The 56,255-nt window shown below is 66.4% G+C and carries 55 protein-coding genes, 5 tRNA genes and 1 pseudogene (2 of these 61 running past the window's edge); 27 read left to right on the top strand and 34 right to left on the bottom strand.

Translation table 11 applies throughout. The annotated features are described in order from the left end of the window. A protein-coding gene (locus NY1_RS15965; RefSeq protein ID WP_067713189.1) for a molybdopterin-dependent oxidoreductase crosses the window boundary here: on the bottom strand, nt 1–229 show its 5' portion. It extends 434 nt beyond the left edge of the window; 229 of the gene's 663 nt are visible here — the first part of the coding sequence; the start codon lies at nt 227–229; its stop codon lies off the left edge, out of view. Between the two features lie 91 nt (nt 230–320). Between NY1_RS15965 and NY1_RS15960 the strand changes: the two genes are divergently transcribed. Both NY1_RS15960 and NY1_RS15955 read left to right on the top strand, forming a co-directional pair. Further along, complete coding sequence (locus NY1_RS15960; protein ID WP_067713187.1) at nt 321–746, top strand: GNAT family N-acetyltransferase; 426 nt, start codon at nt 321–323, stop codon at nt 744–746. A 104-nt stretch (nt 747–850) separates the two neighbouring features. Further along, entirely contained in the window at nt 851–2,701 is a 1,851-nt protein-coding gene (locus NY1_RS15955; RefSeq protein WP_084535010.1) for a hypothetical protein, read from the top strand. Between the two features lie 41 nt (nt 2,702–2,742). Here the strand turns inward: NY1_RS15955 and NY1_RS15950 are convergent, their stop codons facing one another. The 3 genes from NY1_RS15950 to NY1_RS15940 all read right to left on the bottom strand — a co-directional run bounded on the left by NY1_RS15950 (nt 2,743) and on the right by NY1_RS15940 (nt 4,112). After that, on the bottom strand, nt 2,743–2,952 hold the full coding sequence (locus NY1_RS15950; protein WP_067713184.1) for a DUF397 domain-containing protein: 210 nt from the start codon (nt 2,950–2,952) through the stop codon (nt 2,743–2,745). Between the two features lie 61 nt (nt 2,953–3,013). Then, nucleotides 3,014–3,217, bottom strand: a complete 204-nt coding sequence (locus NY1_RS15945) for a DUF397 domain-containing protein (RefSeq protein ID WP_067713182.1) — start codon at nt 3,215–3,217, stop codon at nt 3,014–3,016. Then, nucleotides 3,207–4,112, bottom strand: coding sequence for a helix-turn-helix domain-containing protein (locus NY1_RS15940; protein ID WP_067713628.1), 906 nt, complete (start codon nt 4,110–4,112; stop codon nt 3,207–3,209). Before NY1_RS15940 ends, NY1_RS15945 begins: the two co-directional genes overlap by 11 nt. 147 nt (nt 4,113–4,259) lie before the next feature. Between NY1_RS15940 and NY1_RS42960 the strand changes: the two genes are divergently transcribed. Continuing rightward, nucleotides 4,260–4,505: a hypothetical protein gene (locus NY1_RS42960; RefSeq protein ID WP_067713179.1), complete on the top strand. Its 246-nt coding sequence runs from the start codon at nt 4,260–4,262 to the stop codon at nt 4,503–4,505. A 22-nt stretch (nt 4,506–4,527) separates the two neighbouring features. Then, on the top strand, nt 4,528–4,713 hold the full coding sequence (locus NY1_RS42955) for a hypothetical protein (RefSeq protein ID WP_067713175.1): 186 nt from the start codon (nt 4,528–4,530) through the stop codon (nt 4,711–4,713). A 229-nt stretch (nt 4,714–4,942) separates the two neighbouring features. On the opposite strand, the gene NY1_RS15925 is transcribed toward NY1_RS42955, so the two are convergent. From NY1_RS15925 to NY1_RS15905, 5 genes are all read right to left on the bottom strand, one after another. After that, on the bottom strand, nt 4,943–5,371 hold the full coding sequence (locus NY1_RS15925; protein ID WP_084535007.1) for a DUF6892 domain-containing protein: 429 nt from the start codon (nt 5,369–5,371) through the stop codon (nt 4,943–4,945). 169 nt (nt 5,372–5,540) lie between these two features. Continuing rightward, nucleotides 5,541–6,032, bottom strand: coding sequence for a hypothetical protein (locus NY1_RS15920; protein WP_067713172.1), 492 nt, complete (start codon nt 6,030–6,032; stop codon nt 5,541–5,543). Nucleotides 6,033–6,184: 152 nt separating this feature from the next. After that, nucleotides 6,185–6,769: a DUF6630 family protein gene (locus NY1_RS15915; protein ID WP_157762266.1), complete on the bottom strand. Its 585-nt coding sequence runs from the start codon at nt 6,767–6,769 to the stop codon at nt 6,185–6,187. Between the two features lie 274 nt (nt 6,770–7,043). Continuing rightward, the gene (locus NY1_RS15910) at nt 7,044–7,868 is read right to left on the bottom strand and encodes a DUF6881 domain-containing protein (RefSeq protein ID WP_157762265.1); all 825 of its coding nucleotides are present in this window, start codon (nt 7,866–7,868) and stop codon (nt 7,044–7,046) included. A 160-nt stretch (nt 7,869–8,028) separates the two neighbouring features. Next, nucleotides 8,029–8,619, bottom strand: coding sequence for a DUF6630 family protein (locus NY1_RS15905; protein ID WP_067713164.1), 591 nt, complete (start codon nt 8,617–8,619; stop codon nt 8,029–8,031). 845 nt (nt 8,620–9,464) lie between these two features. On the opposite strand from NY1_RS15905, the gene NY1_RS42950 reads away from it, so the two are divergent. The 4 genes and pseudogenes from NY1_RS42950 to NY1_RS45400 all read left to right on the top strand — a co-directional run. Next, nucleotides 9,465–10,136 (top strand): hypothetical protein, encoded by a 672-nt coding sequence (locus tag NY1_RS42950; RefSeq protein WP_157762264.1) that lies wholly within the window; start codon nt 9,465–9,467, stop codon nt 10,134–10,136. Between the two features lie 195 nt (nt 10,137–10,331). Then, the gene (locus NY1_RS15895; RefSeq protein WP_157762263.1) at nt 10,332–11,336 is read left to right on the top strand and encodes a DUF6301 family protein; all 1,005 of its coding nucleotides are present in this window, start codon (nt 10,332–10,334) and stop codon (nt 11,334–11,336) included. Nucleotides 11,337–11,480: 144 nt separating this feature from the next. Continuing rightward, a tRNA-OTHER gene (locus tag NY1_RS15890) sits at nt 11,481–11,552 on the top strand. A gap of 174 nt (nt 11,553–11,726) precedes the next feature. Beyond that, a pseudogene (locus NY1_RS45400) lies at nt 11,727–12,146 on the top strand (2'-5' RNA ligase family protein); the annotation flags it as partial. A 125-nt stretch (nt 12,147–12,271) separates the two neighbouring features. On the opposite strand, the gene NY1_RS44555 reads toward NY1_RS45400, so the two are convergent. Then, nucleotides 12,272–12,742 (bottom strand): hypothetical protein, encoded by a 471-nt coding sequence (locus tag NY1_RS44555; RefSeq protein WP_233434350.1) that lies wholly within the window; start codon nt 12,740–12,742, stop codon nt 12,272–12,274. A 210-nt stretch (nt 12,743–12,952) separates the two neighbouring features. Between NY1_RS44555 and NY1_RS15875 the strand changes: the two genes are divergently transcribed. Continuing rightward, on the top strand, nt 12,953–13,558 hold the full coding sequence (locus NY1_RS15875) for a dihydrofolate reductase family protein (RefSeq protein ID WP_067713148.1): 606 nt from the start codon (nt 12,953–12,955) through the stop codon (nt 13,556–13,558). A 67-nt stretch (nt 13,559–13,625) separates the two neighbouring features. Here the strand turns inward: NY1_RS15875 and NY1_RS15870 are convergent, their stop codons facing one another. Together NY1_RS15870 and NY1_RS15865 are read right to left on the bottom strand one after the other, a co-directional pair. Beyond that, nucleotides 13,626–14,315: a YczE/YyaS/YitT family protein gene (locus NY1_RS15870; RefSeq protein WP_067713145.1), complete on the bottom strand. Its 690-nt coding sequence runs from the start codon at nt 14,313–14,315 to the stop codon at nt 13,626–13,628. Between the two features lie 56 nt (nt 14,316–14,371). After that, the gene (locus tag NY1_RS15865) at nt 14,372–16,138 is read right to left on the bottom strand and encodes an adenine deaminase C-terminal domain-containing protein (RefSeq protein ID WP_067713142.1); all 1,767 of its coding nucleotides are present in this window, start codon (nt 16,136–16,138) and stop codon (nt 14,372–14,374) included. Between the two features lie 163 nt (nt 16,139–16,301). On the opposite strand from NY1_RS15865, the gene NY1_RS15860 reads away from it, so the two are divergent. From NY1_RS15860 to dprE1, 4 genes are all read left to right on the top strand, one after another. Then, entirely contained in the window at nt 16,302–17,210 is a 909-nt protein-coding gene (locus NY1_RS15860) for a LysR family transcriptional regulator (protein WP_067713140.1), read from the top strand. A gap of 64 nt (nt 17,211–17,274) precedes the next feature. After that, nucleotides 17,275–18,012 carry a leucyl/phenylalanyl-tRNA--protein transferase gene (aat, locus tag NY1_RS15855; protein ID WP_233434349.1) on the top strand — a complete coding sequence of 246 codons (738 nt, stop codon included), beginning with the start codon at nt 17,275–17,277 and terminating at the stop codon, nt 18,010–18,012. Nucleotides 18,013–18,074: 62 nt separating this feature from the next. Next, nucleotides 18,075–18,761: an alpha/beta fold hydrolase gene (locus NY1_RS15850; RefSeq protein WP_233434348.1), complete on the top strand. Its 687-nt coding sequence runs from the start codon at nt 18,075–18,077 to the stop codon at nt 18,759–18,761. A 20-nt stretch (nt 18,762–18,781) separates the two neighbouring features. Continuing rightward, entirely contained in the window at nt 18,782–20,167 is a 1,386-nt protein-coding gene (gene dprE1 / locus NY1_RS15845) for a decaprenylphosphoryl-beta-D-ribose oxidase (RefSeq protein WP_501193562.1), read from the top strand. A 65-nt stretch (nt 20,168–20,232) separates the two neighbouring features. Here dprE1 and NY1_RS15840 read toward each other — a convergent pair whose 3' ends face one another. Both NY1_RS15840 and NY1_RS15835 read right to left on the bottom strand, forming a co-directional pair. Beyond that, nucleotides 20,233–20,508: a DUF7336 domain-containing protein gene (locus NY1_RS15840; protein WP_067713132.1), complete on the bottom strand. Its 276-nt coding sequence runs from the start codon at nt 20,506–20,508 to the stop codon at nt 20,233–20,235. A 38-nt stretch (nt 20,509–20,546) separates the two neighbouring features. Continuing rightward, nucleotides 20,547–21,179: a GNAT family N-acetyltransferase gene (locus NY1_RS15835; protein ID WP_067713130.1), complete on the bottom strand. Its 633-nt coding sequence runs from the start codon at nt 21,177–21,179 to the stop codon at nt 20,547–20,549. A gap of 102 nt (nt 21,180–21,281) precedes the next feature. Between NY1_RS15835 and NY1_RS15830 the strand changes: the two genes are divergently transcribed. Continuing rightward, nucleotides 21,282–21,794 (top strand): DinB family protein, encoded by a 513-nt coding sequence (locus tag NY1_RS15830; protein WP_067713127.1) that lies wholly within the window; start codon nt 21,282–21,284, stop codon nt 21,792–21,794. Nucleotides 21,795–21,801: 7 nt separating this feature from the next. Here NY1_RS15830 and NY1_RS15825 read toward each other — a convergent pair whose 3' ends face one another. Together NY1_RS15825 and NY1_RS15820 are read right to left on the bottom strand one after the other, a co-directional pair. Beyond that, entirely contained in the window at nt 21,802–22,143 is a 342-nt protein-coding gene (locus NY1_RS15825; protein WP_067713124.1) for a DUF5713 family protein, read from the bottom strand. Between the two features lie 136 nt (nt 22,144–22,279). Then, a complete protein-coding gene (locus NY1_RS15820; protein ID WP_067713122.1) occupies nt 22,280–22,786 on the bottom strand; it encodes a hypothetical protein in 507 nt (168 codons plus the stop codon). Nucleotides 22,787–22,875: 89 nt separating this feature from the next. Between NY1_RS15820 and NY1_RS15815 the strand changes: the two genes are divergently transcribed. The 4 genes from NY1_RS15815 to NY1_RS15800 all read left to right on the top strand — a co-directional run bounded on the left by NY1_RS15815 (nt 22,876) and on the right by NY1_RS15800 (nt 25,363). Then, a complete protein-coding gene (locus tag NY1_RS15815; protein WP_067713119.1) occupies nt 22,876–23,238 on the top strand; it encodes a hypothetical protein in 363 nt (120 codons plus the stop codon). A gap of 152 nt (nt 23,239–23,390) precedes the next feature. After that, on the top strand, nt 23,391–23,759 hold the full coding sequence (locus NY1_RS15810) for a VOC family protein (protein WP_067713117.1): 369 nt from the start codon (nt 23,391–23,393) through the stop codon (nt 23,757–23,759). A gap of 98 nt (nt 23,760–23,857) precedes the next feature. Next, a complete protein-coding gene (locus NY1_RS15805) occupies nt 23,858–24,703 on the top strand; it encodes a class I SAM-dependent methyltransferase (protein ID WP_067713620.1) in 846 nt (281 codons plus the stop codon). Nucleotides 24,704–24,790: 87 nt separating this feature from the next. Beyond that, nucleotides 24,791–25,363, top strand: coding sequence for a hypothetical protein (locus NY1_RS15800; protein ID WP_157762262.1), 573 nt, complete (start codon nt 24,791–24,793; stop codon nt 25,361–25,363). Here the strand turns inward: NY1_RS15800 and NY1_RS15795 are convergent. From NY1_RS15795 to NY1_RS15760, 8 genes are all read right to left on the bottom strand, one after another. Continuing rightward, nucleotides 25,307–25,654: a hypothetical protein gene (locus NY1_RS15795; RefSeq protein WP_157762261.1), complete on the bottom strand. Its 348-nt coding sequence runs from the start codon at nt 25,652–25,654 to the stop codon at nt 25,307–25,309. The genes NY1_RS15800 and NY1_RS15795 overlap by 57 nt on opposite strands. Before the next feature lie 225 nt (nt 25,655–25,879). Continuing rightward, nucleotides 25,880–28,075, bottom strand: a complete 2,196-nt coding sequence (locus NY1_RS15790) for a thiamine pyrophosphate-dependent enzyme (protein WP_233434346.1) — start codon at nt 28,073–28,075, stop codon at nt 25,880–25,882. A gap of 208 nt (nt 28,076–28,283) precedes the next feature. Continuing rightward, nucleotides 28,284–29,135, bottom strand: a complete 852-nt coding sequence (locus NY1_RS15785; RefSeq protein WP_067713108.1) for an alpha/beta fold hydrolase — start codon at nt 29,133–29,135, stop codon at nt 28,284–28,286. Beyond that, the gene (locus NY1_RS15780) at nt 29,132–30,301 is read right to left on the bottom strand and encodes an FAD-dependent oxidoreductase (RefSeq protein ID WP_067713105.1); all 1,170 of its coding nucleotides are present in this window, start codon (nt 30,299–30,301) and stop codon (nt 29,132–29,134) included. The genes NY1_RS15785 and NY1_RS15780 overlap by 4 nt, the downstream gene beginning before the upstream one ends. Further along, entirely contained in the window at nt 30,298–31,173 is an 876-nt protein-coding gene (locus NY1_RS15775) for an SDR family NAD(P)-dependent oxidoreductase (protein WP_067713103.1), read from the bottom strand. The genes NY1_RS15780 and NY1_RS15775 overlap by 4 nt, the downstream gene beginning before the upstream one ends. Beyond that, nucleotides 31,146–32,531, bottom strand: a complete 1,386-nt coding sequence (locus NY1_RS42945) for a phthiocerol/phthiodiolone dimycocerosyl transferase family protein (protein ID WP_067713615.1) — start codon at nt 32,529–32,531, stop codon at nt 31,146–31,148. The genes NY1_RS15775 and NY1_RS42945 overlap by 28 nt, the downstream gene beginning before the upstream one ends. Next, the gene (locus tag NY1_RS15765; protein WP_067713100.1) at nt 32,531–39,640 is read right to left on the bottom strand and encodes a non-ribosomal peptide synthetase; all 7,110 of its coding nucleotides are present in this window, start codon (nt 39,638–39,640) and stop codon (nt 32,531–32,533) included. The genes NY1_RS42945 and NY1_RS15765 overlap by 1 nt, the downstream gene beginning before the upstream one ends. A gap of 400 nt (nt 39,641–40,040) precedes the next feature. Next, nucleotides 40,041–40,733 (bottom strand): alpha/beta hydrolase, encoded by a 693-nt coding sequence (locus NY1_RS15760; RefSeq protein ID WP_067713613.1) that lies wholly within the window; start codon nt 40,731–40,733, stop codon nt 40,041–40,043. Nucleotides 40,734–40,803: 70 nt separating this feature from the next. Between NY1_RS15760 and NY1_RS15755 the strand changes: the two genes are divergently transcribed. Then, a complete protein-coding gene (locus NY1_RS15755) occupies nt 40,804–41,697 on the top strand; it encodes a helix-turn-helix transcriptional regulator (RefSeq protein WP_067713097.1) in 894 nt (297 codons plus the stop codon). Here NY1_RS15755 and NY1_RS15750 read toward each other — a convergent pair. From NY1_RS15750 to NY1_RS15740, 3 genes are read right to left on the bottom strand one after another with little or no spacing between them, the layout of a single operon-like run. Then, nucleotides 41,687–42,247: a 3'-5' exonuclease gene (locus NY1_RS15750; protein WP_067713094.1), complete on the bottom strand. Its 561-nt coding sequence runs from the start codon at nt 42,245–42,247 to the stop codon at nt 41,687–41,689. The genes NY1_RS15755 and NY1_RS15750 overlap by 11 nt on opposite strands. A 46-nt stretch (nt 42,248–42,293) precedes the next feature. Then, nucleotides 42,294–43,073: an META domain-containing protein gene (locus NY1_RS15745; protein ID WP_174567196.1), complete on the bottom strand. Its 780-nt coding sequence runs from the start codon at nt 43,071–43,073 to the stop codon at nt 42,294–42,296. A gap of 17 nt (nt 43,074–43,090) precedes the next feature. Beyond that, nucleotides 43,091–44,494 (bottom strand): lipase family protein, encoded by a 1,404-nt coding sequence (locus NY1_RS15740; RefSeq protein ID WP_157762260.1) that lies wholly within the window; start codon nt 44,492–44,494, stop codon nt 43,091–43,093. 176 nt (nt 44,495–44,670) lie between these two features. On the opposite strand from NY1_RS15740, the gene NY1_RS15735 reads away from it, so the two are divergent. Further along, nucleotides 44,671–45,306, top strand: coding sequence for a TetR/AcrR family transcriptional regulator (locus NY1_RS15735; RefSeq protein WP_067713088.1), 636 nt, complete (start codon nt 44,671–44,673; stop codon nt 45,304–45,306). Here the strand turns inward: NY1_RS15735 and NY1_RS15730 are convergent. Beyond that, the gene (locus NY1_RS15730) at nt 45,286–46,467 is read right to left on the bottom strand and encodes an acyl-CoA dehydrogenase family protein (RefSeq protein WP_067713085.1); all 1,182 of its coding nucleotides are present in this window, start codon (nt 46,465–46,467) and stop codon (nt 45,286–45,288) included. The genes NY1_RS15735 and NY1_RS15730 overlap by 21 nt on opposite strands. A gap of 166 nt (nt 46,468–46,633) precedes the next feature. Here NY1_RS15730 and NY1_RS42940 point away from each other — a divergent pair. The 4 genes from NY1_RS42940 (at nt 46,634) to NY1_RS15715 (ending at nt 46,991) form a co-directional block, all read left to right on the top strand. After that, nucleotides 46,634–46,721: transfer RNA gene (locus NY1_RS42940), tRNA-OTHER, on the top strand. 25 nt (nt 46,722–46,746) lie between these two features. Next, nucleotides 46,747–46,818: transfer RNA gene (locus tag NY1_RS15725), tRNA-Trp, on the top strand. A gap of 22 nt (nt 46,819–46,840) precedes the next feature. Then, nucleotides 46,841–46,917 (top strand) — tRNA-Met (locus NY1_RS15720). Nucleotide 46,918: 1 nt separating this feature from the next. Beyond that, nucleotides 46,919–46,991: transfer RNA gene (locus NY1_RS15715), tRNA-Asn, on the top strand. 28 nt (nt 46,992–47,019) lie between these two features. Here the strand turns inward: NY1_RS15715 and NY1_RS15710 are convergent. Next, the gene (locus NY1_RS15710; protein ID WP_067713607.1) at nt 47,020–47,565 is read right to left on the bottom strand and encodes a dihydrofolate reductase family protein; all 546 of its coding nucleotides are present in this window, start codon (nt 47,563–47,565) and stop codon (nt 47,020–47,022) included. A gap of 728 nt (nt 47,566–48,293) precedes the next feature. On the opposite strand from NY1_RS15710, the gene NY1_RS15705 reads away from it, so the two are divergent. Beyond that, complete coding sequence (locus NY1_RS15705) at nt 48,294–49,586, top strand: helix-turn-helix transcriptional regulator (protein ID WP_157762259.1); 1,293 nt, start codon at nt 48,294–48,296, stop codon at nt 49,584–49,586. Here NY1_RS15705 and NY1_RS15700 read toward each other — a convergent pair. Both NY1_RS15700 and NY1_RS15695 read right to left on the bottom strand, forming a co-directional pair. After that, a complete protein-coding gene (locus NY1_RS15700; RefSeq protein ID WP_067713079.1) occupies nt 49,566–50,282 on the bottom strand; it encodes an HAD family hydrolase in 717 nt (238 codons plus the stop codon). The two genes, NY1_RS15705 and NY1_RS15700, sit on opposite strands and share 21 nt — an antisense overlap. After that, nucleotides 50,279–51,493 (bottom strand): MFS transporter, encoded by a 1,215-nt coding sequence (locus NY1_RS15695; RefSeq protein ID WP_157762258.1) that lies wholly within the window; start codon nt 51,491–51,493, stop codon nt 50,279–50,281. Before NY1_RS15695 ends, NY1_RS15700 begins: the two co-directional genes overlap by 4 nt. A gap of 195 nt (nt 51,494–51,688) precedes the next feature. On the opposite strand from NY1_RS15695, the gene secG reads away from it, so the two are divergent. Continuing rightward, the gene (gene secG, locus NY1_RS15690; protein WP_067713072.1) at nt 51,689–51,922 is read left to right on the top strand and encodes a preprotein translocase subunit SecG; all 234 of its coding nucleotides are present in this window, start codon (nt 51,689–51,691) and stop codon (nt 51,920–51,922) included. Nucleotides 51,923–52,060: 138 nt separating this feature from the next. Here the strand turns inward: secG and NY1_RS15685 are convergent, their stop codons facing one another. After that, nucleotides 52,061–52,348 (bottom strand): hypothetical protein, encoded by a 288-nt coding sequence (locus NY1_RS15685; protein WP_067713069.1) that lies wholly within the window; start codon nt 52,346–52,348, stop codon nt 52,061–52,063. A 486-nt stretch (nt 52,349–52,834) separates the two neighbouring features. Here NY1_RS15685 and NY1_RS15680 point away from each other — a divergent pair, with 486 nt between their 5' ends. Next, complete coding sequence (locus NY1_RS15680) at nt 52,835–53,521, top strand: DUF1361 domain-containing protein (RefSeq protein WP_067713066.1); 687 nt, start codon at nt 52,835–52,837, stop codon at nt 53,519–53,521. Nucleotide 53,522: 1 nt separating this feature from the next. Here NY1_RS15680 and fadD8 read toward each other — a convergent pair whose 3' ends face one another. Both fadD8 and NY1_RS15670 read right to left on the bottom strand, forming a co-directional pair. Further along, the gene (fadD8, locus tag NY1_RS15675) at nt 53,523–55,127 is read right to left on the bottom strand and encodes a fatty-acid--CoA ligase FadD8 (RefSeq protein ID WP_067713062.1); all 1,605 of its coding nucleotides are present in this window, start codon (nt 55,125–55,127) and stop codon (nt 53,523–53,525) included. A 30-nt stretch (nt 55,128–55,157) separates the two neighbouring features. After that, on the bottom strand, nt 55,158–56,255 hold the 3' portion of the coding sequence (locus tag NY1_RS15670) for a thiolase C-terminal domain-containing protein (RefSeq protein WP_067713059.1). Its footprint extends 96 nt past the window's final position; only the last 1,098 of its 1,194 coding nucleotides appear in the window; its start codon lies off the right edge, out of view; its stop codon occupies nt 55,158–55,160.

Genomic DNA, 56,255 nt, shown 5'->3' with positions numbered 1-56,255 from the left:
CCTCCCACTTCAGTCCGACGGCCGACCAGCCTGCCACGCAATGGAAGTCGGCCGCCTGCTCCCGGCGCGGCAGCTGCGCCAGCGCGGCCATCGACAGCCTGAGCGGCTCCGTCAGCGCACCGCCGATCTCGATCGCCGGATCCTCCGGCACGGGCGGCGGCGGATGGTGCAGATGCGTCCCGAACCGCGGAAACCCCTCGGCGGCACGCTGTCCCGGTGGAAGTGTCATCACAACCCCCTCGTCTCGACGTGAACCCTTCGATATAGAGCATACCTTCTAAATCGGAACGTGCGCCGATCACCCGACTACCCTCGAGCCGGTGACCATCTCCGCGAGATACGAAATCGACACCGCCCCCGACCGTCTCGATGTGGACCTCGTGCACCACTGGCTCTCCACCGACGCCTACTGGGCACTGGGCCGCGAACGCGACATCGTCGAACGGGCCATCCGCGGCTCCCTGAACTTCGGCGCCTACGACACCGACGGCGCCCAGGTCGCCTACGGCCGCGTCGTCACCGACCTGACCACCTTCGCCTGGCTCTGCGACGTCTACGTCGACCCCGCCCACCGCGGCGCCGGCCTGGGCTCGCGTCTGACCACCGCCATCCGGGACCACCTGGCGCCGTACAAGCTCAAGCGCATCGTGCTGGCCACCCTCGACGCGCACGGCCTCTACGCCAAACTCGGCTTCGAACCCGTCGCCAACCCCGAAATGTGGATGGTGCTCAGCGCCCAGGGCTGAGACGCCTCACGGGCGGGGCGGATCCGGCGACTTCGCCACGCATACCTTCCGGTCCTGTGGGCACGCGGTCAGTGAGACGTTGGGTTACAGAGAAAGTTCTGCCGATGAGTCCTGACATCACGATGCTCGCCGACGGTTCCGAAGGCGGCGGCGCCGCACTGGATCAGGTTGCGATACTTACCGGTTCGGCCCTGGTGATCGCGGCGGCGGTCGGCACCCTCGGCTACCTGCACCGCACCCGCCGCATCGGCTGGCTCGGCAACGCCGCCGACCGCCTCGGCCGCTGGGCCAACCGCCCCGGCTGGGTGGCCCTGCCGCTGGCGGTCTTCATCACCACCATCCTCACCGCCATGTTCGGCTTCATCTGGGACGTGAGCCTGCACATCGGGCGCGGCCGCGACGAAGGCCCGCTGGCCAACCCCGCCCACTACTTCATCATGATCGGGCTGTTCTTCCTGTTCGTGGCGGGCATGCTGGCCATCCTGCTGCCCCTGGACGAGAAGCCCGGCCCGGCCGCCATCCGCATCACCCGCACTTGGTACGCCCCGGTCGGCGGCGTCCTCATGGCGGCGTGCGGGCTGTACGCGCTCACCGGCTTCCCCCTCGACGACATCTGGCATCGCCTGTTCGGCCAGGACGTCACCCTCTGGGGGCCAACCCATCTCATGCTGATCGGCGGCGCGGGCCTGTCGCTGGTCGCGGTCCTGCTCCTGGAATTCGAAGGCCGCCTGGACCGCCCCGACCCGGCCCGCACCGACGGCCGCTGGCTGTGGCTGGCCCGCAGCTTCGCCTTCGGCGGCCTGCTGATCGGCCTGTCGGTCTTCCAGGTCGAATTCGATTTCGGCGTCCCGCAATTCCGCCTCCTCTTCCACCCCCTGCTCATCACAATCGCCGGCACCATCGCCCTCGTCGCCGCCCGCTACACCCTCGGCCGCGGCGGCGCCCTCATCGCCACGGTCTTCGCCCTGCTGGTGCGCTGGATCATCGCCGTCCTGGTCGGCCCGATCCTGGGCGCCCCGCACAATGTGTTCCCGCTCTACCTCGGCATCGCGATCGTCGTCGAAGCGATGGGCCTGCTGCCATTGCTGCGCACACCGATCTGGTGGGGCGCCCTCACCGGCCTGGCCGCCGCCACCGCCGGGCTCTGGCTCGAAAGTCTCTGGGTGACAGCGATGTTCGCCGATCCCTGGCCGGCTTCGATGTGGCCGGAAGCGCTGCTCCTGGCGATCCCCGCGGGCGTGGCCGGCGGCCTGGTCGGCGCCCTGCTCGCAATCGTCCTGCGCGGTGACGCCCTGCCCCGGCCCGCACTGCGCCGCGGCATCGTCCTCGCGGCCGTCCTGATCGCCGCCGCCTGCATCGCCGACGGCCTGCACGTCACCGTCCCCGAAAACACCACGGCCACAGTGCGATTGACCGACGCCCCACCCGTCGGCGACACCCGCATGGTCACCGCCGACATCGCCATCGCCCCCGCCGACACCGTCTCCGCCGACCCCGAATGGCTCCAAATCCTCAGCTGGCAAGGCGGCACCGGCTCGGCCAGCCCCAGCCGCGGCCTCGTCATCGACCAACTCACCCGAACCGCCCCCGGCCACTACCGCACCACCACCCCCGTCCCCGCCGCCGGCACCTGGAAAACCGTCCTGCGCCTGCACGACGGCCGCACCCTCACCTCCCTGCCCCTCTACCTCCCCGACGACCCCGCCATCGACGCCCACGCCGTCCCCGCCCTCACCGACTTCACCCGCCCCTTCGTCTCCGAAGTCACAGTCCTGCAACGAGAACGCACCTTCGACCGCCCCGCCTGGCTCTACACCACCGCCTGCCTCATAGTCCTGGCCTGCTCCCTGATCCTCATCACCGCCCTCTCCCTAGGCGCCGCCCGCCTCTCCCAAGCCCACCGCACCCACCCACCCGCCACCCCGCAACCGCGGCCGCAATCGGCTGAGGCGTGAACACCCGCATTCGCACGGACGCGCGACACACGTCCGTCAGCTCAGGGTCGGAACACCCCGTGCTCAACGGCCGCGATCAGCACATCCCACTCGCTCGCGGCGAATATGTGCACCGGGCCGATCGGATTCTTCGAATCACGTACTCCGACCGCACCGTCCGACAGGAAGGCAACCTCGACACAATCCTGGCCGGCCGAGCTATGGCTGGATTTGAACCATCGCGCACCGCGCAGATCGATCGGCACGATCATCCCCTGACTGTCATGTGGTGCGGACACAAGGAGGTCCGAACACCGTGTGGGCCGGGTTGACCTAGGGATGAAATGTCCCGAGCTTCACTCCGGTCGTGAAGGCATCCCACGCGCTCGCGGCGAAGATCAGCGCCGGGCCGGTGGGATTCTTCGAATCACGTACGCCTACCGCTTCGCCGGAGAGGAAGGCGACCTCCACGCATTCGCCGCCCGCGGAGCTGTGGCTGGATTTGAACCAATCGGCGTCGTACAGGTCAGCGTTCACTGTCGTGCCTCCTTGCAATCTCTCTGATCAGGTCGCGGCTCGGCCGTACATCCAGGCTGGCCTGTTGCAGCCGCTGGAACGCCACGCGGAATGTCTCGACGTCCGTTCGCTTTTCGAGGTAGGCGCTTCCCGCATAGCCCTCGCAGTACACCTGGCTCGGTTCTACCACCTGATTACCGGGTGCGTCACGCGCGAAATCCATGATGGTGAACGGTGGTACAGCGGTACCGAGGGGGAGTCCGGCGTGGAACGGCATGATCCGCACCTCGACATTGTCGCGGGTCGACATGTCCGCCAGGTGGCGGCATTGGGCTGCCATCACGCGAGCGCTGCCCACAACTGTGCGAAGGACGTTCTCGTGCAGGACGATACCGAGCTCCGTCGGCTGGCGGGATCGCATCAGAATGTGTTGCCGCTGCACGCGGCTCTGCACACGCCGTTCGATTTCGGGCTCGGTGTCATTGCTGAAGTAGAGGCGATCCAACGATCGGGCGTAGTCGCGGGTCTGCAGGAGTCCGTGCACGATGAGCGGCTGGAATACGGCCAAATTTGTTGCGCTGGGCTCCAACCCGACATACAGGTTGGCCCACGCGGGGATCAGATCGCTGTAGGCGTGCCACCACGACTTGGCCGGTACCTGCTCCGCGAGCCCACGCGCGACCGCCACGGCCTCGGAACCGACCCCATAGACCTCGCACAGTGCCAAAACATCGGTCACCCTGACTTTTTCGGTCTCACCCCGCTCGAGGCGGCTCAAGGTCGGCCGACTCCACTGCACGAGCGCAGCGGCCTGTTCCAGATTCATCCCCGTGGCGTTCCGGGCGTCTCGTAGCAACTTGCCGAGCTGCCGTCTCGGAAAAGTGGTATCGCTGTCCGCCGCTGCCCCGTCCCCCATCGCCTGCCCTCTCATCAGGTCGAATAGTTTTTCTCACTCCGAGAGAAGCGTAGGACCCACATGAGAAGCGACCTGCGGATTTTCGCCAATTCTCCCAGGTCGACACGCCCGCACCCTCGTCCGCCTCTTGCCCTTCATCGTTTCCGCATGACCAACTCCAGGCTCGACCAAGCCCAAATCGCCGTCCTCGATTCCCTCGCCCCCGGCGGCCTGCTCGCCATCCCCGCCCTCGCCCAATCCTCCCGGCTGACCCTGTGGCGCACCCGCAGCGCGGTCTCGAAACTCTCCGCCCGCGGCCTCATCACCGGCCGCCGCCGCGCCGGCATCGCCAGCTGGGAAATCACCGACCGCGGCCGCCGCACCCTCTCCACCCGCGCCCGCTACCACCGCTGACCACACATCGGAGCCGACAGCGATGCTCACCGTGCTCTTCCTCGCCCTGGCGTCCTGGTCAGCGCTCACCGCCGCCGCCGGCTACGCCCTCTCCGACCCCGCCCCGAAAAACGCAGCAGCCCAGTCGGTCTTCACCACCCGCGACCGCATCTTCCACCGCATCCCCGTGTGCAACCTGCACCGCCTCCACGGACGCCACCGAGCCTGACAGCAGGCTTCGGAATCGTGCGGCTCCCACACCGATCCCATCACCTGGTCGCGAAGAGAACCTCGGGCCTCTCGTAGCGATTCCCTTGTCGCCTCCCGGGAGTGCCCAGCCCGCTGTTCACCGAGCTCTGCTCGTCCACCCTTAATCCTCTTGCCGAAACGCTCTGCCGTGCATCGATTTGTAGCCGATCGCACCGACATCGCGCCGGGGCGCGCCCATGGCGATGTGGCTAGTCAATCAGCTCGATGCCCCGGGCACGCAGGTCTGCTTGGAGTTGGGGTGCAAGCAATTCCGCGCCCAGGATGCGCTCGAGATTCGGGAGGCGGTAGAGGTCGTCGAGGCTGACGACGTCGAACTGCTCACCCTCCCCGTCCCAGTGCGGGCAGCATTCGAAATAGACCTGGCAGGCTCCGTCGAAGACGAGCTGTTCGACCCCGTCGAGGAGTTCAGCGGAAAGCTCAAGGCTCTCGAAGTACTCCTGCGCCTCCGGCACGACCTGGTCCCAATAGTTATCGGCGGAGTACTGCCAGAGATCACCATCGAATCCCTTGGCTTTCAACGCGTCTGCGAGGGACCACGGCGCAAGCTTGGGCGACTCCCCGTACATGAGTTCCTCGATAACTGCCAGCTTGAGATTGAAGTCCACGAACCTAGTCACACGGCCAAGTTAGCGCCGGACTACGACAGCATTGTCATGATGGTCCCTCGGGGGCCGTCACGCCTGAGACTGTCACCGTATCCGGCGAGTTCGTGTACCGCATGACCGAGGCGGACGCCGAAACGCCGACCCACCACCCTCATCGGGCACAGGTCGGCGACCGGACGCACTACTGGAAGAAAGCGAAAATTCCGCCGCACCGGTAGAGCACGGGCACGCCCGCAGGGGATTCGGGCGCAAGCGCGCTGCCGGTACTCGAATTCGGGCCAGGCATCGGCCCCGCCGGGAACTCAGCACCCAAGAGACTGCCGATGATCGCCCCGGGCGCCGCACCGATACCGGAACCGGTCACCAGCCCAACCGCCGAACCGGTAGCCATCCCGATCATCCCGTTGATGATCGCGGTCTTGCAGTACTGCGCCTGCTCCGCCGTCAACGCGACCGGAGCAGCCGCCTGCACACCCTCCACGCTCGGCGCGGCATTCGCCACCACCGGCTGGCTTTCCCCCGGCGCCGCCTGCGCGGTGCCGGCGAGAGCCGTGGTCGCGGCAACCGAAAACAGCGCTGTCGCCGCGAATTTGCTGATCGTCATTGATTCCCATCCCGTAAACCGGAGAGAGTGGATCTCCTCCCCGGATTCGGGAATATAGCCGCAGCCCATCCCGACGGCAAAACAGCGTCCGAGACAGCTGCGCCGTGTGGTTATCCTCCCGTACTGCCCATCCGGCCTGGGACGTCCAAGCGTGTCACCAGTTCGGCGCACCCGATCGAAAGGTCGGCGGACGACGCCAATCTCAGATCCGCGTAACGAGTTCAAGATGGCTCGAGTCGTCCTCGCACGGAAACCTTGCGCCCCTGCGTTCTGGCCCATGTGCGGATGGCAGCCGCTGCACCCGGGCCTTGATTCGTCCAGCAGCCACGTCGAACAACCTCGGCGCGCCTGCCGATGGTGGCCAGCTGCCGCGCAAGCTTGTCGTACTGACTGGACGTCACGAAGACCAAGTAGTACGCACCCGCCTCCAGCGTCGCCAGCACGACTCCAGCGGTGACCGCGTGCTCGCCGACCTCCTCGAGGAACGCTTCCATGTAGTCCGCAGGATGATCGTCGGCATGCTCACGGTCGAACGACGAGCACCAATCCCAGGACAGCGCCGTAGGGTATGCCGCCAACGACTCCACCTGCCGCCGTACCGAATTGGGGTAATCCTTGGCTGCGATGACCGCCATACGTTCGATACCGTCAACAGCTCCGGTCAACGCTTCGACAAGCACACCCCAACCGTCGACACCCTGCCCTCGGACCTCCTCACGGACCGCCTCGGCCACCCGCGGCTCGCCGGGCGCCAACAGTTCTGCCACAGTGCACAGCACTGCGAGTTCGGAATCAGTCTCAGCCATACCCAATTCCCGCCTGTCAGAATGCCACGACAACCCGGGAGCCTAGCGGCGCAACACGACTGCGGAGCCACCCGTTCCGGGCAACCAACCCGGTCTGATGCAACAGTCCATCCTCAGACACTTACAAGACCGTTCGGAACGGCCAAGCCACGGTCGGCCCAACGCACCATCATGCCGCTGATCGCTCGGTTCAGGACGGCTGCGGTGCCCGCCAGCGAACGCACCCTCATGCCGAATGTCGGATATAGATTCGCGAACAACCTCAGGCAGCCTGTTACCAGCCGCCGCTGGCCAGCCATTCTGCTTGGAACTGCGACGGAGTAATCTCGGCTGCAATGACATTCGGATCCGCTGACAACGTTGCGAGATCGACGAGGTCGTCATCCAGCCACGTGCGATCGGTCTGGACGAACCCACCGGCACACTCTGTGCGGCCGTCGCGGAACTTCTGGACCTTCCGAGACTCGAATCCTTCGTCGTCGACCTCGCTGAGGATCTCGTACCCTTCGTCGTTCTCCGTGCTCGGCTTGGTGACCTTGAAATACCGCATGCCAGATTCGTCCGGAGCGAAATCCTTTGCCGGGCTGCTCCAACCGGAAGCAAATGGCCCCCAGTTGGGCGGGCGATACCGGTCCGTGTGCCGCCGGGCTTCCGGCAGGAGATCCTGAATCCACTCCGCGCGCTTCTCCCGCGGGTAGAGGTGCGGTTTCGGATCTGCATCGGTGTAGAGATAGCGACTTGATTCCACCGGGTCATACCCGAACTGCGTGGTGAACTCACGCCCGGGCTGGATGAGCAGGCGAAGAGTGGACCACGTCCCGAGTCCGGCCATCGGCGACCACTGCCACAGCTCCCGCAATGCGTGTGGGACTCCGACAGGCAAGTCCAGCCAGCCCAGAAACGGACCGTCAGTGGTGGTGATGCCGATCTCGACTTCGAGTGCCCTCCCGTCCTCCACCGTCCAGGCCAGCTCCATCTGCGTCCAGTTCAGCGGTTCGGTGTTCGTGCCGACAACACCGACCACCTCATCGACGATCCTCTGCATTAGCTCCTGTTGCTGTTCGGCCACAGCATTTCGATGGTCGGCTTCACTGAACACTGGCTTCCCTTCTCGCGACTGTGATCCCATCACATGAGCAACGCACTGTCATGCCGCTGGTCGCACTGACCGAATCGGCCAGCGTGGTGCTGCGGAAGATCAACCGGCCGTGGCGATCCGAGATCGGCCGGATGTCTGCATCTGACAACTGGCGAGCTCGCTACCTGTGTTTCACGATCTCGAAAAAGTGGTCCGCCTCGTAGGTGAAGCCGGCGGCGGCCGCGTCGATCAGTAGCAGAGCGCTACGGTCGGCTCGTACGAAGCCCAAGTCGTAACTGTCACCTCGCCACAAGCGAAACAGCGCCAGACCGACCGCATAGCATCTCCCGGCCGCTTCGCGCACGTAGCTATCACCGTCAACCTCGGCAGGCTCAGAGAATCCAAGGCTGGTGGGATCCAGGTCCAACGGGTTCTTCCAGTTGCGGGACACGTAGCGCAACCGGTCGAAGACGTCGACGGCACCGTCTTTGTGATCGCACGCGGCCAGGTACGCCTCCCGGCCCCACATACCTCCGCCCAGGGAGACGATGAGCGCTTCACGCGCGAGTTCGAGAGGGGTGCACGGACGTTCGTCGAGCCAGTTGCGATGTTCCTGTTTGAATTCATCAGGGTCGTTCAGCGCGTCAGTGACCATCTGGACGAGGTGAGATGCCCAGTTCTCATCCGGGGCCAGCAGCACAGCTGTTGAAATCAGGGCGAACTCCGCCGAGCGGGGCAGCGGTGCGAGCTGCTGGCGGGGGTGCTCGGACAAGGACTCTCCTACGGTCGTATCGGTTGTGCCGCAGTAGCTTAGGGGTTGAGCATGACAAGCGGTCACCAGTGGGCGGGCGCGGCAGGACGCTAAGACCCGCATCTGTTCCAACAGCGCCGACATTCGCGCACACGGATGAAGCCCCTGTCGGTTGGTGTCGAGATGCGCTCAGGTTCACCAGCCGATGCTTGAACCCAGGCACGGAAGTCATCAACGCCCATGAAACTCACTACTAGCCGCTTACAAGGCCGTTCGGAACCGGCCGCGGGCTCGGCCGGCGAGAGCACGGACATGCCGAGGATAGGAAGTCGAGTACATCCAGCGTCTGGTTGTAACCGGACGCTGACGAAGGCAGTAACCAGCCAACGGACCTAGGGCGCTACTGTCGCCCAGTGTGAATTCTGTGACTGATCTCTGCTTCACCGAGGTTCTATCCGGCCTGCGCACCGCTGACTTCGGGGACTGCAAGCGCGGACAGGTCAAGAAGGCAATCCGAAGGCTGGGCTGGCGGGTGAGCGGACGTGATGTCACTGTGCCCGGGATCCCCTCCGGCGGCTGGCTATTCGAAGACGAGGACCCCTACGGCAAGACGGCGTCGCGGCTCCCGTTCTTCGGCGGCGGACGGTGGGTCACCCTGACCATCGATATTGCCGACATCGGTCCCGAGCAATTCCGGCCCTACCTCGACCTCGCGATACAGGAGTGGGGCACGCCCTCGTTCTATTGCGGACGAGGCGATCTACAAGCGTGGTGGGCGTTCCCCGACAACGACGCGATTCGCAAGCTGATACTCGGCGACACGGGGAGACTGTCTTTGGAGGTCTGTTCCGCGGAATCCGACGCCGATGACCGATGGCACGCGTGGAAATATCAGGACAGCAGCTACCTGGATTTGCTGGGCGAGGACGATCGGTACCTCACCGACGAGGGCGATCAGAAGCGAACCAGCGCAGACGATTACACGATTCACCACACCTGGCAAGGCAACGACGCCGGGCAACACGACGGTCTGGAGGAGGGTCTGGACGATCTACACGCCCCGCCACCTTCGCGGTGTCCTGACCGACCTACTGGAAGATGTCCACCTCGCCATGCGCGCGCTAGGCCCCGGACCCGACAACCTTCGAGTGGAATTCTCCGCCCCCGAGCAGACACCACACCGATACGCCCGCCTCGAACTCTCCCTCGCCGAGATCCGGCTCTACGCACGGACTTCCGAACACACCAGCGCCTACCTCAACGCACACGGGTTCACCGATCATGGCGACGGACAAGCGGTCCGCTCGTGGCCGAACAGCAAAGAACACGCCCGGGCCGCAGCCACTGCGACGGTCGTGTTCCTGAACCACGTCGACCTCGACGTCTGCACGGAAACCGGCGACCACACTCGTGAACCCTCGACGGGCAGGTACACCCACAAACCGAGGCTGCTCATGACCGCGACGGGCCATCCCCTACCACTGGCTACCTTCGACTTGTCCACTTCTCCCGAGTCGATCAGGATACCCTCCGAATGATCATTCCAGCCGATTACGGTGCACTGTAACGCCGCGACCCGCGCGTTCGGAACCACCGCGGACTCGGCCGGCGCGTGCACGCAAATACCGAGTTTCGGAAGTGTAGTGGGACGGAGCATGCGGTCCGAACGGCGCGGCAGTATGGTCGGATCCCTCACCGAGGAAACGGTGCCTTTGCCGGGGGAAGGAATGGGAGTGCTGGCCGACGATGCCGACGGGTGGGCGAAGTTCTCGGCGGGTTTGTCGTTGACGCTGTCCCGGTTGCCCGATACCGGTTACCTGCTCCTTCATAGTGGCAACAACGGTGGCGCGCAGTTCGTCGTTATGCGTGATCACCTGTGGTTCGACGTCCTGCCCGATACCGGCGCGGACGCTGTTCATCGACTAGGTGCCGGGGACTCGGCGACGCTGACCGGTCAAGGGTGGACACCGCCGTCGGGGGCATACTCCAACTGGCACATGACCATTGGATGGCCCGCACCGCCGAAGATCTACGATGCCGTCGCCGAGAAGGTAGTGCAGGCATTGCGTGACGTCCTGCGGTTTGAGACCCCTTCACTGTTCCGCGTAGAGACAGGAATCCGCGACTCGCCCGCCGTCCCCGACATCACCGCACTCGGATTGGAACCTCATCGTCCGGAGTGGGCGCGCGCAGCGGCATCCCCTGCCTCGCAGGCACTCCGGCACAGCAAAGCCTGGACACCGGTCGATGTGCACCCCGACATCCCGGGAGCACTCGCGCTCGTCCGTGCCGCTGAGAATTTTGACTGGACCTGGACCATCGGCGACCTGAGGCGATTCGGTTCGTCGCTGTGCTGGCAGGTCCCCGACAGCAACCAGCTACCCGACACGATCGCAACCAATATGGCTGTCAACGAACCTGTTTCGTACCTCTTCGCCTCCTGCGATTCGGTGCGATCGATCAGTGTCTGCGTCAGTGACACCGCTCCCGACCCGGACCTTCCCACGGTGCGCCACGCCGACGTCGCCAAAGCAATGCTCGACTGCTTCGCTGCGCTGTCCGGACCGATCGTCACTGAGTTAGGCAGGCCGAACCGCAACAGCACAGGGTCCGAAGTCGAGGTCGGCTGGGATCTTCCTAATGTGGTGATCTCCCTCGAGATCAGCGCGCAAACCGTCTTGCTGACCTTCACCGACCCGGTCCATCAGCGACTGGTGGATGAGTCAGAAGACGTCTGACACCGTGGTCGGCAGACCAAACTCGCCGATTGGAACACGGACTGCCGCCGACCGCTCGTTCGAAACCGGCTCAGCTGGTAGCCGGAAGTTGAACGGCCCGTGTTCATCTCGGCCGCGCACGCGCACTGTAGACTCGCTGACGGCCATGGAGTAGATCAGCGGTAGATCACCGACACGACACGTGGGAGGGCGCGGGTTCGAATCCCGCCTCTATGGCCCCGAACTTCCGGCGCGCCGTGATACCGCGTGGTCCGCTGACCGAGCCGGGCAGCGAGGGCGGGCGAAGGTCAACAGGCTGAGCTGAAGTGGTGTCGACCGAACTCGCCATTATCCATCCACGCGAATTCGCCTGCCGCCGACCGGCAATCGCGACCGGCATGACCCCGGACCATGCCTGCGATGATCGAGATCGTGACATACGCATTGGAACTCTTCCTCGATTCGGTGGGAGACGCTGCCGTTCGGGAACTGTGGAACCGTCTGGAAGACGCCGGTCTGCAGAGCTTGGCCACAAGGTCACACCGGCGGCACCGCCCACAAGTCACGCTCGCCGTAGCAGAGCAATTCGAGGTGGACGATCGTGCACGCAGTCTCCTCGAACAGACTCCCGGGACCGAGCTGACAATGCCTGTACTCGGCACCTTCCCGGGCGAAGCGGCCGTCCTGTTCCTCGGGGTGACCAGCAATGCCGCACTCCTGAACACTCACGCGGCACTGCGCGCAGCCATCGCGTCCGGCAGCGCCGGATTGTGGGATCACTACCGGCCAGGGAACTGGGTCCCTCACTGCACCCTGGCAATGGACTGGAAACCGGACAGGCGAACCCACTCGTCTGAAGCCGTCGCCGAACCACGCACCCGGAGACAATGCACGATAATGCCTGCGGGCTGGGCAAATAGACGCACCAACCGTGCGGTGGCAGCCCGGCCGCGACATCAGGGATCTTCGAGCGGACGGCTTTGGAAGAGAGCGTCCATTCGGGCGATGTACTCCAGCGAGGGCTCCCAGTCGGGCACCGGATTATCCAAAGCATGCTGCCACCACGCAGGAACTGCGCCTGGTTCTCTCGGATAGCGCTCGAGCTCGAGCACGTAATCCCGGGCTTCCGGCTTGCCACCAGACCATGAAATCTCAGTGATGTAGTCGAAGCGTGTCGCAGCTCGACCGTCGGCCGAGATTTCCAGCTCGACTGTTATCCATGTCCCGGTATCCGGCTGAGCCATGACCGCCTTGAGTTCGATCAGCAGCTCGAAGACGTTGCCAGGGAACGACATCCGTACCGGCGTGCCGCCGTCGGTGACGGTCATCCGACCTTGGCCGATCCCGCCGAATTTGCTGAAGCGGAGGCTGAGCGGAAGCTTGGTCGAAAACTCGACCGTGAGCACATCGACAACCTCCTGCAGCATCTCGACACCCGGCCCCGGGGAAGTCACCAACACACCGCCTTTCACCACTCGCCCATCCGGGCAACCATCTGTCTACCGAGCAACGGCCACAGCTCGCTCCGCAGCCGTCCTGGAGATACGCGGATGGATCGGCTAACCGTACGGCGCGTCCGATGAGTTTGCGGCTCTCGTCCGGTCAAAGCTTGTGACACCCGAGGAAAGGACATCGCTATGTCGGAACTTCTCGTCGACTTCATCACCTCGCTCGACGGCTACGCGTCAGGTGAGGGATGGCCAGGGTTTTGGGGACTCGAGGGCCCGGAGTATCTCGCGTGGCTCGGCGAACAGCCCGAGGCCACCCATCTGATGGGAGCGAACACCTACCGGTTGATGTCGGGGTTCGCCGCCGGCGACGTCCCCGCGGGGCAGGACGAATTCAGGCCCGAGGAAGAAGCGTCCGTCGACGGGCTCACGAAAGCGGCCAAGGTGGTGTTCTCCTCCTCGCTCGAGGGCCCGCTGACGTGGGCCAACTCCACACTGGTGCGGGAGGACGCCGTCGAAGCGGTCCGCGCCATGAAATCGACCGGCTCGGGGCTGCTCACCACGATCGGCAGCCTGAGCCTGTGCAGGTCCCTGCTCCGAGCCGGACTCGTCGACCGATTCCGGGTGGTGATGTTCCCGGTGATCACCGGTGCCACGGGCGCGGAACGCATCTACGACGGCTATCCGGATGTTGCGCTGGAGATGATCGATCACCGCACTTTCGATGACCGCATCCAGCTGGTCGAGTACCGGCCCCGGGTGCTCGAGCACCCGCCGCTCGGCACCTCGGCCTGACGCCTTTCTCGCCGATACCGTGGGATGGGGCCACCCGTTCGAGTGACGAGCTGGCCCCTGTCTCGCCCTATTCGGTCACGGCGGCCGACGTCGCCTTCCGTGCCGTGAACTTCGCGTGCAGGAAGAAATACAGCTTCACGTACTGCCCGACCAGCACCGCATTGATGATCGTGCCTTCACGGATGAAATGGGGTGCGCCGAGCAACGTCAGTCCGATGGTCGCCGAGAGTGCGAGCAGGGTGCAGTCGAAGACGGTTTTGATGTTTCCCCATTTCCATCCGGTCTTGCGCTGGATGGTGTTGACGAACAGGTCGATCGGCATGAGGACCAGGTTCGCGCGGATCATCAGGAACAGGCCGAATGCCAGCATGGCGTCGGCGAATATGAGCAGCACGACTTTCGCCGGGTACGGGCCGATGTGAATCCAGCGCGTCACCGCGAGATTGAAATCGAGCAGGAATGCCAGGACCAGGGCGGGGACGATCGAGAGCAGGTGGCCGGTCTTGAAGGCGCGGGGCCAGACCAGGAAGGTCAGGACCAGCATGATGAGTTCGAGGATGAGATTGAAATTGCCCTGGGTGAGGCCCGGGAAAACCAATGTCATGGTGCGGGTGAGGCTGCTTTGCGGGGAGATGCCGATTCCCGCGCGGATGGCCAGGCTCAAACCCAGGGTGAGAACGTAGATTCCGGCGATGTAGGTGATCCAGCGGCGCACCCTGTTTCCGGTGTCGACTCCCGTGTCGTTGTCGTGCAGCATGATGGTCGCATTTCCTTTCGCGACGAATTGCTCTGGGGTGTGGGAGGTCTCGACCGCTATTTCATGAACCCGAATCGGTCCAGCGAAATGAACAGGGTGAGGAGTTTGTTGACCACCGGTTCGCCTTCGTTCCGGTTGCCGAGCTTCGCCAGCGCATCGTCGATCGCACGGGTGGCATCGACGAGCTGGGTCAGGTTCATATCGGCCATCACGCCGTAGAAGTCCAGAGGCAGTACGGCTTTCACCTCCCCGCCGGCGGTCACGACGCAGCCGCCCACCAGCGCGTCGAGCTCGGCGAGGTTATCGCGCATCTCGATGCTGTCGGTGCCCACGACCACGAAGTACGCCGAGGGCGCGGGCCAGAACGTGGAGACCGCACCCTCCTCGATCGACACGCCCTTGAACAACCCGTTGACGATGTGCCGCTCACCGTCGGCGTACCGCTGCACGACGGAGATCCGGTTCAACCGCACCCCTTCGTATTCGGGGACGACCACCCCGTCCCGCAACGGCACCCAGATCTCCTGCGCGAATTTGAGATGACCGCGGCCGTACACGTCGAAAAGCAGCACTTTCGCCTGTGCGCCATCAGCCGAGTTCTCGATCGGGGTGAGCTCGAGCTGTTCGGCGCGCAATCCCGCGAGGCCGGGCCGCGGTCGCTTCGCCAGCGCCGAATAGTCGATGCCGACCGCCTCGATCAGCTTGCGGTCCTTGGCAACCAGCTGCCCACCCTTGAACACATATCGGGGATTGATTTTCGACAGGCTGTCGGTCAGCACGATATCGGCGAATCGTCCCGGGCTCAGCGAGCCGAGATCGCGGTCCTTGTGAAAGGAACGCGCGGTGTACAACGTCCCCATCTTGATGGCCTGAATGGGCGGCATCCCCATCTCGATCGCCAGCGAGATCACCCAGTCGATATGCCCCAGCCGCAGCACCCGATCCACCGAGATATTGTCGGCGCAGAGCTGGAAATTCTCGGCCGGCCAGCGCCGTTTCACGATGGCGCGCAACATGGTTCGAATGACTTCGGGACTACCGACGCCGAACTTGATCTGCGTGTTCAACCCGTAGCGGACGCTCTTCTCGATATCGTCCTCGTTCCACACATCGTGATTGTTGTCGACGCCGATCGCGGGCATGTAGTTGAGCAGCGTGTCCGACAGCGCCGTCACACCCCAGTGGCAGTTCACCACCCCCGCATTCGCCCGTCCCAGCGCCGATTTGCGGAAGTCGTCGGCATTGCCGGTCATATACGACAGATGCGCGAGCTCACCCAGCCCGATCACCGGATCCATGCCCAGCATCGCCTCGGTCACCTCGGTCGAGGTCTTCTTGCCCGGCGCGAACGCATACAGCCGGTAGGGGAGTCTTTCGTGGTCGGTGAACAGCGCTTTCGCCGCATCCACGGCCTCATCGCCGGCCGCGCTGGCGAAGTCGAGGGTTTCGCCGAACACCGTGGTCGTTCCACTGGGCACGATCGCCTCACCGAATGCCGCCGGATGCGCCAGCTGGGATTCGAAATGCAGATGCGCGTCGATCAGCCCCGGAATCGCGTAAAGCCCCTCACCGTCGAAGGATTCGCGAAACCGCACGATGGACTCGTCCGGATTCAAGGCGATGATGCGCTGCCCGTGCACCAGCAGCGACCCCGGATAAACCGATTCGGTGTGCACATCGAGAATATTGAGATTGCGCAGCAGCAGATCGGCTTCCCGTTCGCCCTCGAGAATGCCGAAGATCGTCCGGACATGCTCGTCCTGAGCGGAAACCGCTGTGGCGGTATCGAATTGAGTGTCGGTCGGCGACACGAATGCGGGCATGGCGGATCCTCACCTCGGAGCTCATGTACTTGCAGGTAGAGGCTGATTTCGGCAGCTGCTCGACCTGGCACTGATAGAACTCGATCCCGACCGTTGCTGACAAGCATTCGTTTTCGCGCAACCTGTACTCTTTTTTCGAACGGTATGTCTGGGAGGTAACACGATGCTCCACTCGCGAATGCTGCATTACATCGACGAGGTGGCGCGGCTGGGGTCGATTCGCGCCGCCGGCGCCAAACTGCATGTCGCGCCCTCGGCCATCAACCGCCAGATCCTGCTGCTGGAAGCCGAACTCGATCAACCCCTGTTCGAGCGGCTGCCCCGGGGCATGCGGCCTACTCCGGCCGGGGAAGCGCTACTGGCACACATCCGGCGAACCCTGCAGCAGTACCGCGAGACGGTCGCCGATATCCGCGATCTGCACGCGCTCGGCCACGGTGAGGTCGTGATCGCCACCATGACCGGCCTCGCCAGCGGTGTCGTCGCCAATGCCGCCGCGGCCTTCCATTTCCGGCATCCGCAGGTCCGTATCTCGATCCGCACCATGACGACTCTCGAAGTCCTGCGCGCGGTGGAGAACAGCGAAGCCGATCTGGGGCTCGCATTCAATGTCCCTTCCTCGAATCAGATCGAGGTCTGCTGGCAGATGAACACCAAGCTGGGAGTCGTTGTCTCCCAGCATCATCCGCTGGCTCATATGGACACGATCCCGCTCGCGCACTGCACCCCCTACCCGCTGATCTTCGCCGACCGGTCCATGGTGATCCACGGCATCGTCGCGGAAGCCTTCAGTAAGGCCGGACTCGAGGTTCACCCGGCCTTTCACACCAATTCCATCGAGACGATGAAGCGCCTCGCGACCTCCGGCGACGCCATCGCCTTCCTCAGCGAGTTCGACATCGCCGAGGAACTACGCGACGGCCGCCTAGTCTTCCGGCCGGTGCGAGATGCCTTCAGCAACAACATAGTTTCGCTCGTGCGCCGCGAGAAGCACGCTCACGGTCTGGCCAGCCTGCTGCTCGCCGACGAGATCGTGAGCGGGTTGCACCCCGCCGAGCCGGGACCCGAGTAGGCCCGTTGTCAGGGGCGCCGAGTGGCTCCGATCATCACTCGATCGGGTCGGTAAGGTCGATCCGGTGATCGACGATACCGACCTGATGCGAATGTTCCTGGTCGATCCGGACCAGCCTTTCCCACCCGTCGAACTCGCGGACCCGACCGGACTGGTCGCCCTCGGCGGTGATCTGTCGCCGCAACGACTGCTGACCGCCTATTCGGCGGGCATCTTCCCTTGGTACAACCCCGGCGAGATCATCCAATGGTTCTGCCCCGACCCCCGCAGCGTCCTGCTCCCGACCGCCCTGCGAGTCACCAAGTCCCACCGCCGATCCGTCGCCGCCGCCGACTACGCCGTCACCATGGATCAGGCCTTCGCCGAAGTGATCTCGCACTGCGCCGCACCCCGCGACGAGGAAGGCGGCACCTGGATCGGCTCCGACATGATGCAGGCCTACCTGCACCTGCACCACCTCGGCCACGCCCACTCGGTCGAAGTATGGCGCGCCGGCAACCTGGTCGGCGGCCTCTACGGCGTAGCCCGCGGCCGCTCCTTCGCCGGCGAATCCATGTTCTCCCGCGCCCGCGACACCTCGAAAATCGCCCTCTACTGGCTCTGCGCCCAACTGACCGCCTGGGACTTCCCCCTCATCGACTGCCAAGTCACCTCCCCCCACCTCGCCTCCCTGGGCGCCACCGCCCTACCCCGCACCGACTTCCTCCACCTCCACACCCAAGCCGCCGCCCGCCCCGCCCTCCCCGGCCCCTGGACCTTCGAAATCCCAGTCCCCAACTCTCCCAACCACTTACCGGACTGAATATCACCGGCGAGCTGAACCATACTGATTCGGGTCAAAACATCAGGGGTGGAATGCGATCGATGATGGTGGCTGCCGACGACGGAACGCTGCTGCATGTCGGCGTGGTCGGATCCGGCCCGGATGTCGTTGTGCTGTCCGGCGGGCCAGGCTGTGTCAACTATCTCGAAGATGATCGTCTGGCACCGCGCGGGATGCGCGCCTGGTACCCGGAGCCCAGGGGAGTGGGCCGCTCGCAGGGTGGGCCACACGAAATCGCCCAAGCCATCGCCGATCTCGAGGTAATTCGCCGGGCCGCGGGAGTCGACAGCTGGGTTGTGCTCGGTCACTCCTGGGGATCGGACTTGGCGGTACGCTACGCCCTGGACCATCCCGAACACGTCCGATCCGTGGTCGGCATCGCCGGCCACGGGCTGCACAAGGACCGCACCTGGTCCCAGGAATACTCCTCCGGACGGCACCGCGAGTCCGACCTCGAAATCGACTGGTCACCAGAAGTCCACGCCGCATTGAACGCATCGTTCGTGCACTGGATCCACGAGCCCACCCTGTTCCGCAAACTGGCCGACACACCCGTCCCGATGACATTCATCGCCCTGCAACACGACATCCGCCCCTCCTGGCCCCTACAACAACTCGCCGCCCTCGTCCCACGCGGGCGCTTCGAGGAGGTGCCCGGCGTCGGCCACCACCTGTGGGCGACCGATCCGGATGTATGGCTCGAGTGCGCGGCTACTGTAGCGAAGTGAATTTCATTCAAGGGGGATCTGTGATCGATCGACGTCGGCTGTCGGGGTGGGGGCGTACCGCATCGTCTGTGGCGCAGGTACTTTCCACTCCTGACCTCGACGTGGTCGCCGAGGCAGTGAGTACCGCCGGACCGCGCGGGGTCATCGCCCGCGGACTCGGGCGCAGTTACGGTGACCCCGCTCAGAATGGTGGCGGGCTGGTCGTCGACATGACCGCGTTCGGTCGAATCCACCACATCGATCCCGATACCGGCATTGTCGATCTCGACGCCGGCGTCAGCCTCGACACGCTCATGAAAACAGTTCTGCCCCATGGCCTGTGGGTTCCGGTGCTGCCAGGTACCCGTCAGGTCACCGTGGGCGGCGCGATCGCCTCCGATATCCACGGCAAGAACCATCACTCGCACGGCAGTTTCGGCAACCACGTCGTGTCGATGGACTTGCTCACCGCAGACGGCGCGCTGCGCACTCTCGCACCCGAGGGCGCCGACGCGGATCTGTTCTGGGCCACCGTCGGCGGCATGGGCCTGACCGGCATCATCGTGCGCGCCCGGGTTCGGATGAAGCACACCGAAACCGCGTACTTCATCGTCGACAACGACCGCACCGACAACCTCGCCGAAACCATGGAGCTGCTCACCGGCGGCTCCGACGACGGCTACGAATACTCGATGTCGGTACCCGACACCATCAGCACCGACTCGAAACTCGGTCGCGCCGGCTTCAGCCGCGGCTCCCTGGCCACCCTGGATCAACTGCCACCCAAACTCCGGCGCAACCCGCTGAAATTCGATGCGCCCCAACTGCTCACCGTGCCCGATGTCTTCCCCAACGGCATGGTCAACAACCTCACCACCCGCATCGCCGCCGAAGCCGCCCACCGGGTGTATCCGCGTCAGGCGCGCGGCAGGATTCAGAACCTGACGCAGTTCTATCACCCGCTGGATCTGCTCGGTGAATGGAACCGCGCCTACGGACGCCGCGGATTCCTGCAATATCAGTTCTCCATGCCGTTCGGCGCCGAACAGCAGCTTGCGTCCGCGGTCCGCGCCATCGCGCATTCCGGGCACCGGTCATTCCTGAACGTCTTCAAACGTATGGGGGCCGCCAACCCGGCTCCGCTGTCATGGCCGCATCCCGGCTATATGCTCAGCCTGGATTTTCCACTCAAGCCAGGTCTGGGGGAATTCTGCGCGCGCCTGGATGAGCGGGTGCTCGATGCCGGTGGCCGCCTGTACTTCGCCAAGGACTCCCGCACCAGCCCGGAATTGATCCGCACGATGTATCCGCGGCTCGAGGAATGGCGTCGAATCCGCGACGCCGTCGACCCCGAACGGATCTTCGCCTCAGACCTCGCCCGCCGCCTGCACCTCATCGACGACAACCTGGTCACTGCGGGCAGCTGACCATCGATAGGCGTTGCCTGTCAGTGGAATACGGGTAGGCAACGCCTGTAATTCGTCGTCCCTGATCAGTAGTGGTATGTGAAGTAGCCCGATGTCCACTCGTCCTTGTCGACTTCGTACCTTGCGATCTGAAAACAATCGGGTTCATCGATGAAGCCGGGTCGGTTCCGCGCTTCACGGATGCGTTCCTGGGCGAGTTGCTCGGTGGAATAGACGCCCAGGAGCTTGATGTCGTCGCGTTGTTCGTCCCAGTCGAGATCTCCGTCATCATCGACGTGTCGTGCCGGTGACCCGTCCGGCGGCTGGGCGTGATGGATGTGCCTTAGCAGATAGACGTCCACGCTGCGGGAGCCTATATCTGCCGAGATTGTTGTGCGCCTTAATTATCCGCTTGTCCCGCGTGGATCCGGGGGTCTGGCCGTGGGCTTCTGTCGTCTCGAATGTGGGCGTGGAGATGCATGTCGTGTCGGCCGTCGTCGTGGACGGCAGCGCTGCGTTTGGTGCCCTCCAGGCGGTACCCGGATTTCATGGCGACGCGGCAGGAGGCGTGGTTTCGGGTCGAGTGGTCCAATTCGAGGCGGTGGAAGCCGATTTCGCCGAGGGCCCATCTGGTGAGGGCGGACAGGGCGTGCGAGGCGACACCTGTGCCGCGGGCGTGCGGGAGTACCCAGTAGGCGACGGTGGCGATGCCGTCGTCGAAGTTCAGGCCGCGGAGGGCGACTCGGCCGCGTACTTCGTTGTTGATGCTGGTGACCGCCCAGTGGGCACTCTTCTCCTGTTGCCAGTTCTCGCGGTACGACTCGAACCATTCCAGGACTTGGCTTTCGGTGGCGGGGCGGTGTGTGTGCCAGCGGCGGGTTTCGGCGTCTTGGTATGCGGAGAGGAAGTCGGGTGCGTCGGCGGGTTGCCAAGGGCGGAGCAGGAGAAGGCCTTCGGCGGGGAGGGTTGGTTGTGGACGGCGGGCGATGGTGCCGGAGGGGACGACTGGTGGAGTCGACAGGATGCGTGCCATAGGCACATGGTCGGTCGTGGCGAGGGTGGATCGTGGCGGTTCGAAGTCGGCGAACGCGCGGATCCCGGTGTCGGCAATGGGGAACCGGGCGAGAATGATCGAATGGAGTCGAGTGAGCGGGAACAGACGTCTCGGATTGCGGGTGAGCGGGAGACGCTGACCGGATTTCTCCAGTTCCAGCGGGATACCTTGGCGTGGAAGTGTTCAGGGCTTTCTGCCGCCCAGCTGCGGCTGCGAGCGGTGTCGCCGTCGAAGCTGTCGCTACTCGGGCTCGTTCGCCATATGACCGATGTGGAGCGCGGCTGGTTCGCCCGCACTCTCGGTGGTGTCGATGCGCCCGCGCTCTATTGGGGGGCCGAGCGATCGGAAGATGTCGACTTCGACGTCGAGAATGCGGACGTCGATGAGGCGTTTCGGTTATGGCATGAGGAGTGCGCTCGCTCGCGGGAGATCGTCGGCGGCTGTGAGTCACTCGATACGGTCGGTGAGCGCCGGCCCGGCGAGGATGGCTACAGCGCGCGCTGGATCCTGACGCACATGATCGAGGAATACGCTCGTCACAATGGTCACGCCGACCTGCTGCGAGAGCGAATCGACGGTCGGACCGGCGAATAGGAGCGGCTCACCAGTCGCGGGTCGCGATCAATTCCTCCGAGTCGGCGTCGCTGAACCCGTAGGCCGAGGCGATGAACCAGAAATCCTCGCCGATCTCATCCCGCGCCACCGTCTCGATCTCGCTCCCGGCCGCTTCGAACTCCGCCTCCAACAGGTTGAATTCCTCGGTCGCAGCCCAAGTCAGCGCGTACAGGGCAGCCAGATCCGCCGGCTTCTCGGCCTCGATCCGCTCGCACAGGCGCTGCAGGATCGCCACGCCCTTGTCGAGAACGTGATCAGGGAAGTACGAGTCGGCATACAGCGGTTTCAGGAACGTATGCTCCGCGACCTGCTGGTTCGTAATCGGCATGGGGCTCCGTCCGCGAGAATTGATGTCTTCGTGGACTTTCTACCTCATCCGGTGAACGGGATGCGATGCTGCCAGGGATTCCTGGTCCGGTTGCTGATCTCGAGCTGTGCCGACCGCCATTGCGAGACAGCGAATCTCACGTGGAGGCCGAATCGGCCGGCCGGACCCTGTCGATCACGCGCATCAGCCGTTCCTCGACCTCGCCGGGGTCGTGAATCGACAAGGCCTGGTTGACGATGAGCCAATCCGGGATGTCTTCTCCGCGGACATACTTGGAGAAACAGTTGTAAATCGCGTAGAAGGCGAACTCGACCGATTCGGGGAACCTCAGATCATCGTCCTGCAAAGCGGTGATCGGCTCGAGATACCGCCCACTGACATCCGCCAGATCCCTTCCAGCGCAGACGCAGCGAAGCGCATCAGCCGGAAGCTCGACATCCAGTTCGTGCCGCACCCCGACAACCGAATCGCGATACCGAATCCGACCACGCTTGCCCCGCACGAACCCGACCCAGACCGACAGCGCCTCCTCACACAACGCCAGGTGGACCTGCCGCCGGTGATCAGCTCCCAGCTGAAGGAAGACCTGCCTCAACGTCACGAGCAAGCCTAACGAGCAACTCTCCCGCTCCGCCTCTTCCACACGGCCATCCTCAACTCCACCGATGTGACGCTGCGAGCACTTGCCAGAACAGTATTGACCAGCGAAGTAGACCTCGCGATGCTCGACTTATGCGAACGGCCGATGCCGACCTCACCGTCGAGAAGGTCGCCGGGCGGGCCGGACTGTGGACCTGGACCCGGTACTGCCTGGACGTGCTCCTCGGTGTCGTATCGGGGTTCGCACTGATCTTCGTCTCCATGCTGGTGCTCGTAGGCGTCCTGTACTTCTGGGCACTACCGGTGGGATCGCTTCTCGCGCTAGCCATCTGGGCGGTGACCGCGATCGTCAGCACCGTACGCATGCACTTTCGAGGCCGGAACTCCGCCACGATTCGATTCCTGGTGGGGTTCGGGATCATCCCTTGCTACGCAGGTACGGTGACGATCATCGCCGCCTGCAGTGGGGGCTGGGGCAATCCCTTTATCGGCTGACGTCGCCGGCAGCGGCAATTCAGTTGCTCGGCCGGCAGCGGATTCGCGCTCTTCGATCATCTGTTCCCGCCAGGCCACGCGTACGCATTTGGTGCACGACGAGAACAGCTGATCGGTTCGCCATCGGTGTGCGATCGATCGATACTGGCGAAATGGCAAACCGTTGGGTGGGAGTGACCATCGATTGCGTCGATGTGCATCGGGTTGCAGCCTTTTGGAGCGCTCTGCTGGAGCGCCCGCCGGGTCCGTCCGAACCTGGTTGGATCTACCTCGGACAGGCCGGTGATCCTCAGCCGCGCTTGGTTTTTCAGCCTGTCGTCGAACCCAAGCGCGACAAGGTGCGCGTTCACCTCGATATTGCCGTGGATGACATCGATGAAGGGATCGCGCAGGTGATCGCTCTCGGGGGCCGATGTACTGGCGAGCGGCACGAGTATGCCGAAGGCGTGGTCGTCGTGATGGCCGATCCTGAGGAACACGAATTCTGTCTGGTTCAGTACTTCTCCACCGCGCCGGTGTAGATCTGGCTATGGCCGTCACGGTGATTCGGGCGCATTCTGTGAAGTGCGCGGAGTGGGTGTGGCCAGCGTGGTCGGGTCTGGGCGGCAAGGAGGGATGCATGGAAAGCGCGCCGAGCAGGACGGCGATGTTTGCGGCTGTGTCGCGTGGATTGTTTCGCCTGGAGACGGCCTCGCCTTGGGTGTTGGACGATGTGCTGGCTCTGGTGCTTGTGGGCCCTGTATGGCAGGAGTTGCGGGATCGGTTCGAGCCGTTGTTTCCCGGGTGGGTTGTTCGTGAGGCTCGTGCGGCTGTGTGTACCCGCAGCCGGTATGCCGAGGATCGGCTGGTTGCCGGTGGTTTCACGCAGTATGTGATTCTCGGTGCGGGGCTCGACTCGTTCGCGTGGCGGCGGCCGGATCTGCTCGGGCCGATGACGGTATTCGAGGTCGATCATCCGGCCTCCCAAGCTTGGAAGATCGAGCGGGTCAGTGAACTCGGGCTGCCGCTCAGCGCCTCTCAGGTGTTCGTGCCGGTCGATTTCGAGGCCGGAACGGTTCAGGAAGCACTGGGTGCGGCAGGGTTCGATTGGGCGCAGCCGGCGATGTTCTGCTGGACGGGCGTCGCCCCGTATCTGACGGCGCGGGCGATCGAGTCGACGTTGCAGATGATCGCGGCGGCTGCTCCCGGGTCCGAGGTGGTGTTCTCCTATCTGGCAGAGGACGCTGCGCTCGATGACGCGGGGGCGGAGTACGCCCATATTTACCGACCGATCGCGGCTTCTGTCGGCGAGCCGCTTCAGCCTGGCTGGCCGGTCACCGAGATCGAGAGCCTGGTAGCCAGGTGCGGGCTGAAGGTCGTGGATCACCCCACACGGGCAGACCTGCAGCAGCGGTACTTCGCCGACCGTACCGATGGTCTGCGGCCCTACACCTTCGAAACCTTGATGGCCGCACGGATCACTTGAGTCGTGTTGTCCGCGAACACCCGTAGCACCAAGAACCAACCTCGGACGCAGACTGACTGTCGGCGCGGCGTCGTAAGCTCGGCGACCGTGGACTACCTCGGCTCGATTCGAAACCCCGTGCACGACGGACTGTTCCTGCTGCTGTGCGATTCCCGGACCCGCTACGGCGGCTGGGATGTCCACGGGCCGGAATTGGCGTCCGAGGGCAGCACCTCCCTGACGCTCGACGGCCTCCGCGCCTACGTCGAAGAAGCTCACGGCGACGGCCGCTACGAAGTCCATCACGATGCGGCAGGCAGAACCCTCTGGATCTCACTCCCCGAGGAACCAGGCATCCACCCCATCCCCGCCGAAGCCCTCGAACACGAGCCCCGCCTCCGGACCTCCCCGCTAGCGCTCATCGACCTCCCGAGCGGCACGCTGGTCCTGGCCCTCGCCTACCCTCCCCTCAACATGACCACCGACGGCGACCACGCGGGCCTCACCCACGGAGACGGTGAACGCCTCGATATCGAATTCGGTATCGGCACCGTGGAAATCACCCGTGAGCACACAGCCACCGGCCAGGTGCTAGCCCTGCGCGCAATGCCGAAACCCGAGGGGTCAGGCGGGGCCGTACATGGCGAGTGCGAAGCCGGTGCCGGCCAGAACTGCCAGTAGTGGGATTGCCAGCAGTGGCCAGATCACCAGGGGGCGCCTGAGCCACCAGCTGCGGGCCATCAGTATCAGGGCGGTGGATCCGACGACGATGGTTCCGACAGCCATCAGGCCGGCGCCCGCGTCGACGAAGGTGCGGCATTGGCCGGTGCATTCGCTGGATGCTCCGCCGGGGGCGCCGAGGAAGCCGATGAGCAGTGTGGCGGTCATGCCGGCGAAGAACACCGCTGCTACCAAGGCCAGGGCGGCGATCAGGTCGATGGCGCGTAGGCCCGGGCTGGTCTCGAACTCCACGTTCGCAGGGTAGTCCGGAACGATCATTTGCCGCAGCGCACAGGGGCCGGCTGAGGTGGGTGGTGACGGGAGGCGGGCGAGTATGTACGATCTACGTACGTAGACAGTAGATAGAGCTTGTGCCTCCTCGTCGGCACAGGGGCGCCGACCGGACTGGCGTCGGGCGGCGGGCGGGTGCGGTGTCCCTTGGACAGGACATCGGGCCCGCTCGTCGTCTATCCCGGGTCAGGGCGTGGCCAGGAGTTTGTCGGCGGCGGATTCTATGCGGGCTTCGTCCAGGAGGACGGTGTTGGCGGCGGGGCCGAGGGGGATGAAGCTGTCTTCGCTCGTTACCCGGGCGACGCGGCCTTCGTAGCCGGCGTCGAGGAGGGCGGCCAGGACGGCTTCGGAAACGCTTCCGCTGCGGCGGGTTTCGTCGGCGATGAGGACGCGGCCGGTGGCGCGGGCATTGTCGAGGAGGTCTTCCAGGGGGAGGGGGGAGAGCCAGCGCAGGTCGAGGACGCGGGCGTGGATGCCGCGGGTGGCCAGGCGGCGGGCGACGCGCAGGCTCATGGGGACGCCGTTGGCGAAGCTGACGATGGTGAGATGGGTTCCGGTGCCGTGGATTCGGGCGCGGCCGATCTCGGCGTGGCGGAGGGCGGCGGCGGGGGCCAGCCAGGCATTGTCGCCGGGGCGGTAGAGGTCGCGGGTGTGATAGAGGGCGATCGGTTCGAGGAAGACGCAGACCCGCCCGTCCATGCGGGCGGCGGACACGCAGGTGCGGAGCATGGCGGCGGCATCGTCGGCGCGCGCCGGGGACGCGATCACGATGCCGGGGATATCGCGCAGTGCGGCAAGGGAATTGTCGTTGTGGAAATGGCCGCCGAAGCCCTTCTGATAGCCGTAGCCGGCGATCCGGACCACCAGCGGATTGCGGTATTTGCCGGCCGAGAAGAAGGACAGCGTGGCCGCCTCTCCCCGCAACTGATCCTCGGCATTGTGCACATAGGCCAGGTATTGGATCTCGGGAATGGGCACGAACCCGGCCAGGCCCGCGCCCAGCGCGGTACCGAGCACGCTCTGCTCGTCCAGCAGCGTGTCGAAGACCCGCCGCACGCCGAATTGCTGCTGCAGGCCTTTGGTGACGCCGTACACCCCGCCCTTGCGGCCCACGTCCTCACCGAAGACCAGGACGTCGGGATCGCGGGTGAGCAGTTGCGCCAGCGTGTGATTGACCGCCTGCGCCAACGTCATCGGATCGCCCTTGTCGCCGTCCGCGCCCGCCGTCCCGCGCAGCGCGTCGGTCCGCACCACTGTCGGCCGCGCGGGCGCGAGCGGCGCCATGACCGCGGCGGCGGAGGTGAGTTTCGGTTCCTCGCGCAGACTTTCGGCCGTGGCCGCGACCCGCGCGCCGAGATCGTCGTACCGGCGGATGAGTTCCCCGGGCGTGGCGACACCGGCCGCGATGAGCAGTTCCGCGGTCCGCGTCACCGGATCCCGGCGCAGATCGGCGGCCAGTTCGGCGGGACGCCGGTAGGCCGATTCCACATCCGAGCCCGCATGCCCGAGCAGCCGCACCGTCCGCAAGCGCAGGAAAGCCGGTTTGCGATGCGTGCGAACCCATTTCGCGGCCTCGCTCGCCACGCTCAGCGCTTCGGTGAGCTCGGCCCCGTCGGCGTCGAACCAGCGCAGCCCGGGTCGCGACCCGTACGCGTGCTCGATCCAGGTGCGCGGCGTCGGCACGCTGATCCCGATCCCGTTGTCCTCGCACACGAACAGAATCGGCATCGGCACCCCCAGGTGCGCGGTGTGCACGGCGGTATTGATCGCCCCGGCCGCCGTCGAATGATTCGCCGACGCATCACCGAAACTGCACACCACCACCGCGTCCGCCGGCCACGGGCACGCCACCCCCTGCCCCGCCGCCCGCTCGAGGGCGAACGCCAGCCCGACCGCCCGCGGCAGATGCGACGCGATGGTCGAGGTCTGCGGGATCACGTGCGCGGCGTGGCTGCCGAAAACCTTGTGCCGCCCACCGGAAATCGGATCCGCGGCCGCCGCCAGCACCCCCAGCAGCACATCCCGGATCGGGTCGATGCCGCCCGCCTGCCGGGTGCGCTGCACGAAGAACGCCGCCGAACGATAGTGCAGCAGCGCCGGATCGGTGACCCGCAATGCCGCCGCGACCGCCGCGTTCCCTTCGTGCCCCGCCGACCCGATGCTGTAGTACCCGCGCCCGTCCCGCCCCAACTGCCGGGCGATCAGATCCAGATGACGCGCGGTGACCTGGGCGTCGAACAGTTCGAGGGCCTCGGCGCCGGTGCAGGGCGCGCCGGGCGCGAGTGGTTCGTGTTGTGCGCGAGCGGGACCGGGTCTCGCGGCGGTGACTTCCGCGCGAAACCATTGGTCCAGTTCCGCCTCCCGCTCGTTGATCCGACTCACCTCTCACCATTTGTCCGATATGTCGCTTACGCCGGGTCATCAGCGTAAATGTGGAACATCGATCTCCGCCGCAACTCCGCATTCGTCGGCCCGGCGTGCGATCCACGGTATCGAGAGTCGGGCCCGCGCGCGGCGGGTCCGCGCAACCGGTCGCGCCGCGGGGAGTGCGACCGGTGCGCGAGATTTCTCCGCGATGCGGGTGTGTGGATCAGGTAGCGGGCTCGGTGGCGGTCAGGAACTCGGAGATGGCGTCGGCCAGTGCCACCGGTTGATCGAGGGGCAGGCAGGTGGCGCTGTCGGCGATCTCCACCAGCGTGCCGTGTGGGAAGGACGCCGCCAGGCGGGGACCGTGCTCGCGCGGCATGAGCCGATCGCCGCCCGCCCACACCACGAGAGCCGGACCGGGGAACGATTCGGTGGCCTTGGCCCAGCGCGTCAGATCCGCCGGCAGGTAGCTGTCCCGCAGCACCGTCGCCAGATCACCGCGCACGGCGCGATCGGTGAAGCGCAGCTGCCATTCGTCGGCGAGATCGCGGGGGAGCGGGCGCAGCGCGGAGACATCGGCCGCGCCCATCCGGGTGCGGAACCAGCGGGCGCGCATGGGCAGCGCCATCGCATCCAATGCGCCGGGCACCTTGGCGGCGCGGGCGAACAGGCGGCCCGGACGGCCCGGCGGATAGTTGTCGAAGGCCTCACACGCGGTCAGCACCAGGCGTGACAGCCGCTCGCCCTGGCCTTCGGCGAGCATGACCTGGGCTGCGCCCCAATGATTTTGGATGAGCGTGACATCACGCAGGTCCAGGGCGGTGAGGAACTCGCCGGTCAACCGCGCCAGTCCGGCGACCGTCAGATCCGCGCCGGGCCGCATGGGCAGCCGGTGCGCGCCCAGCGGCATGGTCGGGCGGATGCACCGATAGTGCGGTACGAGCCGCGCCACCACCTCCCGCCAGACCCGCGCGTCCTTCATAGCGCCGTGCAGGAAGACCAGCGTCGGCCCCGCCCCGGAATCGAGGTATTCGATGGGCCCGCAAGCGAGTTCGACGGATTTCCAGGCGGTCATCGGGGCTCCAGGGCGGTGGTGACGGGCAGGGTGAAACGCATGGGGGCGATGTTCTGGGCGCGCATGATCGGCATGGGCGTGAAACGCAGAATCGCGTCCCGCACCCGCACCGGCACGGCCGATTCGAGCTGCTCCATCTTGCTGAGCCGCCGCGACCCCGCGACCAGCATGCGGGTGCGATCCCGGCGCGCGGCCTCGTAGGCGCGCAGCGCGCGCACCGGATCCGGGTCGGCGGCCAGGTGATGCGCGAGCACATACCCGTCCTCGATGGCCGAGCCCGCGCCCTGGCTGAAGCTGGTCAGCATGGGGTGCGCGGCATCCCCGGCGAGGGTGAAACGGCCGGTGCCCCAACGGTCCAGGAAGTTCCGGTCCTGCGCCGGGACGCTCACGATGGCGGCCTCCGGGGTGACGGCGATGGCCTCGCGGATCTCCGGCGCCCAGCCCTCGAACGCGCTCGCGATCCCGGTCTTGCCGCCGTCGTAGGCGCGCGCGGTCTCGACGCCGACGTTCTTGGTGCCCCACCAGTAGACGCGCCCGCCGCCGATATCCATCAACCCGAAGCGCTGGCCGCGACCCCAATAATGGCGGGCCACACCGTCTTTCACCAGTGGATGGCTGAACTCGGTGGTGGCGAGCCAGCAGACGTAGCCGTACTCGTTGATCGGTTCCGGCCCGGCGTGCTGCGCGCGGATCGCCGAGCGGATGCCGTCCGCGCCGATCAGCACATCGCCGGTGACCGTGCGGCCGTCGTCGAAGGTGACGGTGACGGCGTGCGCGTCCTGCTCGAAACCGGTCACGCGCGCCCCGAAATGGATGGGCGTGTCGCCGATCGCGGTGCGTAGCGCGGCCATGAGATCGTCGCGGCCCACCGTGACGGCGGGGAAGCCCAGCTCGTCCTGCATGGACCGGAACGGCAAGGCGCGCAGCACCTTCCCGTCGGGGGCGTGGATGAAGAACTGCTCGGTGATGCATCCCAGGCCCGCGACGGTGACGTCGATGCCGAGCGCGTCCAGCACGGCGGTGGCATTGCTGAGAATGCCCAGCCCGGTACCGGTCGAACGCAATTCGCTTGCTGCTTCGAAGATTTCGGCGTCGATGCCGTGTCGTCGCAGCGCGGCAGCCGTGCTCAGGCCGGCCACACCGGCTCCGATGATCAGGACTTTCATTTGATGCTCCTGGTGAGGGCGAGGTCCAGCAGGCGATCCGGCAGCAGGCGCGCGGCCAGGGTGCCGAGGGTGACATCGCGCCCCACCGGATAGCGGGTGCGCGGGCGGCGGGCGGTGAGAGCGTGTTCGAGGGCGCGCGCCACATCGACGGGCGTAGTGGCGCCGTCCGTGGCGGTGGCGGCATTGGCGGCGGAGAACGCGGTGAAACGGTCCCGGTACAGGGCCGCGATGGGAGCGGGGGCGGTGTCGAGCAGCCGTGCCGCGGTCTCGGCCTGCTTGCGCCAGATCGGGGTGGCGATGGCGCCCGGTTCGACCACCGATACGGTCACCCGCTGCGGGGCGAGCTCCCGGCGCAGCGCATCCGAGAGGCCCTCCTTGCCGAATTGGCTTGCGGCATAAGCGCTCAGATACGGCAGCGCCACCCGCCCGACCCCGGAGGTGACATTGACGATGCGCCCGGCCGGACCGCTGCCGGTCCCGTCGGTGGCGCGCAGCAGCGGCAGGAACTGACGGATCATGGCGGCCACGCCGATCAGATTGACCTCCAGCTGATACCGCAGCTCCTCGATCGGCACGCATTCCAGCGGCGCGGACACGCTGATCCCCGCATTGTTGACCAGCCCGAGCAACCCGGCGGGCCCGAGCTGCTCACCGATCACCTTGTGCGCCTGCGCGATCGACTCCGCGGAGGTCACATCGATCTCCACCGGCCGCAGATCCCCGCTCGCGGTCCGGGTCAGCCCGGCGGCCGCTTCCGGATCGCGCACGCCCGCGAACACGGTGAACCCGCGCTCGGCGAGCCACAGCGCGCCCGCCCGGCCCAGCCCGGACGAACAACCCGTGATCAGGACGGCATTACTGATGTCGGACAAGGCTTCTCGCTGTTCGATCGGTGGGGCAGCCCGAGGGCCGCATGGAGCACGGAGACCGAGGCGTCGGCCAAGCGCGCGGCGCGCTCGGCGGACACGGCATCCTGGATATAGGTGAAGTTCCAGTGCAGGGTGTCGTGGCTGGTGTTCACGCTCGCCACGAAATTCCCGCTGATGGAGATCCCGGCCACGAACTGCGCGCCGGACAACCGCCACGCGCCGATCCGGTCGGGGAAGTCGAAACGGCCGATATTCGACAGGCAGATATTGCCGTTGCCCCGCGCGTCCACCAGCGCCACGGCCCGGGCACCGGTGGCGGGGGACGCCGGGCAGATCACCGGCAACAGCGAGATCTGCGCCAGATGCTGACGGAATCGCTTGCGCCGCCGCAACTCCCGATTCACCGCCCGCGCCACACCCCAGAAATCGGTCCCCGGCCCGAAGCGTGGCCGCGACGGCACCGTGGCGACATACGCGCCCACCTCGTCAGCGCCTGCCGCCGGCCGCAGCTCGTCGCGGAAGTTCATCGGCGCACCGATCGTCACCCGGCCGGTCTCGCCCGCAGCGATCACGTCCCCGTACGCCTGCGCCATCGCGGCCGTCAACGCCCCGTGCACGGTGACTTCCTCCGCCGCGCAACGCGTCACCAGCGCGGCCAGCGTATCGGCCGCCAGCTCACGGCTCACCAGCCGACTGTCCCGCTCCGTCGCGCCGACCGGCTGTTCCGGCAGCAATCGGCGCGGCCGCAGCGCGAGCCCGGCGACCTGATCCACAAACCCGGATCCGAGCGCGGCCGCCACGCCCGGCCCGCCCCGGAACAACCGGGGCAGCATGGCATCCGGCGCGGGCAGTGCTTCCCGCCGCACCCAGGTCTCCGACTCGGCCGATGGGGCAGCCGTCGCCGCATGCTCGACGAGTCGCCGGAGCAGGGTCAGGGCGGTGGTGGCGTCGGCGATGACGTGCGAGATCGTCAGTACCAGGTCGTGGGTTTCCGCGGCGGTTCCGGCGGCGGTCCGGATGTCGGTGAGCCGCAGGAGGGGACGGATGTCCGTCTCCAGGGCGGTGTTCAGTTCGACTCGGTCGACGTGGTCTTCCCACGGGACGTCATCCACCGTCGTGATCGGGATGCGCGGGTCGGCTGCGGGGACGAAGGCCGGGGCGGTGCCGTCGGCCCCGCTGACGATGCTCACCCGTAGCAGGGGGTGTTCGACGGTGAGGGCGTGGGCGGCGGCGCGCAGGGTGGCCGGGGGGAGGGCACCGTGCACGCGGACTCGCGCCACCACATTGAGCGGCGAGAGGCGGTCGCACACGTGGTACCACCGTTCGCTCGCGCTCAACGGGCGCTGTATCTCGGTGTCCATCAATCGTTTCCAGAGCTCGATTCCAAGGCGGGGGTGCGGTTGAGCAGGTCGGCGAGCAGTCGCGCCACGGTCGCGATATTCGGTTCGGTCATCATGGAGAGGTGATCGCCGGGGATCTCCCGGATATCCAACCCGAAATTCGCCCAGCGTTCCCACCCGTTGTCGGCGTCGCCGAACATGGTGCCCGCCAACCGATGTGCGGTCTCGAGGCTCGCGGGCAGGCCGTCGGTGGCCCGGAGCAGCGTGAACGGGCGCTGCACCGGGGACATTCGATAGGCCAGGGCCGCTTGGAAATTGGCGTGGAACACCGCGTAGAGCCGGCGCACCAGCTGCGGGGAGGACTCCGGCGGCAGGATGCCGTGGTCGACGGACTGCCGCAGGATCGAGTCGAACAGTTCGTCGCGGTCGCTGGCGGAGGTGTCGAAGAGCTGCTCCAGGTCCAGGACGGCGGCCTCGCTGCCCTTGGCGTACCAGAGCAGTTCGCCGAAGAACCAGACGATGAGATCCTTCTCGTCCACGTGTTCGGGCGGGGTCTCGCGCAATGCCATGGTGTCCAGCAGCACCAGTTGCTCGACGGCCGAATCACCCAGTTGCCGTGCGACTTCCAGGGCGACATAACCGCCGAAGGACCAGCCGGCGATGTGATAGGGGCCGTGCGGGTGTGCGCGCCGGATCGCCGCCACATAGGAGGCCGCCAGCTCCTGCACGGTGGTGAGGGGCGTGGTGCCGGGGACCGCGCCCGCGGCCTGCAAGCCGTAGACCGGGCGATCGCCGCCCATATGCCGCGCCAGGGGCACGTAGCAGACGATATTGCCGCCGATGGGGTGGATCAGGAACAGCGGGGTCGCCCCGGAATCCGAATGCATCAGCGGCACCAGCGGATCGAAGCCGCGTTCCGCGCCGCCCGCGCGCACCACCGCCGCCAGTCCGGTCGCCGTCGGTGTGGCGACGAAGGTTTCCAGGGGCAGGTCCACATTCCAGCGTTCGGCGACCGTCATGGCCACGCGCATCGCGCCGATGGAGGTGCCGCCCGCGGCGAAGAAGTCGGTGTCGGCGGCGAATTCGGCGGTGCCGCTGAACTCGGCGAGGATCGCCGCGATCTCGCGTTCCCATTCATCGGCCGGCGCCCGGCCGACCGCGACCGTGGCGGGCTTTTCCGCCAGACGGCGCAGCGCGGCATCGTCGCGTTTACCGCTGGGCGTCAAGGGCAGCGCGTCGATCCAATGGAATCGTGCGGGCACCACGTGCGCGGGCAGGCGCGTGCGCAGCTCACCCCGAACCTGTTCGGCAGCAAGCGGTTTGGTGCCGGGTGCGGCGACCAGGAAGGCTTCGAGGGCCGCGTCGACGCCCGCCAGCTGCCGGGCCACCACCGCCGCCTGCTCAACGCCCGCGATCTCCGCGAGCGCGAACTCCACCTCGGCGCATTCCACCCGGAACCCGCGCACCTTCACCTGGGTATCGGTGCGGCCGAGGCAAACGATGTCTCCGCCGGACAGTTCGATACCCAGATCGCCGGTGCGATAACGGATTCCGCCACCGGCGTGCGCGACGAACCGCTGTGCGGTGAGTTCGGGCCGCCCCTCGTATCCGCGCGCCAGCCCGGCACCGGACAGGTAGATCTCACCGGGCACCCCGGGGGCCACCGGCCGCAATCGCTCATCGAGCAACTCCACCCCGGCCGCTCCCACGATGCTTCCGACGGGCGGCAATCCGGGGAACCGTTCCGGTGAGCCGCTCATCGAATAGGCGAGCGCCACATGCGATTCCGTCGGCCCGTACTGGTTCTCCAGCACTACGCCCGGGTTCGCGGCCGCCAGCGCACGGATCTCCGGAGTGATCCGCAGCTGCTCACCCGAGGACACCAGCGCCGACAACGTGGTCGGATACGCTTCGGTCACCTTGGCCGCCTCGGCCAGCGCCTGCAATGCCACATACGGCAGATACAGCCGCTGCGCACCGCTCTCGGCGACCACCCGCGCCAGCGCGGCCGGATCCCGCCGCTGCTCCTCGGTGATCAACCGCAAGGTCCCGCCCCCGGCCAGCGTCGCGAAGATCTCCTGGAACGAGACATCGAACGACAACGGCGCGAACTGCACCGTCACCCCGCCCGACGCCGCCGTCGCCGCCCGCCGCTGCCACCGAACCAGATTCGCGAGCCCCCGATGCGGCATCGCCACCCCCTTCGGCTCACCCGTCGACCCGGACGTGAACAGCACGTAGGCGATCGACTCCGGATGAATCGCGGGCAGCACGCCCCCGGCCGCATCACGAGCAGGCATGCTCGCGCTCGAGCCGTCTGCCGACCCGCTCGCACCCGGGCGGTGCGCGGGCCCGGCCGCAGCTGAGCCGACCTGCGGGAGTAGGTCCTGCACGTCGGTGAGGATGCGGAACGGGTGGGCACGCGCGATCATCGCGGCCCGGCGGGCTTCCGGGTAGGACGGATCCAAGGGGACCACGGCGGCGCCGGCGCGCAGGATGCCGAGGACGACGGCGATCTGTGCGGGGGAGCGGTCGAGCTGTACCGCGATGCGGGCGTTCGCGGGGAGGCCGTCGGCCAAGAGACGCAGGGCGACGGTTTCGGCGGCGCGGTCCAGGTGCCCGTAGGTCCAGGTGCTCGAATCATCGACCAGTGCGGGTGCGTTCGGGCGCAAGGCCGCCATGGCTTCGATCTGGTGGACCGCGTCTTCGAGGCGGGCGTGGGCCGCGTCGATGCGGCCGTGCGGGTCACGGACGAGCGCGGCCAGGACACCGATGAAGAGGCGGCCGTATTCCTCGCATTGTGGGTGGCTCAGCGAGTCGCGGCCCGCGCTGATGCGCAGGGTGATGTCGTCGGTGCGGGGATCGACCGCGGCGGTGACCAGGAGCGCGAAGTTCGTTTCCTCGCGGATACGGAAATCGGCGAGCGCGAGGTCGGCCGCGGCGGTCACGCCGGTGAAGACGTGGTAGTTGACGAAGTTGAAGGCGGTGTCGAAGGGGACGCCGCCGTGGTCGGCGATCATCGCACGCAGGGGGTAGCGGCGGTGGGGGTGGCTCTCGCGTTCCTGGGCCGCGACCTGACGTACCGCGTCGAGGCGGTCGATCGGGGTGCTCCCGAGCCGGACCGGGAGGGTGTTGAGGAAGAGCCCCGCCACCGAATCGCCGCCTATGCGAGCGGGTCTGGCGTGTGAGACCACGCCGGTGATGATGTCGTCCGCGCCGGTCATGGCTTGCAGGGTGAGGCAGTGGGCGGTGAGCAGGATCGATTTGAGGGGTAGTCGTTCGGTGGTCGCGGTCGTGCTGATCGCGCGCCGCAGCCAGCGGGGGAGCAGCGCGTTCACCTCGACCGGGCCGTCGGCGGCCGGCGGTTCGTAGGCGCGGGTCGAGGACAGGGCGGTGGCGGGGGCATCGGCCAGGAGGCGGGACCAGTAGGCGCGTGAGCCGGTGTCGTTCCGCGCGTCCTGTTCCGCGCGGGCGTATTCGGCGAGCAGGGTCGCGGGGTACGGGGTGGCGTCCACCGGGGCGATATCGAAGCCCAGCAGGTGCAGGTAGTCCTGGAGCAGTTCACGCACCAGATTGGCGACGCTCCACCCGTCGAGAATGGCGTGGTGGAAGCTGAAGGTGAGTTCGAACCCGTCGGCGTCGGGCAATACCCGCATGCGGTGCAGTGGGGCCCGGTCCAGCACATAGGGTTCGGCGGTTTCGGAGGCGCCGATCCGCAATGTGCCAGGCACCTCGTGGTGCACGATCTGGATCGGCAGGGAACGGCCGGTGAGGTCGAACCCGGAACGCAGCGCCGGCTGCCGCGCCACCAGTCGCGCATAGGCGGCGCGGAACGGAGCCTCCTGCCAGGGCATGCGCAGCTGATAGGTGAAAACGTCTTGGTACAGCGTGGATTCGCGGCGCTCGAGACTGTGGAATAGCATGCCCAGCTGTAGCGCGGTGGCGGGGAAGGCGTCCTCGGCGTCGGCGAGCGCGCCCCGGTCGATGAGCGGTATCAGTTCCAGGGCTTGCGAAACCCCGATATCGGCGATGGTTTCCCCCGCGTCGACGGCCGCGGCCAGATCGGCGATGGTCGGGCGGGCGAAGAACCGGTCGATATCGAACCGCAGCCCGCGCTGCTCGGCCGCCGTCCGCAGGCGCAGCGCGAGAATGGAATCGCCGCCGACGGTGAAGAAGTCGTCGTCCACGCTCAGTTCGCGTGCTTCGACGCCGAGGACCTCGGCCCACGCCTCGGCGATCAGATGCTCGGAATCGGTTTGCGCGGAACGGGTCTCGGCTCGATGCAGGATCGGTGACGGCAGCGCCTTGCGATCGGCCTTGCCGCTGCCGGTCAGCGGAATCCGTTCCATGCGCACGAAATACGACGGCACCATGTATCCGGGCAGCCGCGCGGCCAGGTGCTCGGCGACCTCGCCGTCGGTCGCCGGGCCCGCATAGTAGGCGACCAGCGTGGTGGCCTCGCCGTGCACCCGCGCGTCCACCACCACACCGGCGGTCACGCCCGGGCATTCGGCCAGCGCATTGTCGATCTCGCCCAGCGTGATTCGATTGCCGCGCACCTTGACCTGGTCATCGAGCCGGCCCAGGTATTCCAGATTCCCGTCCGCCAGCCAGCGCGCCAGATCACCGGTCCGATAGCGCCGCCTGCCCGGCACCCGCTCGTCGGCGACGAACGCGGCCGCGGTCAGATCATCCCGCCCGTGGTACCCGCGCCCGACGCCGACGCCCGCGATATTGAGTTCCCCGGCCACGCCGACCGGGCAGCGCCGCCCGGCCGGATCCAGCACCAGCAGCGCGATATTGTCGATCGGCCGCCCGATCGGCACCCGCGAAACCTGCGCGCCGACTTCGTAATACGACACATCCACGGTCGCCTCGGTCGGCCCGTACAGATTGATCAACCGCACGTGCGAGAGCCCTAGACCGGCGAACACTGCCCGGAACCGATTCGCCAGCGCGGGCGTGAGCGCCTCCCCGGAGCAGAAGACCAGCCGCAGTGAGGCCAGCTCCGCGGCCGGTACTCCTTGCTCGGTCACGTGATCGAGGAACGGGCCCAGCATCGACGGCACGAAATGCATGACCGACACCCGATGCCCGGTGATGGCCGCCGCGATCACCCGCGGGTCCCGCTCCCCGCCGTGCGGCAGCAGCGCGACCCTTGCGCCGACCAGGCCCCACCACATCAGCTCCCACACCGAGACGTCGAAGGTCGCGGGGGTCTTCTGCAGGATCACGTCATCGGCCGTGAGCGGGTAGGCGTTCTGCATCCACGTCAGCCGGTTGACGACCGAATTGTGCTCGATCATCACGCCTTTCGGCTTGCCGGTGGAGCCGGAGGTGTAGATGAGATAGGCGAGATCGTCAGGCCGCGTCGAGGACGGCGTCACCCCGGGCGTGGCTCGCGGGGTGTGCGGGTCGATCCGGGAGACACCGAGTTCGAGTGCGGTGGAATCGAATTCGGGGCCCGCGATGAGCACTCGGGCGCCGCAGTCGTCCACGACCGTCGCGATGCGGGCGGGCGGGTAGTCGGGATCGATCGGCACGTACGCGCCGCCGGCGGCGAGCACCGCGTGGATGGCGATCACCAGTTCGGGGGAGCGGCGCAGCAGCAGCGGCACCGGTTCCTGTGCACGCAGTCCGGCGCCCCGCAGCGCGCCCGCCAGCGCCTGCACCTGGTCGCCGAATTCCGCATAGGACAGGGTGGTTTCGGTGCCGTCGACAAGCGCAGCCAGGGCCGGCGCTGCCGGGGTGCGGCGGATCTGCGCCGCCACCAGCGCATCGATCGTCGCCTGCCGATCCAGCGGACCGTCCTCGGGTCCTTCGAATCCGGCGATCCGTGCGTGGTCGGCGTCGAGCAGGGCATCGAGTTCCGCCAAGGGCGTATCGGGTGCGTCCAGCGCCGCGCGCGTCAGCGCGAACACCTGCTGGATCAGGTCGTCGATGGGGAAGTCGGCGTCGAACACGTCCTCGGCGTAGAACACATCGAGCTCGATGGTGCCCTCCCGCCGGAACTCGCGCGCGGCGATGTTCAACGCGTCCAGGGACGACCCGGTGGACAGCACCGAGATCTCGTCGATGCCGTCGGGCAGTTTGCGGTCCGGCAGCGACATGTAGGAGTAGGTGACATCGAACAGGCTGCCGCCGCCCCGGCCTTGTTCGCGCAGCGCCGCCTGGAGGTCGCCCAGCGGAAAACGTTGCCGCAGTGTCAGTTCGCTGACCGCCTCCGCCGTCAGCGCCGCCTGCTGCGTCAGCGTCAGCGACTCGTCGATATCGAGCGCCAAGGGCAGCATGTTGGCGGTGTGCCCGACCAGGTACAGGTCTTCCCGGCGCCGATTGAGCAGGGGCACGCCCAGCACGATGTCGCCATCGCGGTGAATCCGCCGCAGATACCAGGCCAGGGCCGTCGCCGTCACCGCGAACACCGATTGCCCGGTGGTGCGCAGCCGATCCCGGTCCGCCTTCGTCAAGCGCAGCGTCCGCCGCCCGCGCGCCTGCTCCCGCACCGTCGTCCCGCGTGCGAACAAGGCGGGCGACAGGTCCGCCACCCGTTCGGTCAGCGCGGCGGCGTCCTGCTGGAATCGGTCCGAATTCCGGTACTCGCCTTCGGCTTTCAGGAACTCGGTATAGCTCTGCGCCGCGATCTCGGCGCCGGATTCCGCTCCCAGATAGTCCTCGCACCAATGCCGCAGCAGAATGGTCAGCCCCCACAGGTCCACCACCGCGTGATGCGCGCACACGTACAGCAGGAACGATCCACTGCCGTCGACCACGATCGCGGCCCGGATCAACTGCCCGTCCGGCGGCAGCACCGTCTCGGTGGTCCGCCGCACCCACTCCTGCGCGGCCGCCTCCGGATCCGCGGCCCCGCTCACATCGACCAGATCGATGGATTCGGCTTCGTCGCTGATCCACTGCGTCATGGCGTGCGCGTCGATGCGCATCCGCATCGCCTCGTGCCGCCAGCCTTCCCGGAACATGCACTCGCGCACCCGGTCCACGTCCAGCGGCGCGCTGATCCGCACATACCCGGCGATCTGCGCCAGCGGCAGCTCCGGAAACAGTGCCCCCACGGTCACGACATCACGCTGATACCCCGTCAGCGGACGGATTTCCCTGTTCACGGCAGTCATCGCCGGCAACTCCCTCTGGGCATGCGAATGGAGGTCGGTCGCGATTGCGTGCGGCGCGACGAAATCGCCGGACGACTCGATCGGCCTCGGTTGTGCAGCGGGACAAATGAATTCCCGCGCCGATAGGCATCGGCACAAGTGGGAACCCGGACTAGACGGCGACTTTGCCTGTAGCCCTACGGGTTTCGAATCTAGACGTTCGCTGGGCGTTCGCGCGCTGTGATGATCTCCACAATCCGGTCGGTCCGGAAATCGCGCGGTCGGGAAAACCGGAAGATATGCCGGTCACGCGTCCAGTGGGTGGAATCCGCAGGCGGTCAATTGTGAATGGTCACAAACGAACCGCGGGCCGCACCGTGTCGATCGGTGCGGCCCGCGGCGTGGGTTCGTGCGAATATGGTCAGCCGATTTCGGCGGCCGCCTGATCGATCAGATCGGCGACGGCCTTGGGCTGCGAAGCCAAAGAGGCATGGCTCGCGGGCAATTCGACGATGGCGCGCGGGTTCATGCGCTGCGCCATGCGCCGTTCGTTGTCGGGATGGATCATGCGGTCCTCGGTGGAGACCTGGTACCAGCTCGGCTTGCTCTTCCACGCCGGGGCGGTGACCGTGTCGCCGAAGGTGGACCCGACCGGGGCCTTCTGGGTGACGGCCATGACCAGCGCCTCGTCCGCGGGCAGATCCTGGGCGAAACTCTCACCGAACTTGTTCTGCGCGATCCACACGTAGCCGTCCGAATCCGGGACGATGGCCGCCACCGCGGCGGGCGGCTGCTGTTCGGTGATCTGGCCCAGGCTCTCCCCGGCATCGGGGGCGAAGGCGGCGATATAGACCAGACCCGCCACATTCGGCAGGTCGCCGGCCTCGGTGATGACCGCGCCGCCGTAGGAGTGACCGACCAGCAACACCGGCCCGTCGAGCTGCCGCACCATCTTCCGGGTGCGTTCGGCGTCATCGGCGAGCGAGGTCAGCGGGTTCTCCACCGCGTGCAGGTTGTCGTATCCGCGCTGCTTCAGCTCGACGATCACCTTCGCCCAATGCGCCGCCCCACCCCAGAAACCGTGAACCAGAACGATTGCGGGCTTGTCCGCCATGACGTTGCCTTTCGGTTGTTCGAGCACTTGCGAGCAACGGCTACGCTAATCGGATGATGAGGCAAATACCATGACGAGAACGCCGGATGATTTTGCCGTTCGTCCGGAATCGGGCGTCGATTGCGATCCGGTGCCGGACGCGCTCTCGGAGTTGCTGGACACGGTGCGGCTGCGCGGGGACGGGGTGCACCGGTACGCGCTGGCGGACGGGGCACGGCTGGAGTTGCCCGCGCGGCGGGTGCTGCACATCGTGGAGTCGGGCACGGTGCGGTTGCGGGTGCCGGGTGAGAACGTCACCGTCACAGTCGATTCCGGGGACATGGTGGTGCTCGCCCGGGGCGACGCGCATCGGCTCGAAGCCGTCGGCGGGCCGGCGCGGTGGGTGACCGGGAGCTACGCGGTCGATGAAATGCTCGCCGCGCCTTTGCTTTCGGTGCTCGCGCCCGCCATCGTCATCGGTGGATCGGCGCCGGGGCGCGAATGGCTGCCATTGAGCATGAAACTGCTGCTGGTCGAAGTCACCGATCCGCGGCCCGGGGCGGCGGTCATGATCTCCCGGATTCTGGATCTGCTGTTCGTGCACGCGCTGCGCGCCTGGTCGGCCGATGCCGCCGCGCCCGGATGGCTCACCGCCGCACTGGATCCCGCGCTCGCACCGGTCATCACCGCCGTTCACCGGGATCCGGCGCGGGCGTGGACCATTCCGGAACTGGCCGCGCTGGCCAATATGTCGCGCACCAGTTTCGCCGAACGGTTCACCCGCCGGCTGGGCAGCTCGCCCGGCGCGTACCTGGCCGATCGCCGATTGAGCCGGGCCGCGGAACTGCTGCGGTCGACCGACGATCCGGTCGCGGCCATCGCCCATCACGTCGGTTACGACTCCGAAGCCGCCTTCAGCCGCGCCTTCCGGCGGCGTTACGAGTTGCCGCCCTTACGGTTTCGCAACAGCACGCTCACGCCGTGACCGGCCACTTGTCTTCGCGCAGCATCCCGGCGATCAGCGCGGCGATATTCCAGGCATCGTCGCCGCCGCGATGATGCGTGCCCTCCAGGGGCAATCCGGTCATCGCCAAGGCGCCGGCCATGCCGAAACGCCGGTGCGTGCCGCGTGATTCGGAGAACGCCAGCTTGGCATTGGTGTGCACGCTGCCGAACGGATAGCGCACACCCGTTGCGGCGCACTGGCGTTCGAACTGCTTGCGGTCGTAATCACCCCAGCTCGCCCACGGCCGCGAATCGGAATGGAATTCACGGCGCAGCAGCTCGCACGCCGCGTCGAAGGAGATGCCGGTGGCGACCTGCGCGGCGGTGAGAGTGGTCAGCTGCGTGCAGAATTCGCTCACGGTGGAGCGATCCGGGCGCACCAGGATGCTGTGCTTCTCCACCCGCTCCAAGGTCTCGGTATCGAGCACACACAGGCCGATCTCGATGATCTCGCTGGGCATGCCGGGCGGGGCAGCCTTCTCCCAGCAGGTGGCCTCCACATCCACCACGTTCAATAATCGTCGGTTCATAGCGCCGGACGGTACCTGCGCGGGACCGTCCGGCGATATCGAATAATCACTCGGCGCGCAGGCCCAGACCGGTGCCGGTGGCGGCATTGCGCAGGGTCAGCTCATCGGAATCGACGGTGGCCGTGGTCTTTCCGTCGAGCACGGCCAGCACCTGACGTTCCACCTCCATCACATCCGGTTCGCACATCATGCGGGTGGTGCCGACCTGGAAGGTCACGTCGGTGCCGGACACCTCCGCCTTGCCGGTGAGCCGGTTGCAGCCCGCGCTGCCGGACACCGCGCCATCGGGGGAGATGGTGATCGCCGGGCGCACCGCGTCCAGGGTGGCCGAGCGCGTCACCGCGTCCTTGCTGATCAGGGAGTTGACGATCCAGGTGGTGCCGACCAGTGGTTTGTCCGGCTTGGCGACCTTGCGGTCCTGCAGGGTGACGGTGACGCCATTGCCTTTCAGGGTCAGGTCCGCGCCGTCCAGTTTCCAGTCGGGGGCCGAGCGCAGCAGGCCGTCCAGCCAGCCGTCGGCGCCTGCGCGGTCACCGGGGCAGGCCATCATGGTGGCGGCCAGATCGCCGACCTTCAGGGTGTTGCCGTCGAGGGTGACCGGGCCGGTCATGGTGTTGCAGCCGGCGTTCGCGGTCAGGCGATCGTCGCGGAAGGTGAGAGTCAGCGGGCCGCCGCCGGGGATGGGCGTGCCCTCCACCCGGGTGGAGAGGTAGGTCTTGCCCATCAGATCCGAACCGGACTGCGAGCTGTCGTCCTCGGACGAACAGCTCGCAGCGGCGAACGCGGTGACGGCGAACAGAGCCGCCCACATGCGAATTGCTGGCATGTAGCCGATCGTACGGGTCAGACCGGCATGCCCAGCGCAGACGCGAGGGTCTGGCCGATGGCGTTCACGAAAGCGCCCAGCGCGCCGGGGTCGAGAATGCCGCTGTACACATCGCGGTTATGGCAACCGGTCGGTACCTCGAGGCCGTTGAGCCGGTCGTTGAGCCACAGCGCCGCGCTCGCGGTATTCGACACGGCGGCGATGCCGTGCTCGCTGAGCAGGTCCCGGGTGTAGAAGACGCGGGCCGACGGATCCTTGCAGTAGATGTCGTAGGTGTTGTTGACCGCGTTGACCGGCATCACCTCATCCAGCGGGGCTTCGTAGATGTACAGCGGCGCGGTCGGCGTACCGCGATGGCCCAGGCTCAGTTCGTCCAGCACCGGCTGCACCTCCGGCGAGAGCATCGGATCGCCCGGATAGTCGAACAGGCCCTTGATGTTCACGAACGGGAACGCCGCGAATTGCAGCGCCACGCACTGGTTCTCGTGCACGGCGCGGGTGGCCTTGCCGAGCGGGTTCATATAGCGGTCGATGAAGGCGTTCACCTGCGGATACTCGCGCGCCACGCCGAACAGGCCGCCCATCACCGCGCCGCCGAACGCGGACGTGCCGTTGTTGTAGTCGATGGCCATGCGGATATCGGCCATCAGGCCGCCGGTGGCGCTGCCGACCAGATTCAGCTCCGGCGCGTAGGTCGGCTGGAGTTCGGCGGCGTGCGCGGTCGGGATCGCGCCGCCGGAATAGCCCCACAGCGTGACGCGGGTGTCGGTGCCGGACAGGGCGGCGGGCTCGAAGTTCTCCGCGGCGCGAATGCCGTCCAGGGTGATGCGGCCGCCCAGCGGACCCACCGCATAAGCCGCGTTCGGGCCCTGATGGTCCGGGACCACGACCGCGTGGCCGAGTTGCAGCATGGCCTGGACCTCGATGAACTCGGCCTGCATGACCGCGTTCAGGGGGTTGGGCAGCGAACCCATCTGCAGGGCGTAGGAGGCGGCGCAGTTGATCGAGAGCGAGTCCTCGGCCATCTGGAACGAGACCAGTCCGCGCTGCCCGGTCGGTGCGGCGCGGTGCGGGACGATGACGGTGGTGACCGCCGCGATCGGCTCGCCGCGGGTGTTCGTGCTGCGGAACGACAGTTGCCAGGCGTTCACGTTCAGCGGCAGCAGCCAGAAATTGGCCAGGTTCACCTGGCGGGCGGCCAGGATCTCACCCGGCTGCGCGGCGGCCACCCGCGCCGGATCCGGTTGATAGAAGCCGGGATCCAGATACGGCGGCGCCGGCGGCACCGGGAACGGCAGGGCCGGCTGCACCGGAACCTGTTGTGCGGATGCGGTATTCGTCATTGCCGGGCCGGCGGCGACGGCGACCCCCGCCGCCACCGCCAGGCATGCCCGGGCGAATGCCGTGGACCCCGTTGTCATATCGAACTCCTCTGTGCCGCGCGCGGTGCGGCCGAGCGTCCGCCCCCATCTCAGATAGAGAGCGTTTGTTTCCTAACTTTGCGAGGCCGACCCTAGAATGCGGGCATGGAATGTGTCAACGGTCACGCCGAGCCGTATGCGAGTAGCGCGCGCCCGGCACGGCAGGATGTTCGGTCGTGAGCGAACAACCCCGCCCGCGCCGCACCCAGCAGGAGCGCAGGGCCGCGACCGTGGCCAAACTGGTCGATGCGACGACCGCCGCAATCGGCGAGGTCGGCTATCAGCGCACCACCGTGCAGGAGATCTGCGGGCGCGCCGGGCTGTCGGCCGGGGCCATGTTCCGGCAGTTCGACACCCGCCTCGATCTGATCGTGCGGACCGCCGAAGAGGTGTTCACGCGGCAGCTGGCGGCATATCAGGTGGCGATGGAACACCTTGGGGCGCAGGACAATCCCCTGGACACGGCGCTGCGGTTCCTGCGGCAGGCGCAGCAGTCCAACCTCACCCACGCGCTGCGGGAGATCTACCTGGCGGCGCGCTCGGATGCCGAGCTGCGTGAACGCATCGCGCCGATCGCCGAGACGTACTACCGCGAGATCGGGGTGACGCTCGAGCGCACCGGCGTCCTCGCCGGGTTCCCCGCCTCGATCCGGGAATCGCTGTTCTTCATGCTGCTGCACCTGTTCTCCGGCGAGGCCGTGGTGCGCGGGGTGTATCAGCGGCCCGATCTCGACGATTCGGTGCTGAAGCTGGTCGAGGACATGCTGGCCGTGTACGCGGCCCAGAGCGGGTCAGATCATCGCGCGGAGTAGACCCTCCGGCTGGAAACCCAGGCCGCTCAAGCCGGCGGCGTGATAGACGGTGCCCGGGCTGTGAATGGCGTGATGCAGGCCCGCGTGGGCGTCGCGCCAATAGCGTTGCAGCGGGCGGTCCATGCGTAGTGCGGCGCCGCCGCAGCGGGGGTAGATGTCGTCGATGGCGCGGACGGCCTGCCAGGCGGCATTCACCTGATTGCGCCGGCCCTGCGCGCGCCTGGCGAACGAGACGTCCTTTCCGGCGTCGACGAGGTCCCAGATCTGTTCGGCGTTGGTGATCAAACCTTCACGCGCGGAATTGATTTGGGCGGCGGCTTCGGACATGGCGTACATCGTGTAGGGGTCGTCGCGCACCGCGGTGCCCTGGGCATTGATTCGCTCGCGCTGATAGTTGACGGCCTCGGCGAGCATGCCCTCGCAAATGCCGATCGTGGCGGCGGTGATGCCCAGTGGGAACATGCACGACCAGGGCATTCGGTAAAGCGTCTGCGACAACCCCGCCTCGCGGACCTGAGTGCCGTCGATCAGCCGGTCGTATTCCATGACGCGGTATTCCGGAATGAAAGTGTCCTCGATGACGAGATCCTTGGATCCGGTGCCTTTGAGCCCCACCACATCCCACGAATCCTCGATGATCGTGTACTCGCTGCGCGGAATGATCACGTGCAGCATGGTGGGCGGGCCGTTCACATTCCCGTTCGCATCACACTTCATCGCTCCCAGAAAAGCCCACTGACAATGGTCGGTGCCCGAGGAGAACCCCCACCTTCCGCTCATCCGATACCCGCCCTCGACCGGGATCGCCCGCCCGTTCGGCATATACGGCGAGGCCACCCACGTCCCGTCGTCCTCGCCCCACACCTCCTCCTGCACCCGCGGATCCGCCATCGCCAACTGCCAGGGATGCACGCCCACCACCCCGTGCACCCACCCCGCCGGCGGGTTCAGCGCCGCCGTGGCCATCACCGTCTCCGCGAACTCCCGCACCCCCGTCTCCAGCCCGCCGTGCACCCTGGGCTGCAGCATCTTGATCGACCCCGCCCTCTTCATGATGTCCACCGCCGAATCCGTGAGCCGCCCCAGCCGATCCGCCTCCGGCCCGCCCTTACGCATCTCCTCCCGCTGCGCCATGATCAGCTCCAGGACCGACTCCGCCATCTCCGCCTCCGATTGCTCGCTGGAATTCGATGGTGCCGCACCGCGCCCCGCCGGAAGGCCACTTCCGCCATACCGGGCCCTGGCCGCCCGCACCGTAATTCGGTTGCACCCCCACCCCGCACCTGCGAACGTATTAGTACCGCAAGCTCGAAGAGCAAGCGAACAAGGAAAGTCCCGGCCTGCGGAGGCCAGCCGGTCTTGAAAACCGGAGGCGGGCAACAAGTCCCGGGGGTTCGACTCCTCGACTTTCCGCACCTGCCCGAATTCCCGGGCAGCCGAATGGGTGTAGCTCAATGGCAGAGCGGCGGTCTCCAAAACCGCGCGCAGGAGGTTCGATTCCTTCCACCCGTGCGAGCGTGCAAATACACGCCGGAGCGGTGTAGGGGAGCTCGGAACCCCGGTGGGCTCATAACCCACAGGTCGTCGGTTCGAATCCGACCACCGCCACCAATGGCTCGTAGCTCAGTCGGCAGAGCGTCCGCCTGTTAAGCGGAAGAGCGCAGGTTCGAACCCTGCCGGGCCAGCACACATCCGACGGGGAGTGGATCCCCGTCAGCGCGGGGCAAGCCGGTGCACGACGATTCCGGATTTGAAGGTTGTCGTCCCGAGCAAGTCCAGGTGGGTGAGTTCGGCGTAGCCGTCGAAGAGGCGGTCACCGGAGCCTGCGATGGTCGGGAAGATCCAGAAGTGATACTCGTCAACAAGTTTCGCTTCGAGCAGCGTGCGGGACAACGATCCGGTGCCGAACTTGAGAATGTCACCGCCGTCCTCCGCCTTCAGCGCCCGCACCGCATCCGCGACATCTCCTTGCAGGACAGTCGCATTCCAGGTGGCATCGCCCTGAGCGAGCGTGCGTGAAGCCACGTACTTGGGCATGGCGTTGATCCGTGCGGTGTACGGATCCTCCTCCGGCCGAGTCGGCCACACCGCCGCGAACCCGGCATAGGTTTCCCGCCCGAGCAGCAACGCATCGGAAGCGAACAGCAAGCTCGACGCGTACTCACTATGCTCCGCATCCCAATACGGCCCACCCCACTTGTGCGGCTCGCCCACAACCCCATCGGTGGTCACGAACGTGGATTCGATGATCTTCCGCATACCCATCCCTTTCAACTTCGACTAGACCTCCGACCAGCCTCTCGCCTCGCCGACGCCCCGAACAAGACACATTCGCTGCACGGAGCGTGAAGCATCGCTACGCCCCACCTCGAGTGAAACCAAATGGCTTTCCGTGAACGAGCCTGTTAAAGTAGTCGCCGCGACGCGGGGAAGTTCCTGGATCTATAGCTGGGAACAGAGTTGAGTTCCCCGGCGTCGTCCAAAATTTCCAGGGGTGTAGTGCTCCCCTTCCTTGCCTTCAGGGCACGTCCGCGGTGGGCGAAGTCGGACAGTCTCAGGGATTCATGCCGGGCATCCGTGCACCTCACCGACGTAGCGCGCGATAGTTTTACGTGGAGAGACGCATTCGACATCGCAGCAGCTGGTGAGTTGATCGAGTGTGAACGCGTCGATGTGCTGTAGCGACGGGATGAGGACTGCGTCTACGTCTGCGGCGCGGACCTGATCGAGCAGGGGCAATGGCGAGGCATCGGACGGCCAAATCAGGATGTAGCCCAGCCGCCTTGCCAGACGTGCGATCTGTGCGCGATTCCATTGAGCGGCACGCCCTGAACGTTCTACGTCTACGTGGCCTACTGCGGTCGGGAACACTCGCATGGTGACTGCCCTCCGGGACGGTGGTTGCGGCTGTGTCCTTCGAGAGAACTCCGTTCGCTGTCACGGCAGAAAGGTGGCAAAACCGAGGAAAGTGCGACTTGCCACCCTGCTTGATCAGCGAGAATTGGCGATATGCAGGGGTGGCGATGAAAGGCACGGGTGGTGAGCTCGAGCAGCGGGCGGCATCGGTCGCAAACCGATTGGCTCGGGAGATCAAGCGCCTGCGGACCGCGGCGGGGTTGAGTCAGCGGGTCCTGGCGACTCGAATCGGCTACTCACGGCAGTACGTGTCCATGGCCGAATGGGGAGACGCGAACATTCCGTCGCTGGACCTGGTTACCGCCATCGATACCGCGCTCGGTGCGGGTGGCACCTTGGTCGCCTTGCGAGGCGAAGCCAAGGCGGATCGGTCATTGTTCGAGAGTCAAACTGTCTCCGTCGGACGGCAATTGGAAGAACCGATCGACACACTCGTACGGTCATCGAGAATCACCGAGGGGACGATCGCTGGTTTCACTGCTGTAACCCGGCTGCTGGCAGGGCAGCGGCAGAGTATTGCTCCGGAAGCGCTGGTGGGAGTCATTGCGGCGCATCGTGATTCGGTGGCGGAACTCTTTCGGGTTGCTGACGAGGACTCGGCCAAGCGGCAGCTCGGTGCGTTGCTCGGGGAAACCTCGATCGTCGCGAGTCGTTTGTGGAGTGCCGTGGGGGATCGCCCGATGGCATTGGCCAACTGTGTGTACGCGCGGCAACTTGGCGACAAGCTCGGAGATCCTCTGCTGAGTGCGATCGCCCGGATCTTCGAAAGCAACCTGCGATCGGATGCCGCGACTTTGATCGGCACGGATGGTGACATCGTGGTCGGGCTTCGGATGTTGCGCGAAGCCGCAGCATTCGGCGACGTTCTGCCGGCGGCGGCGCGAGCGAGGATCGCGGCCGAGCAGGCGCAGATCTATGCGGTGCTGGAACTTCCGCGAGAATGTCGCGACGCTTTGGTTGCCGCATACCGTGCGGTGGAGGAAATCGACGAGGTCGACCGGACCGGACTCTTCAGCGACTGGAATCCCGCACGTCTACGGGTCTACGAAGGGACGTGCTGGCTGTTTCTGCACGAGCCGCGGCGGGCGATCGCTGCACTCGAAGCGGCAGTGCGGGCGACCGGACCAGGAGATCGGAATGTCGGGCTGGCTGCGCAAGTCGATCTCGCCAGCGCATATGTGCTCGACGGTGAACTCGTGGAGGGATGCCGGTTGATCGGCGAGACCTACGAGAGTCTGGCGGCGATGGGCAATCAGCGTGGCATCGAACGCGCTCGGTGTGCGGTCGAACGGCTGGCTCCGTGGAAGGCCGAACAGCCGGTTCGTGAGCTGGTGCAGCGGATCTCAGCGTCCGCGGATCAGTGACTCGACCGTGGTGACCACCGTATCCGGTTGCAGCGCAGCGAGAATCGCATCGGGAGCGTGGTGAGCGAGTTCGCCTCGGCTCGTTCGATGGGTTACCACGATCACATGGAGTCCGGCATGCCGTGCGCACGCGATGTCGTTCGCCGCGTCGCCGATGACGACGGTGCGAGCGGGGTCGAACTTGGTGTCGTACTGGGCAGGGAATCGTTCGGCGATGACGGCGGGGAGGTCGAATCGGTCCCTGGCGTCGGACCCGTACGCGCCGATATTCATGTCCAGGTGCGAATTCAAGCCGGTCACACGCAGCTTCACCTCGGCTGCCGAGCGCAGGTTGCCGGTCAATACGGTTTGTACGAAGCCGCGCGAGTGCAAGGCGTCGATCGTGGCTGCGGCACCTGGGTACGCAGGCTGGTCCCGGGCCAGTTCTTGTTCGCCCTCCGCCATGACCTTGGCGAGTTCCTGGTGGAAGTCGGGGACACCGAGTTCGGCGGTTTCCGCTGGAATGCCGGACGCGACAGCGGTATCCACCACGATCGACTCGTCGGTATAGCCGTGTACGCGGGCGGTCGGGAAGGTGATCGCCGCCTCCGCGAGGGAATAGGTGCGTGCGATCGCCCTTCGGAGCCATCGCAGATCAGCGGGAATGAGGGTGCCGTCGATGTCCCAGATAATGAGTCCTGCGGGGTCCGCGCTCATACCGTGCATTGTGGCAGACCGGTGTGGCGCGAGCCCCTCTTGACCGCGACGATGCCAGCCGTGGCGGCCGCGGTGGTCAGGACGATGCCGCCCAGGACGAAGCCCCGGGCAGGGGACGATGCGATGAGTGCTGGGATGGCGATCATTCCGGCTGTGCCCGCGGTGCGCATGACGATGTGGTTGAGGGTGAGCAGGCGTAGGCGTACTGCTGATTCGAAGGACGAAAGGTGCGTGCTCATTGTGATCGCGATGATCGCGCCGAGATAGCCGGATGTCGTTGCGAACAGGGCTATCAAAGGGACGCTGTGGGCTGTACCGATGGCGATGTGCAGGATCCCCGTAGCCGTCCAGGCTGCGCAGAATCTCAGGGGGAATCGGCCGCCTGTGACGTGTAGGGCGGTCAGGTTGCCTAGTACGGAGGCGATTCCGATGGATGTGAGCAGCCAGCCGTAGGTTTCGGGGCCTGCGTTCAGGTGTTGGACCAGTAACAACGGCAGTCCGATGGCGGGGAGTGCCATGAGGAGAAAACCGATGCCTTGTACTGCGAATGCGGTTGAGAGGTGGCGGTATTCGCGGAGGATGTGCCGGTATCCGAGCTGGGGTGGCGATCGACCGGGCTCGAACTTCGTGAGGCCGAAGGGTTTCCGGGGAAGCGTGAGGAGTGCGATCGCGGAGGCCGCGAAGGTTGCGGCGTCGATTGCGAACAAGGTCGTGATGGGGCAGACCATGAGCAGTAGGGCGGCCAGAGCGGGGCCGCCGATGCGGGCGAGGCGGCTCGTCAGATCCATCAGGGTGACGGCCTCCGCTCGGTCGTCAGGGGCGACGAGGTCGGGAACCAGGGTGCCGAGGCATGGGTCGAAGGCCGCGCCGAGGATGCCGAGGAGGGTGACCGTGCTCAGCATGGCCGGGGTTCCACCCATGGTCCAGGCCCACGGCAGTACGGCTGTCAGTACTGCTCGCAGCGCGTCGATGCTTGCCAGGGCCGTAAAGGAGAGGCAGCGCGTCAGCAGTCGATGTCCGCACGCGCCCAGCACGATGTACGGGACGGACTCGGCGACGGCGACCGCGCCCATGGCCAGCGGGCCCGACCGCTCCAGTGCCAGCCACATGATCGCCAGCGCGAAGAATCTGTCGCCCGTCTGGGATAGCAGTTGCGCGGCCCACATGGTCAGCAGTGATCGGCGGCGAAGCAGTCTCGGTGACAACAGCACGGCGGGTGACCTGGGGATTGTTCGGCCTTCTACTCTGACGATCCCACGGGTGCACAGTGCGGATGTGCCGAATTGCCTGGCTACGGTCGGTAGAGTGCGCGTGTCGAGTTGCGTCGGCGCGGTCGGCCCGCGGTGGTCGACTCACAGGCAGGGTGTATGCGATCACTGCGCTGACGACCGCATACACTGTCCGGCATGCGCATGTTCCTGGATATCCTCCTGATCATCACCAGCGTGTTGCTGGTGCTGCTGGTGCTGTTGCACCGCGCCAAGGGTGGGGGTCTGTCCAGTCTCTTCGGTGGTGGCGTGCAGTCGAGTCTGTCGGGGTCGACCGTCGTGGAGAAGAATCTGGACCGCATCACCATCTTCCTGGGTGTGATCTGGTTGATCTCGATTCTCGGTATCGGGCTCGAGATCAAGTTCGCGTAGTAGTCGCGGGGTAAGACATGAGCCCGGGCGTCGCGATTGCGGCGCCCGGGCTACTTGTGTTGGGGGAGAAGGGGTTATCGGTCGAGGTGGCGGCGAGGCATCGCTGACAGCGCGGGCCATCTCGGGTGATTACGAAGGTCAGCCGACCCGGCACAGCCATTCGGTGCCGTAGTGGGCGGCGTTCCCGCCGTCCAGGTGGACCCAGTGGCCGCCGTTGTCGCCGCAGGGCTCGCCTTCGACATGTGCGGGACCGGGCGGCGCTGACGGGGTGACGCCGGCGCTGCCGGTGAACACGCCGTCGGGGAGCGGAATGGAGATGCCTGGCGCGGGCTGCCACACATCAGCCTGTGCGGTGGCCGAGGCGATCAGGGCGCCCGCAAAAGCGGTGGTGAGCGTGGCTGTCAGTACTGCTGCGAAACGCTTCATGCCTGGCCTTTCTCGTGGAGCGGATGCGGAGGTGACAGACTTCCGCTCTCCTCAATAGCTGAACGGTAACCACTCATCTTGGCGAACTGCGCGCAAATGCGGCAATGATCTGGGTCACCACCGATGGCGGCTACCGCTGGCGGAAATCTGCTCGACCCGGTCGAGTGGTGAAACGTACTCTGCGCGCATGTGCGTTTATCCGAGCCGGACGCATCTGGTGTGTTTGCCGTGCCGGGTGTCGTTCAAGGCCTCGATCGGGCGGGGGCCGGAGCGGTGTCCGCAGTGTCAGGGCGAATTCATCGATGCCGGACCGCATCTCGAAGTTCCGCGGAAGGTCGACAAGACCGGGTGGCGGGTGCTGGGGGCGGTGCTCGAAGCGGGGATGGACTTCTATGGCGGGTGCTGTGGGACCGGGCCGGGTTATCGGCCTCGGACGCCGCGTGAAGTTCGGGAGCTTTTGGGCTGAGGGGCGGGCATCATAGGTTGATGGACTTGGTGAATGCGGTGGCGCCGAGCCTCGCGGGGGTGCTGCATCGCAATTTGTTGTGGATGGTGTGGAATACGGTGCTGGCTTGGATTCCGGTGATCCTGGCGTTGCTGGTGTTTCGGGCCAAGTCGGTGGAAGACGGGCGGTTACCGATCTCGCCGTTCTGGTGGGGCGGGGTGGGGTTGCTGTTGCTGTTCTTGCCCAATGCGCCTTATGTGGTGACGGATCTGGTGCATTTGCGGGATGACGTGCGGGCCGTGGGGGATGGGCCGGTGGTGAGTACCGTGCTGCCGGTGTATGCGGCGTTCATTGTCAGTGGGTTCGTCGCGTATTACCTGGTGCTGGCGGAGCTCGGCAGATTTCTGGCGCGGATGGGGCTCGAGGTGTGGCGGGCGCCGGTGTATCTGTGCATTCATTTGCTTTGCGCGGTGGGCGTTTTCCTCGGGCGGTGGGTGCGGCTCAATAGTTGGGAGCCGGTGGTGCAACCGCGGGGGACACTCGAGCGGATGGTGCTCGCGCTCACCTGGGAATGGGCGCCGGTGTTGATCGGGGCGGTGTTCGTGGCAACCGCGGTGGGGCACTTCGTGACTCGCGCCGTGGTGGAGGCGGGGGTGGCGAGCGTCCGGCGCGGCGCCCGGCTGATCCGCACCTTGCGGTACGGATCGCCGAGCACCGAGCAGGCGTGACCTACAGGCCCAGGCGTTCCTGAGCGATCACCCGGACCGCCTTCTTGTCCGGCTTGCCCAGACCGGTCAGCGGCAGTTCGTCGATGACCAGCACATGCTTGGGCACCTGCACGGAACCCTTGCGCTGCTTGACCGCCGCCTGAATCTCGGCGGTCACGGTCTCGACGGCCGCCGGGTCCGCGGCGGTGGCGGCGTCCAGCACCAGGACGGCGGTGACGGCCTCGCCCCAGTGGGCGTCGGGAACACCGACCACGGCCACGTTCAGAACCTTCGGGTGTTCGGACACAACGTCTTCCACTTCACGCGGGAAGACGTTGAAGCCGCCGGTGACGACCATGTCCTTGGAACGGCCGACGATGAACAGGAACCCGTCCTCGTCCTGCCGCGCCAGGTCGCCGGTCCACAACCAGCCGTTCTTGAACGTATCCGCCGTCACCTCGGGCAGATTCAGGTAACCGGCGGCCAGCAGCGGTCCGGAGACGCAGATTTCGCCGACCTCACCCGGCGCGACCTCGTTGCCCTCCGGATCGAGCAGCGCCACGCGCAGGATGTTGGAGGGTCGCCCGCAGGAGGTCAACCGCTCCTTGTCGTGCTCCTCCTTACCCAGATAGCTGATGGCCATGGGCGATTCGGACTGCCCGAAGTACTGCGCGAAGATCGGCCCGAAACGATCGATGGCCTCCTGCAACCGATTCGGGTCGATGGCGGACGCGCCGTAGTACACGGTCTCCAACGACGACAGGTCACGGGTCTTCGAATCGGGGTGATCCAGCAGCGCGTAGATCATGGACGGCACCAACATGGTGGCGCTGATCCTGTGCTCCTCGATCGCCTTCAGCACCTCGCCCGCGTCGAAGCGCGGCAGCACCACGCACTGCCCGCCCAGCAGCACGGTCGGCACGAAGAACGCCGCGCCCGCATGCGAAAGCGGCGTGCAGATCAGGAATTTCGGCCGCTTCGGCCATTCCCATTCCGAGAGCTGGATCTGCGTCATGGTCGACATGGCCTGCGCCGTGCCGATCACGCCCTTCGGCTTACCGGTGGTCCCGCCGGTGTAGCTGATCGAGATGACATCGTCGGGCCGCAGCTCGGCCGCCTGCACCGGCCGCGGCTCGTACTTGTCGGCGGTGGCCAGCAGATCCACGCCCACGTCCGCGAGCGCCTCCGGCACCGGACCCAGCACCAGCACCTTGGTCAGCGACGGCACCATATCCACCAGCTCGCGCGCCCGCTGCACGAACGCCGGCAGCGGATCCAGCACCAGCGTGGTGATGCCCGCGTCGGACAGCACGTACGCGTGATCGTCCAGCCCGCCGATGGGATGCAGCGCCGTCCGCCGATGCCCGGCCACCTGCCCGGCGGCAATGGTGAACAGCACCTCGGGCCGGTTCAGCGCCAGCACGCCGATCGGCGAACCTGTCACGATGCCGTGCTCGGCGAAGGCGTCGATATACCGGCCGATACCGTCCAGCACGTCGCCGCCGGTGAGCACGTGGTCGCCCAGCGTCAGCACCGGCGAATTCTTGTGCCGCCGCAGCCCCGACAGCAGGCTGTGCCCGTTGTGCACCGGCATCCGCAGCCGGACCTCGGGATCGATAGTCGTCATGGTGTTCTCATTCCGTGCGATCGAAGGTGATCAGAGCGTGCCGGAGCGGTACAGGGTGACCGCGACCGCGCCACCCAGTCCGAGATTGTGCGCGAGCGCGGTGCGCGCGCCCTCGACCTGGCGTTCGCCCGCGAGTCCGCGCAGCTGCCAGGACAATTCGGTGGCCTGCGCCAGCCCGGTAGCGCCGAGCGGGTGGCCCTTGGAGATGAGGCCGCCGGAGGGGTTGACCACCCAGCGCCCGCCGTAGGTGGTGGCCCCGGATTCGACCAGCGCGCCGGATTCGCCTTCGCCGCACAGGCCCAGCGCCTCGTAGGTGATGAGCTCGTTGATCGAGAAGCAGTCGTGCAGTTCGATCACGTCGACCTCGTCGATGCCGACGCCCGCGGTCGCGAACACCTTCGAGGCGGCCGCGCGGGTCATGGGCGCGCCCACCACGTCGATCATGGAGCCGGTGGAGAAGGAGGTGCCGTCGTCGGTGGCCAGCTCCTGCGCCAGGATTTCGATGGCCTGCGCCTCGAGGCCGTGCGCCTTCACGTACTCCTCGCTCACGACCACGGCCGCGGCCGCGCCATCGGACATGGGGGAGCACTGCGAGCGGGTCAGCGGGCCGTGCACCGGCTTGTCACCCAGCACCTGCTCGAGGGTGTACGCATCCTGGAACTGGGCCAAGGGATTCCGCGTCGAGTGCTGATGGTTCTTGACCGCGACCGCCGCCAGCTGCTCGGGCGTGGTGCCGTAGCGCTTCATGTGCTCGATGGCGGCATTGCCGAAGAACTGGGTGGTGATCGGCGCGGCCGAGAACTCGAACAGCTCCCGATTGACCTTCAGGTGCGCGTCGACGGTGGTGACCTTGGGCTTGGTGGCCGGGCCCGCCATGGCCTCCTTGGTCATCTGCTCGAAGCCGACGGCGAGGGCGATATCGGCGATGCCGGCGGCGACCCATTCGCGGGCGAACATGAGCGCGGTGGAGCCGGTGGCGCAGTTGTTGTTCACGTTCACGATCGGAATGCCGGTCAGGCCCACGTCGTAGAGGGCGCGCTGCCCGGCCGCGGACGGCTGGAAGACGTAGCCGACGGCGGCGCGCTGCACCTGGTCGTAGGTCACGCCGGCGTCTTGCAGGGCCCCGTT

The sequence above is a fragment of the Nocardia yamanashiensis NBRC 100130 genome, from assembly GCF_001613325.1.
GTDB classification, from domain to species: domain Bacteria; phylum Actinomycetota; class Actinomycetes; order Mycobacteriales; family Mycobacteriaceae; genus Nocardia; species Nocardia yamanashiensis.
This window is presented reverse-complemented; position numbering and strand designations above follow the sequence as displayed.

What these genes read in the sequence shown, in the direction of transcription:
- fadD8 (WP_067713062.1), bottom strand. Translation starts at nt 55,127, where the DNA reads ATGACGACTATCGATCCCGAGGTCCGGCTGCGGATGCCGGTGCACAAC.
- NY1_RS42960 (WP_067713179.1), top strand. Translation starts at nt 4,260, where the DNA reads ATGACCAACTCCAGGCTCGACCAAGCCCAAATCGCCGTCCTCGATTCC.
- NY1_RS15870 (WP_067713145.1), bottom strand. Translation starts at nt 14,315, where the DNA reads ATGCTGCACGACAACGACACGGGAGTCGACACCGGAAACAGGGTGCGC.
- NY1_RS15920 (WP_067713172.1), bottom strand. Translation starts at nt 6,032, where the DNA reads ATGGGCTGCGGCTATATTCCCGAATCCGGGGAGGAGATCCACTCTCTC.
- NY1_RS15830 (WP_067713127.1), top strand. Translation starts at nt 21,282, where the DNA reads ATGGAGTCGAGTGAGCGGGAACAGACGTCTCGGATTGCGGGTGAGCGG.
- NY1_RS15850 (WP_233434348.1), top strand. Translation starts at nt 18,075, where the DNA reads ATGATGGTGGCTGCCGACGACGGAACGCTGCTGCATGTCGGCGTGGTC.
- NY1_RS15785 (WP_067713108.1), bottom strand. Translation starts at nt 29,135, where the DNA reads ATGACCGCCTGGAAATCCGTCGAACTCGCTTGCGGGCCCATCGAATAC.
- NY1_RS15940 (WP_067713628.1), bottom strand. Translation starts at nt 4,112, where the DNA reads ATGGGGGACGGGGCAGCGGCGGACAGCGATACCACTTTTCCGAGACGG.
- NY1_RS15745 (WP_174567196.1), bottom strand. Translation starts at nt 43,073, where the DNA reads ATGCCAGCAATTCGCATGTGGGCGGCTCTGTTCGCCGTCACCGCGTTC.
- NY1_RS44555 (WP_233434350.1), bottom strand. Translation starts at nt 12,742, where the DNA reads ATGCTGCAGGAGGTTGTCGATGTGCTCACGGTCGAGTTTTCGACCAAG.
- NY1_RS15825 (WP_067713124.1), bottom strand. Translation starts at nt 22,143, where the DNA reads ATGCCGATTACGAACCAGCAGGTCGCGGAGCATACGTTCCTGAAACCG.
- NY1_RS15860 (WP_067713140.1), top strand. Translation starts at nt 16,302, where the DNA reads ATGCTCCACTCGCGAATGCTGCATTACATCGACGAGGTGGCGCGGCTG.
- NY1_RS15685 (WP_067713069.1), bottom strand. Translation starts at nt 52,348, where the DNA reads ATGAAGCGTTTCGCAGCAGTACTGACAGCCACGCTCACCACCGCTTTT.
- NY1_RS15950 (WP_067713184.1), bottom strand. Translation starts at nt 2,952, where the DNA reads ATGATCGTGCCGATCGATCTGCGCGGTGCGCGATGGTTCAAATCCAGC.
- NY1_RS15955 (WP_084535010.1), top strand. Translation starts at nt 851, where the DNA reads ATGAGTCCTGACATCACGATGCTCGCCGACGGTTCCGAAGGCGGCGGC.
- NY1_RS15875 (WP_067713148.1), top strand. Translation starts at nt 12,953, where the DNA reads ATGTCGGAACTTCTCGTCGACTTCATCACCTCGCTCGACGGCTACGCG.
- NY1_RS15765 (WP_067713100.1), bottom strand. Translation starts at nt 39,640, where the DNA reads ATGACTGCCGTGAACAGGGAAATCCGTCCGCTGACGGGGTATCAGCGT.
- NY1_RS15835 (WP_067713130.1), bottom strand. Translation starts at nt 21,179, where the DNA reads ATGGCACGCATCCTGTCGACTCCACCAGTCGTCCCCTCCGGCACCATC.
- NY1_RS15710 (WP_067713607.1), bottom strand. Translation starts at nt 47,565, where the DNA reads ATGCGGAAGATCATCGAATCCACGTTCGTGACCACCGATGGGGTTGTG.
- NY1_RS15805 (WP_067713620.1), top strand. Translation starts at nt 23,858, where the DNA reads ATGGAAAGCGCGCCGAGCAGGACGGCGATGTTTGCGGCTGTGTCGCGT.
- NY1_RS15680 (WP_067713066.1), top strand. Translation starts at nt 52,835, where the DNA reads ATGGACTTGGTGAATGCGGTGGCGCCGAGCCTCGCGGGGGTGCTGCAT.
- NY1_RS15760 (WP_067713613.1), bottom strand. Translation starts at nt 40,733, where the DNA reads ATGGCGGACAAGCCCGCAATCGTTCTGGTTCACGGTTTCTGGGGTGGG.
- NY1_RS42950 (WP_157762264.1), top strand. Translation starts at nt 9,465, where the DNA reads ATGACCGATGGCACGCGTGGAAATATCAGGACAGCAGCTACCTGGATT.
- NY1_RS15815 (WP_067713119.1), top strand. Translation starts at nt 22,876, where the DNA reads ATGCGAACGGCCGATGCCGACCTCACCGTCGAGAAGGTCGCCGGGCGG.
- NY1_RS42955 (WP_067713175.1), top strand. Translation starts at nt 4,528, where the DNA reads ATGCTCACCGTGCTCTTCCTCGCCCTGGCGTCCTGGTCAGCGCTCACC.
- NY1_RS15810 (WP_067713117.1), top strand. Translation starts at nt 23,391, where the DNA reads ATGGCAAACCGTTGGGTGGGAGTGACCATCGATTGCGTCGATGTGCAT.
- NY1_RS42945 (WP_067713615.1), bottom strand. Translation starts at nt 32,531, where the DNA reads ATGGACACCGAGATACAGCGCCCGTTGAGCGCGAGCGAACGGTGGTAC.
- NY1_RS15915 (WP_157762266.1), bottom strand. Translation starts at nt 6,769, where the DNA reads ATGGCTGAGACTGATTCCGAACTCGCAGTGCTGTGCACTGTGGCAGAA.
- secG (WP_067713072.1), top strand. Translation starts at nt 51,689, where the DNA reads ATGCGCATGTTCCTGGATATCCTCCTGATCATCACCAGCGTGTTGCTG.
- NY1_RS15750 (WP_067713094.1), bottom strand. Translation starts at nt 42,247, where the DNA reads ATGAACCGACGATTATTGAACGTGGTGGATGTGGAGGCCACCTGCTGG.
- NY1_RS15755 (WP_067713097.1), top strand. Translation starts at nt 40,804, where the DNA reads ATGACGAGAACGCCGGATGATTTTGCCGTTCGTCCGGAATCGGGCGTC.
- NY1_RS15700 (WP_067713079.1), bottom strand. Translation starts at nt 50,282, where the DNA reads ATGAGCGCGGACCCCGCAGGACTCATTATCTGGGACATCGACGGCACC.
- NY1_RS15740 (WP_157762260.1), bottom strand. Translation starts at nt 44,494, where the DNA reads ATGACAACGGGGTCCACGGCATTCGCCCGGGCATGCCTGGCGGTGGCG.
- NY1_RS15865 (WP_067713142.1), bottom strand. Translation starts at nt 16,138, where the DNA reads ATGCCCGCATTCGTGTCGCCGACCGACACTCAATTCGATACCGCCACA.
- NY1_RS15780 (WP_067713105.1), bottom strand. Translation starts at nt 30,301, where the DNA reads ATGAAAGTCCTGATCATCGGAGCCGGTGTGGCCGGCCTGAGCACGGCT.
- NY1_RS15730 (WP_067713085.1), bottom strand. Translation starts at nt 46,467, where the DNA reads ATGGCGGAGTCGGTCCTGGAGCTGATCATGGCGCAGCGGGAGGAGATG.